This is a genomic window from Sorangium sp. So ce590 (assembly GCF_051521365.1).
In the GTDB taxonomy this organism is placed as follows: Bacteria; Myxococcota_A; Polyangia; order Polyangiales; family Polyangiaceae; genus Sorangium.
Map to the genome: position 1 here is coordinate 6,175,971 of NZ_CP150346.1, position 57,671 is coordinate 6,233,641.

The following is a 57,671-nucleotide window of genomic DNA, read 5'->3' on the forward strand; positions in this document are numbered from 1 at the left end:
GCCGGTCAGGGAAGGCGTGCCGCGGGTCCCCTCCGTCACGAAGATGGGCACGTTGCGCAGCCGGTCCCACGGATAACCCGACTCCAGGACGAAGGGTCCGGACATGGGCGCCAGAGCCTTCCAGTAGTCGGAGTATTTGGCGCCGATGTACCAGGTGCCGCCGCTCCCCATGGAGTGTCCGGTGAGGAACATCGCGCTGCGATCGATCGGGTACTCGTTCAGCACCAGCTCCAGGACGTTGATGACGTCCTTCTCGCTGAGCTCCTGATCGCGCTCGCGCTCGGGCGTACGCGCGGCCAGGAGCTTCTCCGCCTCCCCGGGTTGCCCGAACACGGCCGGCAGCCGCAGGAAGGTGCCGTACGCGCCGTGGTAGCCGAGCGGCGAGACCAGCAGCACGCCATGCTGGTCGGCCAGATTCACCATCTGCTTGTTGTTCTGATCCAGGTACGAGCTCTCGTCGTTCGAAGCGCCGTGCAAGAACATCACGAGGGGCAACTTCGACGCGCCGTCCCAGCGATTCGGGACGCAGACGCGGTAAGGAACGTCGGCGCCAGCGGCTGGAAAATTATAGGTCCTCCGCTGGTCACCTTTGGCGCGCCACTGCGGAGAGCTGGGATCGGCGACGGACTCGGCGAGCGCTCGCGCCTCGAGCACCTGAGCGCGCGGATCGAGCGTGGTGCCGAACGAGATGGTCACCGGCTCGAACTCGTCTGGACCGCCCGTCCCCGCCGAGCCCGCAGCGCCGCCTTCGCCGCCGGCCGCCGTCGTTCCGCCGCTGGGCGCTCCACCGCCCATGCCGCCGCCGCCCGCTTCACCTCCCGCGCTGGACGAGGCGCCTCCAGGAGCCCCGCCGCTGGAGCCGCCAGAGACCGCGTTCGCCGCGCTGGCGGCTCCGCCGCCACCTTGGCCGGTGGAGGTGGCGCCGCCGTCGGCGTCATCGCTTCCGCAAGCGGCGAGCGACAACGCGCAGCCGATGCAGGCCAGTGACGAAAGGAATCGATGTTTCTTCATGCTCACTCCAGCGACGTGATCAGCCCGTTCCAAGTGCGCCCCCCCGGGCCCGGCGTGGTACGAAACGAGCGATGCCCCCGCGACCTCACCCCCCTCGCGCCCGCGACGACCGGGCGAACAGAGTCGGCGCAAAGGCTCGATCCCGAGCCCAGGACGAAGGGCACGGTGCGCAGTGCGGCCCATCCAAGGCAAGGTAGCAGGACGCCTCGAGAGCGGACTGTGAACGTGCACATTTCGGGCGTCAAACAAATTTGACCGGCCCGCGGCCACCCTCGATCCCGATTGCTCTGGTCGGTTTCGAGCCAGTCGGGCAGCCCAGTGATGTTCCACACCGTCCGGGGCCCAGATCGAGGAGATGGCGCGTCGTGTCGAAACTGAAGCTGACCGGCCCACCGTCAGCGAGCGGCGTCGGTCACGACCCCTGCAGCACGGAGTTCGAGCGGTAAGATTGGAATCCACATCGACCATGATCGCGCCCGCCTGGATTGACGCGCCGCTTCGTCGGACGAGCCACGCCAGCCCCGTCCTCCCTCGGGCTCGAGATACCTGCGATCCCGCCGACAAAAGTTGACATGGATGATGTGAACGATCACAATGCGCCCGCTCGCCGCGCTCGCGGCGAGCGGAGATCTAGGGGGGTAACGATGGCCATCTCAGGGCCGGATCACCCGGCCATCATGCACACCGAGGGCGCACCTCGCGGGACGCTGCCGGTGAAAGCGAAATCGCGTCAGGGTATTCAAATGACCAACAAACCTACTATCCTTCGAGCCACATTGTTTGCGGCGCTGGCCGGCTCTTGCGCTCTCCCGGCTTGCAGTGGTGACGGCGCGAGCTCCTCGGACAACAACCCTCTCCCCGGAACGGGCGGGGCCGCCGCCTCAGGCAGCGGCAGCAGCACCACGACGGGCGACGGCGGCGCGTCCGCGAGTGGAGCGGGCGGCGCGGGCGGTGAGGGCGGTGCGGGCGGTGCGGGCGCAACGAGCGGAAGCGGTGGTTCGCCAGGAACCGGTGGCTCGGGCGGATCGATGGGAGGCAAGGTCGCCCCGAAGCCGAGCACGGGTTGCAACAAGGCCAATCCGCAGACGGGCAGCGCGCAGAGCCCGCTCACCGTATCGGGTCACCAGTACTACGTGAAGCTGCCGACCAACTACGACGCCAGCAAGCCGTATCCGGCGATGATCATGTTCAACCCGACGGGCAACCCGATCAGCTGGGCGGAGCAGAACGCGGGCTTCGAGGCGACCGGCCCCAAGGAGGCCTGGATCCGCGTCTACCCTCACCCGGCCAACTCCGGCTCGGGCTGGGGCGCGAACGATGTCTCTTTCTTTGAGCCGTTCTACGATCAGATCACGGACAACTTCTGCATCGACGAGGCTCGCGTGTTCGCGGCGGGCGAGAGCTCGGGCGGCGACTTCTCGAGTATCCTTGGCTGCGAGCACGCGGACAAGCTACGCGCGGTGGGTCCGTGCGCCACAAAGAACGTACCCCAGTATCCGCTCAACGCCAGCACCCGAGCGTGTACCGGGCAGGTCACGGCGGTCGTCATCCACGGAGAGCGCGACTCGGTGGTCGGAACGGACAACGGCCCGAAGACGCGCGACTTCTATACCGGGCTGAACCACTGCCAGGCCAGCACGACGCCAGTCGAAGGGTACACGGACAAGCTCTCGAACTGCGTCATGGTTCAGGGCTGTGACGAGGACTATCCGGTCTATTGGTGCCAGCACGGAGACCCGAACTACAGCAACACCAATCACGGATGGCCGGCGTTCGCGCCCAAGTTCCTCTGGAGCCTGTTCTCCACCTACTGAGAATCATGATCGGCCCGGCGGCGCTCGGCTCATCGTGCCTGCAAGGACCAGCCGGGGGAGCGTGGCGGACGACCCGCGATCGCCCGAGCCATCGACGAGCAACAGCTAGCGAGGTGCTTTTCCTATGAGTAGGTCTTTATTTGGACTGAGCGTTCTTTTCACCGTGGGCGTGGCGGCGGGGCTGACCGCCTGCTCATCGGAGCCGGATCCCCTCGACCCCGGCGCTGGTGGATCTTCTGACGCGTCCACGAGCGCCGGTTCCACCTCGGGTCCGGGAGCGACGTCGGGCGGAGGAGCCGGTGGGAGCGCGGCCACGAGCACGACCGCGAGCACGACCGCGAGCACGGGTAGCCCCAGCGGCACCGGCGGCGACTCGGCCGGCGCCGGCGGCTCGGGGGGCGCTGGCGACGGCGGCTCGGGGGGCGCTGGCGCCGGCGGTTCGGGGGGCGCTGGCGACAGCGGCTCGATGGGCTGCGGCGAAGCCGTGACGCGCCCCGACCCTCGCCAGCAGCAGACGCTGACGGTCGGTGGGGTGACGCGCTACTACCTGATTCACGTGCCGGAGAACTACGACCCGAGCAAGCCGCTGCCGCTGGTCTTCGGTATCCACGGCCTGAACATGAACAACGTGTGGGCCGCGCACGACAACAGCGGATTCCAGCTCATCCAGGAGACCAACAACCAGGCGCTGCTCATCTACCCGCAGGGCTTGCCGGCGGATGGGCAATCCAGGCCTCCGAGCACCCAATCGCAGTGGGGGACCGCAGACTCCAACTGGGGCGGTCCGCCGCCCAACGCCAATCAGGCGCGCATGACGGCCGACCTGGCGTTCTTCGATGCCATGCTCGAGCATGCCAAGGCGAACTACTGCGTGGATACGAAGCGCGTCTTCGCGGTCGGGTTCAGCCAAGGTGGTTTCATGACGAACACGCTCGGCTGCCAGCGCTCTTCCGTGTTCCGCGGTCTCGCTCCGGTCGCCGGATGGGGCCCCCAGGGATCCCAGCCCACGTGCAGCGACGCCAGCGCCGCACACGCGGTGATTCAAACGCAAGGCGACACCGACGGGACCGTGACCCCCGCGCTGGGACAAGCCACCCGCGACTTCTGGCGCGGCCGGAACGGCTGCCAGGCGACAACGATGCCGTCGGCTTCCGGCGATGGGTGCGTCGAGTATCAAGGCTGCAAGGAGGGCCTGCCGCTCGTGTACTGCACGCACCCCGGTGGTCACTCCGTACCGTCCGGCGCGGGCGGGCGAGCCTGGCGCTTCTTCCAGTCGCTCAAGTGAGCCCCGCAGGCCGTGGAGTGAACGCGGCCTCCCGCAGGCGTGAATGATGTCCCGTCCGGGATGTCGTTGAAGCCGACGACGCTGATGTCCCGCGGCGCCTCGCGCCCGCTCCTCCTGACGCCGTGCTCCAAAGGAGCCATGACGCCGTGCTCCAAAGGAGCCGTGCCAGCCCGCGGGCTGGTCGATTCGAATTGACACTGGACTTGTTAGCGCTCACATTGAGTCCGACCGGTTTCCTTTGTCTTCGCCCTGGATGGTCGTTGCGCGCGCCGAGACGTTCGTCATACGATCGAGCTCTGCACCATGCCATGCGCGCGGCGAACGGCGGATCGGCGCACCGCAGGTCGCCCGCTGTCGCGCCCCCCCGAGACCGTGCACGCTCTCGCGATTTCGCTCCGGCGCGAGCTCACGAGTTCCGGTGGTGCTCGAACTATCCAGCGTTGATCTGTCGCGAGCCAAACGTTGCAGGTCAAACCAATGCCGCGCTTGATTTTGAGATAAACAAGACAGTTTTAGAACGATGGTTGCATTGCAGCTACGCTAAAATGGCTGCTTTGTGACCCGAGCTTGGTCAGGAGACAATGATGACCTCACCGTCTTTTTCGATGACCGGCTTGCCGCGCGGCAGGCGGGCGCTCGGCGCGGGGCTCTGCGTCACGGCGCTCCTGCTCGCGGGGTGCACGGGCTCCGTGGGCGATCTGGAGGAGGGCGACGGCGCCGAGCCGGGCGGCAGCGGCCCCGTCACCGGCGGCGTGGCGCGCGGCATCGACATGCCGGGCGCGCCGCAGTACCACCGGCTCGTGCGCCTCACGAACTCGCAGTGGGCGAGCAGCGTGCAGGTGGTGCTGAACCTCGCCGCTCCTTCTTCGCTGTCCGACGGGTTCGAGAAGCCCGTCGCCGGCACGACGGATTTCACGAACAACGAGCTCCTGCTGAGCGTGAACCAGCGCTCGTGGAGCGACTACCAATCGGCTGCGGAGGCGCTCGCCGAGGAGGTCACCGCTTCGGATGCGGCGCTCGCCAAGGTTTACCCGGGTACGGACGCGGCCGGCTTCATCGAGGCCGTGGGGCGCCGTGCGTATCGCCGTCCGCTGAAGGACGCCGAGGTCGCCAAGTACACGGCGCTCTTCGAGACCGGCACGGCGATGTCCGGAACGAAGAGCGCGTTCGCCAAGGGCGCGCAGCTCGTGATCCGGACGCTGCTCCAGTCGCCGCACTTCCTCTACCGCACGGAGCTCGGCGAGAGTCGCAAGCCGCTCGACGGTTACGAGATCGCGGCGAAGCTCTCGCTCTGGCTGCGCAACGCCGCGCCGAACGACGAGCTGCTCGACAAGGCGTCCACGCTCACGACGCCGGAGGCGGTCGTCGCGGTCGCCGAGTCCATGCTGGAGGAGCCCACGGCGGTCAAGGGCATGCGGTACTTCCATGGCGAGCTGCTCCACTTCGATCGCTACGCCACGATCAGCAAGCTCGGCGTGCCGAGCTACAACGAATCGTTGAACGCCGAGTACGAGGAGAGCGCGTACCGGTTCTTCGAAAAGATCTTCACCGAGGGTCTCGGTGTCAAGGACATCCTCACGTCCACCAAGGGCTTCGTGGGGCCGGGGATGGCGCGCCTCTACGGCCTGGGGTCGAGCGGCGGCGGCGTCGTGGAGCGAGATCTCGGTCCCGATCGCGTCGGTTTCTTCTCGCAGCTCCCTTACCTGACGCTGAACGCTCTGAACGATGAGTCGGACTCGATCCACCGCGGCGTCAGCATCAACCTCGACGTGCTGTGCACGCCGCTCGGTTCGCCGGCCCCCAACATTCCGCCGGTCCCGCCTCTCGAGCCCGGGCAGACGAACCGTGAACGCATCACGCGGCTCACCTCCGCCTGCGGTGGCGCGTGCCACAACCAGCTCATCAATCCTGTCGGCTTCGCCTTCGAGCACTTCGACGGCATGGGGCAATATCGGGACGAGGAGAACGGCGGCTTGCCGGTCGACAGCAGCGGCGTCTACTCCTTCTCCGAAGGACCCAGGTCGTTCGCGGACGCCGGCGAGCTGATGCATTACATGGCGGAGGGCGAGCAGGCTCACCTCTGCTACGCCAAGAAGCTCGCGAGCTTCGCGCTTCAGCGCGACGTCGTCCCGTCGGACTTGCCGCTCGTCGAGATGCTCGCCGGGGTGAGCCGCGGCGCCGGCGGCTCGGTGAAAGAGATGATGCTCGAGCTCGTGAAGAACGAAGCATTCCGGACTCGCATGGGAGGCACGCTGTGAACCCCAAGACCGTAACGAACCTCACTCATCCGCACGTGGCGCGCCGGCCCGGTATCAATCGGCGCGCGTTCCTGCGCGCCGGCGGCGTCGCCATCGCCCTTCCGTTCCTCGAGGGGTTGCCGTCGCGCTCCGCCTGGGCCGCGGACAGCGCGCCCGTGTTCAGCCTCTACATCGTGGCGGCGTGCGGCGTGGTGGGTAACCGGTTCTTCCCGGAGAAGACTGGCCCGCTCACGACCGACGGGCTCGCCGCCATGACGGACAAGGCGACGCACGTGCTCGCGCCTCACGCCGCGAACCTGCTGTTCATCCGCGGTATCAACTTCCCGATGGGGGGCCCGAGCAACTGCGGCCACGCGCAGGGCCTCTGTCAGGCGCTCACCGCGCGCCCGGCGCAGGGCGGCGGCAAAACCGCATCCTCGGGCGGCGTGTCCGCGGACATGGTGATCGCCAACCTGGTGAACGACGGCGGTGCCGAGCCGCTCACGCTCTACGCCGGCAACCGCAAGAACGGGTACATCGCCGAGCGCATCTCTTTCAAGGGCGGTGGCGCCGGGCAGGTGCGCTCGGCGGACGACAACCCGTACACGCTCTACTCCAAGCTCGTCGGCCTCTCGAACAGCGGCGGTGATAGCGGCGGGTCGCTCGCGGAGGAGCTCATCCGCAGCCGCAAGAGCGTGAACGACTTCGTGGGCGAGGAGCTGAACAGCCTGATGCGCATGTCGGCGCTGAGCTCCGCCGACAAGCAGCGCCTCCAACAGCATTTCGACTCCATCCGCGACACCGAGGTCACGATGGGCGAGATGGGCGGGGCCTGCACCCAGGCGGGCCTCGCGACGTCGGAGCTCGAGGCGCTCAAGAGCGGCTTCGCGTTCAAGACGAACGGCATGATCGAAGACGTCGCGAAGCTCCACCTCGAGCTCGTGGCGCTGGCATTCGCCTGCAACTTCAACCGCGTGGCGACGCTGCAGCACGGCGACGGCACGGATCAAACCAAATATGCGGTGCCGGCGAACGCGGGGCTCGGCTGGCCCTTCCACCACATCAGCCATCGTGTGCAATCGGACGCGGCTTCGGGCAGCAACCCGACGGCCGAGCAAGCACACGCCGAGATCGACGTGCTCCGCATGCAGACGCTGCTCCACGGCCTCGATCAGTTCAAGGCGCGCGGCCTGTTCGACAAGTCCATCATCATGTGGACGAACCACGTAGCGGACGGCCCGTCGCACAGCTTCCGCAACGTGCCGACGATCATCGCCGGAAACGGCGGCAGCTACCTGAAGCAGGCGGAGTTCATCGACGCCGGAAACGTCACGAACAACCGCCTCTTCAACGGCCTCATCGCCGCCGCCGTTCGGGACAAGACCGAGTGGACGGAGAACTTCGGTGAGGGTCAGGGCTCCGGGCCCATCGACGGCATGCTCGCCTGAGCGGCATCGCCGGGCGGTGAGCCTCGCTGGCGTTGGCACCAGAATTGCTGACGATCACATTGGCTTCGAAAGAGCCCCGTGAGCGGACGAAGGGCACGGCGTGAGCGCGGCCGGTGGCGCGGGGGCGCGACCGGCGCCTCCGGCGAGCGCGTATTCTGGCGCGTTACGGCCGCGCGTTACGGCCTGAGCCGGCCGCACTATATTTTCAGGTTCCGGATACGCCATCTCGCAATGCGGGTATCCCGTACACCACCTCGGAACGGGTGGCCGGGTCACCGGAATCGGTGGCCGGATGCCGTCGGAACGGGTGGCCGGGTCACGTTGGAACGGGTGGCCGGGTCACGTTGGAACGGGTGGCCGGATCGCGCGGGAATACGCACATCAAACACGGGCTCGGCCCATCCTCCGCCGCTGCTCCCGCCGGCGTTCGGATCACCCGCGCTGGCACCGCCCGAGACCTCTCCGCCTATCACAGGTCTTCAGCGCGCGCCACTCGGCGAGATCCGCGGCCGCCGGCGGGGCGGCGGTGAAGCGCGCCGGCGGGGCGTACCCGCCTGCGTCCGTGGTCCAGTACGGAAGCCCCGAGATCGACATCCCCAGCCCGGCGGCGTTCTGCTTGCGCATAGCCGTCCAAGTGGAGGTGATGTCCCCCGACCAGACGATCGCACCATAGCGCTGCTGCCCCGCGAAGGCGCTGCGGGTGAGGATCAGCGGGCGCCGGCCGGGGCCTCCGCGCGCTGCCCCCCGTAGATCCCCTGGCTGTGCATCAGCGGATACGCGTTCAGCACCGCCGCGCCCCGCCCGAGCGCCGTCGGGTCCATGCGGCTCTGGACGCTCGCGAGGTGGGTGGCCGAGGCGCGAAATCTACGCGCAAAGCCGGTGGTCCTTGAGACAGCCGCCTCTTGGCGGCGCGGCCACCATGGCACGACCTGACCGCCGCAGCGATCGTCTACAAGGCCTTGAAGAACGACCACACGTCTTCCGGGACCCAGGTACAAGGGCACGTGTCCGAGCAGGTCTTGGGATGCGTCGCGCACGAGTTCCATAGGTCTCCGGTCCCATCCACGACGGCGTTGCCGTGACCCGACTGGTGCACGCACCAACGGAGGGGATGCCCGCTCGAGCATCCGGCGTAGTCAGTGCAGATATGCCCCCCGGGGTTCAAATAGGGGGGAGACTGAGGCGGCTGGGGCGGGTTCTGGGGGGTGCAGCCGTTGTTCTGGACGAACCTGTCGCGCATCGGCCTTGCATGGTCGAGAGTGCATGTGTTGTCAGCAAGGCCGGCCATCTGCCAGTATGCGATGGGGTCGTTGCCGCCTTCGCAGCCGCTGAGCACGGCTCCGTTGTAGATCGCGACCCCACCGAAGACATTCGCGCGGGCACACGCGATTGCGTAGCTCATGCCGCCGCCTTGGCTGAAACCATTGGCGAAGATGTGCGTCGTGTCGACGCAGAAATTCTCCTCGATCAGTTTGACCATGTCGTCGACGAATGGCAGGTTGTTTCCTCCACATCCGCCGTTGAGCCCGTCGGGAGCGACGAAGATCGCGCCGTTGTTCGACAGTTTTTGGAGTCCGAGATGGGCCATGTTGTACCCATTCGTTCCGCCGCTGTCGACTTCCTTGGAGTTGCCGCCATTCCAGTGAAACCCGAATACCAACCAGTAGGGCTTGTTCTTGTCGTAGTTGTCGGGAAGCCTCATGGCGAAGCCCCGATTCTGGCCGCCGCTCTGGATCCTGACATAGCCGCCCTCGCCGAAGCCGTTCGGCGGCTCGTTCGGGACCGGCTCGAACCTGATCGTCGAAGTCTTGCCGCACCCCGGGCTCGGCACCGCGCCAGAGCTGCCGTCATCCGGCCCTGTACCGCCGGAGCCACCGCTCGTCGAACCACCGCTCGTGGAATCACCGCTCGTCGAACCACCGCTCGACCCGGAGCCACCAACCGAGCTGCCGGAGCTGGCGGATGCGCCACCGCTGCCCGAGCTGTCTCCATCGCCGGAGCTCTGGCTACATGCGGCCGCCATCAAGGCGATGGTACGCGGGAATTCGCGCCGGTGCTCGATTGCGCCATGCGCGGGCAAGGCCTCGATTGTTGTGCATCATGTCTGCAATCCTCCGGGGAGCTCGGCCAGGTTGTTCGTGCCAACGCGTCGATTCGCTCGGAGAAGCCCGGCCCCCACGGGGATGCAACGTGCATGGTCCCTCGGCGGGCAAGTCCCGCAGTTGGGGTTTGACGGCTCCGAAGCCTATGGATTTCCTGCTCCCCGCAGACGGCGCCTGTCCACTGCAAGTCGACAGCGCTATCTGCGCAGCTCCTCGATGGCCGCGGCGAGCTCCGCGGGTGGCAGAGCGTCGGCGGCGCGCCAGGGCGGCATGCGCAGCGGCGAGGTCGCGGGCTCCTGCAAGCGAGCGATGGCCCGGTCCTTCATTCCTCGCGACATGCCGTCCAGGTCCTTCACGTTGAACGCGGCGCGGCTCAGCGCCGCGTTCCCGCGACCGTCGTGGCAGCGCGAGCAGAGCTGCGTGAGCACGGTGCGCCCGCTCGCCCCCGGCGGCGGCACCAGGCCGACCTTCACCTTCGCGTCTGCGGAGAAGATGTCGCGCAAATCGAGCAGGGATTGTCGCGGGGCTGCGCCCGTCACCACGTCGAGGTAGGATGTGGTCCGCGCCGCGCGGAGCGCAGGATCCGTCACGTCCGCGAGCGGGTAAGGCACCGGGATCGAATCACCCGCCAGCGACACGGCGAACTGCTTCTCCCAGGTCGGGCTCGACGAGCTGGCCTTGACCTCGGCCTCGATGCGCGGGTCGAACGCGTTCGGCTGCGACGCCTGGCCCTCGGCGACGAGCAACGCCTCGAGCTGCGCGCCGCTGCCCTCGTCGATGGCATTCTGGATGGTCGCGATGGGGATACCGCCGTACTGCGCGTCGAGCGCGTGGGCTTCCAGGAACTGCGGCGTGAGCACCCGATCGGACTCCGTGCGCTGCACGAAGCGCTGCGGGAACCAGTGCAGCCAGGGGTTCTCCAGCTCCTGCATGCGCAAGATCTTCTTCGTGCCGTGGCCGTCGGGCTGGTGGCACGAGCGACAGTCGAACGACGTATTTTCGACGTCTTCCTCGCTGTAAACGCTGAACGCGGTCCAGCCGTGCTCGATCTCTTCGGTGAGCAGGCTCGCGAGATCGCAGCCAGCGTCGTAGTCACACTGCCGTTCGAACGTGAACAGGTAGAAGTTGTAATCACCGCTCGAGAGGTCGCGGCTCACGACCTCGACGAAGGGCTCACCGCGAACGAAGCCGATCGCGGTCATTTCAGCCGGCCTCTCGCGCATCTCGGTCACACGCGGAAAGACGATGAGGCGCGGGTTGATGGCGGAGACGGACCTCTTCACGAGCGAGGTGGAGTTACCGGTGAGAGCGAAGGCGCGATCTTCGTCGAGCTTCGCGACCCTGAGCAAGCTGGCGAAGTCGGTGATGTTCGGTCGCGGCGTGGCGCACACCGCCTGGAAGAAGCTGTCGCCGCGCGGCGTGGCGCAGAGCGCGCGGTGCTGCACCTCGCGGCTGGGTAGGCCCGACAGCTCCGGGTCGGGAGCGCTCACGGGCGGCAGCGTGTCCCAATCGGTCACCGCCTGGTCCGTGGCAGCGACCTCGCCGATCTCGCCGACGCACGCCGCCAGCAGCAGCGAAAGCAGGCACAGGCTCGGCAGGCGCCTCACGCCGGCCTCCTACGGCGGGCGCCGAACGTCATCGACCCGGCCACCAGCGCGAAGGCCAGCAGCGGCGCGTGACGGTCGCCAGGCCCGCCCGTCACGCTGCAGCCGACGCGCTCGCTCGGCTCCTCCCTCGCGCCGTCACCCTCGCTCGGATCCGAGTCGACGGCGCCGTCCAGCTGCTGCACGTAGGCGATGAGCTGCCCGAGCTCGGCTTCGCTCAGCGCGCTGGTGAAGGCGTGGCGATCTTCGGGATTGGCCGTGACGAGGACGTCGCGCAGCGTCGGCGCGGAGCCGTCGTGCAAGTACGGCGCCGTCTCCCACACGCCGTTCAACGTCGGCGTGTCGATGCCGAACAGCGGCTCACCGGCGCGCATCCCGGAGGACGCCTTCACGGTGCCGACGTCGTGCAGCTTGCCACGCGCGCTGTCGGTCCCGTCGGGACCCGTGTGGCAGAAGCCACAACCCAGGCGCTCGAAGATGGCGCGACCCGCGACGCCGTCTTCGGTGAGCGAGCCGTCGGCGTTGCGAAAGGGGCTCGGGCGGTACGTGTCGAGCGAGCCGAGGAATGCCGCCAGCGCATCGAGCTCGGGGCTCAGGCCGGCCTTCTTGTCGCCACGCGGCGTGGCGACGGTTCCCACGGCGAGCTGCTCGGCGCTGAGGAAACCCTTGCCGCCGAACAGGTCGCGGATGTTGTCGTCAGCGTCCTGGATCTCGTCGAAGCTGCCGCTCCAGTTGACGTTGCCGTGGCCCGTGCCGCGCCGTCCGACCAGCGAGACGGTGTTGCGAAGCCCCTCCCCCACGCTGCCGAAGTCCCAGACTCGCCCGTCGTCCGCGCCGTCGAAGTGACACGACGCGCAGCTGATGTAGCCCTGATCGCTCATGCGCACGTCCGCCGAGTTGAAGAACAGCTGCTTTCCGCGCAAAACCTGAGCGTCCAGCCTCTCCGCAGCGACGGTCGGAATGTCGGCCAGCTTCTTGGTGATGAGGTCGTGCGAGCTGACGACGTCGGCGACGTCGTAGACCGCCACCGTACGGCTGAGCGATGCGTGCACGAACAGCTTGTCGGTCTCGGTCAGAGCCAGGCCGCGCGGAGCAAAGCCCGTCTCTTTCAGCGCGGTCACGAACTCGCCCGTGTAGGCGTCGCGAACCTCCACCAGGGCCGAGCCGGCCACGCTGGCGAACGCATAGTCGCCGAGCGGCGTGAACACGACCTGGTTGGGCAGGTTGCGATCGTCCAGATCGATGCGCCGCGCGACGTCTTCGACCCCCTCCGCGAGGTTCAGCAGCGCCACGAGAGGCCGCACCGTGTTGTCGTCGGTGAGCGCGAGCTGATCGCGAGATGGACCGCGAAAGATGTTGTCCTTCTTGCCCAGCACCCACGCGAACAAGCCGTCGGGCGAGAGCCCCACCGAGAACAGGTAGTTCGGCAGGCCACGCCCTTGTTGATCCGTGTCCTCCGTCGTGGTGTCCGCCGCGAGCTCGAAGCGCGTGCTCACCTGGAAGGTCGCCGCGTCGATGCGCGCGACCTCGCCGTGACTGTCCTCGGAGATGAAGCGCGTGACGTAGATCTGCGAGCCGTCGTGCGACACCGAGACACCTCGCGGCGTACCGCCCAGCACCAGCTCGGCCACGACGGCGCCGCTCGCCACGTCCAGCTTCAGCAGCTTGCCGACCGCCATCAGCGACACGTACGCGGCATCCCCCGTCGGGCTGATCGCAAGGCCCATCGGCTGCGAGGCGTACGGCAGCATGACCTCGCTCTCCACCGCCAGCGACGCGGTGTCGATGATGGAGAGAGAGCGCGCGTCGCGGTGCAGCACCCACAGTTTGCCTTGCGCCGTGAGCGCGAGCCCGACCGGGCCGCGCGCCACCGGCACCTCCGCGAGCTGGGTCAACGCGTTCGTGTCGAGCACGCTCACGCTGTCGTTCTCGTAGTTGGCCGTGTAGATCCTCGCGTTCGGCTGGTCGTAGACGAGATCGGTCGAGACCGCCGCGCTGCCCGTGACGAGCGGCCGGTGCACCGTGTGCACGAACGCGACGCTGGTGAACCCGACATCGTCTTTGACCGTCGCCAGCACCGGGTAGTGGCCGGGAGCGGCGTAGGTGTGAACCTGCTGCACGTCCCCGACCGTGAACTCGGTCCGCGTCTCGTCCCCCATGTCCCAGCGCACCTGCACGGGGCCGACCGCGTCGCCGATCGTCAGGTCGAACGTGGCGGCCTCGCCGCGGAGCGAGGGCGCGCGCTCGGCGACGGTGGCCGTGACGGCGCGCGCCTCGGCCGTCCAGGCCCCCACCCCACAGATGCCTGCGAGCAGGCCGAGGAGCTTCGGCAGCGAGCGCACGGCTCAGGGACCCGTCGTGAACGTCGACTTGAACTCGGCCGCGATGCCGTTGCCGACGAGATCCTTCATGCCGTCCTTCGGCAGGACGACCTCGTAGATGGTGTTCGGCATCAGGTCCTCATCGGGGTCGAAGTTCACGATGCCCATGTACAGGCCGAACTTGCCCTTCACCGGCGCGCCGCCCACCGGTCGGACGATGAAGCTGCCTGGGTGAACCGTGGCGAGCTCGATGTTGTCGGTGAGGCTGAGGCCGACGCGCGACTTCCTGGACGCACCCGTCGCCCCGCTCTTCGGCAGCACCGTGTCCACCGCCGGGGGCGTGGTGTCCGGATCCGTGGAGTGCGCGGCGATGACCATGCCGCGGTAGGGCAGCTCGTCGTCAGCCAACACCAGCAGGCTGCCGACCGGGATCGAGAACTGGTCGTCGCCGTTCTCGAACTCGAGCCGGCCCCAGATGCGATTCTTGATCGACATCCGTTGGACGTCGTGCACGTCGATCTTGGAGACGCCGGCATCTGGCCGCAGGTGACCCAGGAACAGGTGGCCGTCGGAGAAGCTCACGTACTCGGATCCGGCGGGGTAGCCCTTGGCCCTGAACGCCGAGTCGGGGAGCGTGGCGAGGGGTGAATTGGCCGAGCCGATGTCGGTGGGATCGGTCAGCACGTCCCACACGCGCAGCGGCGACTGCACGTAGACGTGCTTGCCGTACAGGCCACAGATGTAGCTCTTGCTCGGGGTGATGAAGTCGAGCGCGACCGGGTTCATCGGATCGCTGATGTCCATCGTCGCGATGCCGCCGTTGTCCTTGGGCGTCGTGATGACGAGCGTATTGCCGACGGCCCACAGCGGACCGGCGCTCACACCGCCGAACTGCGAGATCGGAATCTTCTTCACGAACCGCACGTTCTCGGGATCCGCTGCGTCCAGGATGTGCAGGCCCGTGTTGGTGCCGCCGATGTAGATGACGCTGCCCTGCCAGTACATGCCCCACACGGAGTCGGTGAAGTCTCCATAGTTGATGCCCTCGAGCCGGACGAGCGTCACGTGACGAGGCGCGTGGGCGTCAGTGACGTCCCAGATGTCGACGCCGGCGCCCGCGGTGGTGACCTGGTAGAACTTGTTGCCGTACCGGGCGAGCGAGGTCTGGTGCGACTCCGCCTCGCCGACGCCCTTGGGCCCTCCCCTGGGATCGAAGCCAGGGCTCTGAATGCGCGAGAGCATCTTCGGATGGGTCGGATCGGCGATGTCGTAGAAGACGATCTCGGCGTTGCCGGCGCCTTGAACGTAGCCGTTGACGACGATCGGCTGGTTCTGGTGGTGGTCCTTCTCGAGCGTCGGCGACACAAGGCCGTCTCGCCAGTTTTGACGCGGCAAGTTGACCTTGTTCGCCGGCATTGGCATGTTCGGGATCTTGCCTTCCGGGGCGGTGATCATGTTCGGGTCAACTTCGCCCGAACCGCCGCCGCCGGCCGTGGCGTCTCCGCCCGAGCCGCTCGTGGAGCTGCTGCTCGTGGAGCTGCTGCTCGTGGAGTTGCTGCTCGTGGCTCCCGTCACCGGCATCGGCGCTGCGCCGCCACTGCCCGTCACCACGGTCGTGGAGTCGCCAGAGCTGCCGCCGTCATTTCCTTCCGGCGTTGGGCCGAGGTCGCCGCCGGAACACGCCGCGAGCAGGGCAGCGAACGAAGAAAAGCCGAGCCAACGCATCCCTAACCTCTTCTGTAGTGTGTGGGCCATGACAGATGGTCAACCAGCGGGAACCTGGAGCCGACGGTATCCACCGTGTTCCTGCGGACGCGCAGACGCGCGTCGTGCCCCCGTCCTGACTAATGTGAACGTTCACATTTGGAATGTCAAGTCCGGCCCGACCGGCTGCACGCGTTTTGACACGATCCGGTCCGGCGGCTCGATTACAGGCCCAGCCCGGTGCTGGGGACGCTCGCACTGGGCCATCGCCACCGCGGCGGCGGCAGGCGCGCGCTCGCGGTGCGCCTGGTCAGATTTCTAGTGAGACCTCGACTTGCAGAACCGTTACACTATGGGCGACGCGCTTTTGGATCAGCGCGCGGAGGAGCGAGCATGAGTCGCGACAGGGGCGAGCGGACATCCGGACCGTGCGGGCGCGCGGACGCGGACGGGGCGTCCGGAGGGGACCACGACTCGGAAGCAGGGAGCACGGCGGGCGGGCATCGCCAGCTCGACGGGATCCCCGCGCCGGGTGGGATCTCCATGCACATCGACGACGACATTGACTACAAGGCAGAGTGCGGGGCGCTGCGCGCGCGCGTCGAGGAGCTGGAGAATGAGCTGGCCAGTCGGCGCGGCGAGCTCGGGCGCGAGAGAGCGTTGGTCAGCGCGGCAGCGGCGTACCTCGACCCTCCGTTCGCGCGGGGTGCCACGCAAGTGCCCGCACTGATCCACTGGCGCCTGGATGGCACCGTGACGCGCTGGAACGACGCCGCCGGGTGCCTCTTTGGTTGGAGCGAGGGCGAGGCCGTGGGCTGCCGGCTCTTCGAGCTCGTGGCCGCGGATCCGGTGTCGCCCCAGGAGGTGCAGGCGTTCAACCACGATCCTGGCGAGAGCCTCTTCGCGACGATCACGAGCGCGGGCAGGACGAGAGAGGGAAACGCGATCACCTGCCGGTGGACCTACGCCGTGCTGCGCGATGAGCGAGGCGACGTCCGAGAGATCGCGGCCATCGTGGATGAAGGCGACGATCCGCGGCGGAGAGCGCGCCTGCTGCACGAACGCCATCAGATGCTCCTGCAGCTCATGGACAACTCGCCGAACGTCATGTTCATCAAGGACGCGGAGGGGCGCTACGTGTTCCTCAACCGCCATTATACGCGGGCTCTCGGCCGGCACGCCATCGAGTTCCTCGGCAAGGACGAGCATGAGCTCGGCGCCACGCCGCCCGGCGTCGCCGACCGGATCGTGGCGAAGGAACGGGAGGTGCTCGCGAGCGGCCGGGCCATGCGGTACGAGGAGGTCCTGGACTACGGCAGCCAGAACAATTATTTCTTCACGGTCAAATTCCCGATTCGCAACGAGCGCGGCGAGACGGTCGGCGTCGGCGGCGTCGTGCGAGAGGACACCGACCTGAGGCGCGCGGAGGCGGAGCGGGCCGCGCTGCAGGAGCAGATCATCGCCGCGCAGCAGGAGGCGCTCCGGGAGCTGTCGACGCCGCTCATCCCGCTCGCCGACGGCGTCCTGGCCATGCCGCTCGTCGGGACGATGGACGACGCGCGCGCGGCGCAGATCATGGAGACGCTGCTCGCCGGGATCAGCAGCCAGCGCGCCCACACCGCGATCCTGGACATCACCGGCGTGCGCGCTGTCGACGCGCTCGTCGCCGATGCGCTGACGCGGACGGCACGCGCCGCCCAGATGCTCGGCGCGCGCGTGGTGCTCACGGGCATCTGCCCCGAGGTGGCGAGGGCCCTGACCGAGCTCGGCGCGGACCTCACCGGCATCATCACGCTGGGCACCTTGCAGAGCGGCATCGCCCACGCGCTCCGGCCCAGAGAGCGCCCGCGCGTTGCCCGGTGAAGCGCGCCCCGGCTGCATGGTCAAGTGACTGAGACCCTGTGCACGATCTGGTCGAGGATCACTGCGACGACGATCACGGCGCCGATGATGATGAACGTGGGCCGGACGATTCGGTCCCGGTGGTCGCCGTCGACCAGCACCGCGGCGCGGCGGCCGCGACCCGCCATCGCCTCGACCCGGGTCACCTCCGCCAGGATTTCTCCGAGCTAGGGCGCAGCTGCCTCCACCTGCTGCTCGAGCAGATCGAGAGCGGCCGCCGCTCCTGCTCGCGCGTCGTGGTCGAGGCCGAGCGGCTTCGGCGCAAGAGCACCGCCGCGGTCTCCCGGCGCCGATGAGCGCGTAGGCGATTCCGGCGTGGTCCCGCCAGCCTGGTCATCCGTCGGGATCGAGGACAGCGGCGCGCCCGTCCTTGGTGGTTGACATTTGCAATTGTGAGCGTTCACAATACCCTTCAGGGGTATTCTTTGGCTTTGCGCTGGAGGAGGCCGTCGCGTGTACCCGGGCCGGTCGTCCCTGGGCCAGGGAGCGATCTGCGCCGACACCGTTTGCCCCCTCGGGCTCGAGAATACTCATCCGCCGGTCGATCTGGATTGACCACGATAATGTGAACGTTCACAATCATCATGTATCGTAACCTTTTGCTTTGCCCTGGATGAATCGTCAGGCGCACCGATACCGTCGTCATCTGATCAACTCTGGTCGAGTTTTGCACCGGCGCGGAAGTGATCGCTGATGGATGATGTTTGCGTTTGCCAAGGTCACGCCGGGCGCGATGGGCTTCGCAGTGCGAGCAGTTGCTCTCAGGCACCGTCGCCAGATGTGGGTACCCGTGCGTCGTCACCCCTCGCAGTATCGGAGAGCAAGATGAAGAAGCCGTCCTGGCACAAGCTCCGTTCCTCAAGAGAAGTCGCCGCCGTTTGTGCGCTCGCGTTCGCGGCCGCGTGCACGGGCACGCTGGGTGATTCGTCGGATGGCACTGGGGGATCCTCCGCCGAAAGCGATGGATCGTCGACGGGCTCGGCCCCTCCGGCGTTCCAACCCGCGGCCGGGATGCTGCGTCGTTTGACGAGAACGCAATTCCGCAACGCCGTGCGCGACGTGTTCGGCGTGGAGGTCCATCTCGACGCGCTCGACGCCGACAGCTGGAACGGAAACTTTGCGGTCATCGGCGCCTCGACGGTCGTGACTTCGGAACGAGGCGTCGAGCAGTACCACACGGCCATCGAGAGCGCCGTGGACGCGGTGTTCTCCGATTCGGCGAAGCGGGACCAGTTCATCGGTTGCACGCCCAGCGGCGCGCAAGACGACGCTTGCGTACGCGGCTTCATCCAGGTGCTAGGGCTTCGAGCGTGGCGGCGCCCGCTCGAGACAGCAGAGGTCGACAGTCTCGCGGCGGTGGCCAGCGAGGCCGCGACCGAGCTCGGCAGCGCCGTCGAGGGGGCCCGCTGGGCGACGGTGGCACTCTTCTCGTCGCCGAACTTTCTGTATCGCCCGGAGCTCGGAGCTCCGAGCGCCGATGGGTCGCTTCGCTTGACGGGCTACGAGATGGCGTCTCGGCTCGCGTTTCTCGTGTGGAACAGCCTGCCGGACGAGGAGCTGCTCGACCAGGCCGCGAGCGGGATGCTCGCGACGGTGGAGGGCGTCCGTGCCGCGGCGACGCGGCTGCTCGACGCGCCCGCCGGACGCGAGGCCATCGGCGCCTTCGCCGAAGAGTACATGCGGCTCGATCGAATCGGCACGCAGGCGAAAGACGCGGAGCTATTTCCGGAGTACGGCGCCGCGCTGAAAGCGGCGATGGTTCGCGATATGCGGGGCACCTGGGAGGTCCTCGCGTTCGACGATCAAGCGAGCGCGCTCGACCTGTTCTCGACCACGAAGGTCGTCGTCAACACGGAGCTCGCCGAGCTCTACGGCGTCGACGCGACCGGCCTGAGCTCGAGCACCTTCGAGGTTCGCTCGTTGCCAGCGGACGGCCCGCGGGTCGGGATCCTGGGCAAGGCCGGCTTCCTGTCGCAGTTCGCCAACCAGAAAGAGGGGTCGCCCACGTTGCGCGGCAAGTTCATGCGTGACGCCCTCATGTGCACGCCCGTGCGGCCGCCCCCCGGCAACGTCGCTCTCGAGCTCCCGGAGCCGCCTGCGGACAGGCCCCTCACGAAACGTCAGCGGCTCGAGGCCCACCGGACCGCGCCTGCCTGCGCCGCCTGTCATGCCTACATGGACCCGCTGGGCCTGCCGCTCGAGACGTTCGACGCGATCGGCCGTTACCGCACGACCGACCACGGCTTGCCGATCGACTCCAGCGGCGACTTCGACGGGGCGCCGGTCGCCGACGCGCGCGAGCTCGGCATGACCGTCGGCGCGAGCGACGAGGTCGCGCGATGCCTCGTCCGCAAGTACTACTCGTATGCAGCAGGCCACGAGGAGCGAGCCGTGGACGGCAGCGTGCTGAACACGCTTGTCGCTTCGTTCGAGGCGTCGGGGCTCCAGCTGCGCGAGCTGGTCCTCGACGTCGTGACGAACGAAGCCTTTTCGGCCGTCGCCCCGCAACCCTAGTCGAACGGTGTACCCCATGACGACCAAAGCCTTGAACCGACGAACTGTTCTCCGGGGCATGCTGGCGACGGGCGCCGCCGTCACGATCCCGCTCCCGCTGCTGGAGATCATGCTGAACCAGAGCGGCACGGCGCTCGCTCAGTCGAACACCCCGGTCTCGCCGCTCTACGTCACGTGGTTCTTCGGGAACGGTACGCTGCCCGGCCGCTGGAAGCCGGCGCGCACGGGCTCCGGCTCGGCCTGGGAGCTCAGTCCCCAGCTCCAGCCGCTCGCGGAGCACAAGTCTCATCTCACGGTGATCAGCGGCCTCGAGAACAAGCTCGTCACCTCCGGCGAGCCGCACCCCACCGGGTCGGCGGGGGCCACGACCGGCGCGCCGCTCAGCGGGAACGCCGTGCGGGCCGCATCCATCGACCAGATCGTCGCGGACGCCATCTCTGCGGGGGTACCGTACCGCTCTCTCGAGGTGGGGGTGACGCCGGCGACACCGAACGGCCCTCAGGACTCGCTGCATACGGTCTCGCACAGGGGGCCGAACTCGCGCAGCAACCCGGAGTTCGAACCAAAAGCCGTGTTCAATCGATTGTTCATGGGCGGCACGCCGACGCCCAACGACGACGAAGCGGACCAGGCGACGAAGCTCGCGAACGTCCGGAAGAGCGTGCTCGACTCGATCCTGCGAGACGGCGCGAGCCTGCAGCAGCGGCTCGGGGCGGCCGACAAGCAGCGCGTGGAGCAGCACCTCGAGTCGATCCGCGCCATCGAGCGGCGCCTCGAGACGACGGCGCCCGGCGGCGGCTCGCCGTCCGCGTGCAGCAGCCCGACGGCCCCCACCACCGGCAAGGATGCGCAGAGCGAAGCGCCCCCGCAGGTGAACACCGCCATGGTCGAGCTCTCGGCGCTCGCGCTCGCCTGCGAGAGGACCCGCGTGCTCTCGTTCATGTACTCGCTGCCCGCCGCGCACATCTACTACCGGCACCTCGCGCCGGACATGAACGATGACTTTCACGACACCATCTGTCACGGGGATGCCGGAGATCAAGCGGGTCAGCCTCGCGTCGACAAGGGCGTGATCTACACGATGCGCTGCCTGAACGAGTTCTTGACGAAGCTCAAGAATACGCCACATGGCAGCTCGAACCTGCTCGACAGCTCCCTCGTGTACATCACGTCCGACATCGCCTGGGGCAAGACGCACACGACGGCGGAATGGCCGGTGATCTTCGCCGGGAAGGCCGGAGGGCGGCTGCGCGGCGACCAGCACAACAACTACCCCGGCGAAAACCTGAGCAAAACGCTCCTGACGGTCGCCCAGGTCATGGGATCGAAGGTGACGGAGATCGGCCTCGACGCGGGGCGGGTCACGTCACCGCTCGCGGGCATCCAGGTCTGAGCGCGTCGTCGCGAGGTCTGGAAGGACCGCGCCGCCCGCGCTCACCCACGCCTGCCCGCAAGGTCAGGCGTGGTCTGGAGGTCGACGTGGGCCTGGAGCTCCCCGGGGGTGCTCAGCCCATCAACGTCGACGTGCGGAGCCATCGCATGCGTCGATAGCGCACGATGACCCCGATACTCGGCACGAGCCTCTTGACCGCGGTCGCTACGGTCGGCGCCCTCGGCGGTTGCTCGTCCACCGACACCTCCGTCGTCGTCGATATCGGGCCAGCCGGCGCGCCGCCCTCAGGATGGCTAGGTCAGGTTCGTGAGCGGCCCGGTGCAGTAGCGCGGGTCGCCGAACGCGGTCCGGTCGTCGCCGAACAGGTTCAATATCGAGACGAGCAGATCGTTGTGCGGGCGGTTGGGGTACCGGACCCAGCGCCCGGTGCGCAGGCCCCCGCCGCCGCCGGCCAGCAGGAACGGCATGTTCGTCTTGGTGTGACTCGGCGGATCCGAGAGCTCGGACCCGAAGAAGACGACGCTCTCGTCGAGCAGCGAGTGTCCACCCATGTCGATCTTCTCCATCTCCTGCAGGAGGTAGAGGTGCTGCTTCGAATACCAGTTGCAAATGCGCGCGCACTCGTCCGGCCTGAAGCCGCCGTCGTGCTGGTAGAAATGGTGGTGCTCGGTCAAGTTGAGCCAGGGGAAGGTGTGCTTCGCCTCGGTGTCGCTCCACTGCAGCGTGCCGACCGCGGTGATGTCGCAGGCGAGCGACATCACCAGCATGTCCATCATGAGCTTGCCGACCTTGGGGATCGCCGCGTCGGTCGAGGTGTCCTTGATCGAGCCGGTGTCGGAGGAGTTGAGCCCCGTGCGCGGGTTGTAGTCGGACGTGTCGACCCTGTCCGGCGCCTTGCACGCGCTCGTCTCGACCGGCACGTTGGCGAGGCTCATCTCGATCTCGCGGATCTTCGTCAGGTGCTGGTCGATCTTCTGCCTGTCGGCGGCGCCGAGCCGCGCGGACAGGGCGGAGTAGCGCCCGTCGAGGAAGTCGAGGATCGATCTCTTTCGCGCGAGGCGGCGGGCGGCTTCGTTGCCGGCGCTGGGATCCAGCGAGCCGAAGAGCTCGGTGAAGATCTCCATCGGATCGAGGCGCGGCGGGATCGGCTTGAACGGCGCGGCGTTCTCGAAGTTCGCGGCGTTCATCGGCGACAGCAGGCCGTGGGACTTGCCCGTCGCCCAGCGCACTGCGATCTGGATGCTCGCCTTCGCCTTGATACCGGCGGAGATCTGGGAGGCGATCACCTGATCGACCGACGGCCCGTTCCCGTAACCGCCGTTCGGGGAGCCCTCCTGAAGGCTGCCCGTGAGCCAGGCGATGATGCCGCTCTGGTGCTGCTCACCGCGCGCGCTCTTCATGTCGAGGCCGTCGACGACGAGCAGCCGGTCCTGCACCGGCGCGAGCGGCGACAGGATGGGGCCCAGGGTGAAGCTCGTCTCGCTGCCGGTCGGCCGCCACCGATCGATCACCGTCCCGCCCGGCGTGTAGACGGCGAGGAAACGCTTGGCGGGGGCGGGGGCCGCGCGCGCCGTGCGTTCGGGGCCCATGATCTCCAGCCAGGGGAGCGCGATGGCGATGGCGCCAGCACCGCGCAGCATGGCACGTCGGCTCAAACGAAAGTTGGACATGACCATCACTCCTAGCGGGCAACCGTGATGTAGTGGAAAGCATCCGTCTGTGTGAGCTCGATGAGGAGCTGCTTCACGTTGTACCCGGACGCCTTGAACGCGGTCGATATCGCCTGCTTTGTGCAAGCGTCCTCGGCGCGCAGGGTGAGACCGTAGCCGTACTCGGCCCAGCGCGTCGCGAAGCAGCCATGCACCTGTTCGGCCTCGGCGAGCTTCTTCACGAGCTCGGTCGGACCGCTCACCGCGCCCGGCGTGCCCGGGAGCGAGCCGCTCGCGTCGATCGTGACGTCGTTCTCTGTCGTGCGGAACAGCCCGACAGCGTCGTAGTTCTCGAACGTGAAGCCTACCGGGTCCATGTACTGGTGGCACGTCACGCAGACCGGATCCTGGCTGTGCTGGCTGAAGCGCTCCCGCGCCGTCGCGCCGGTGTACGGATCCGGCGGCTTCACCCGCTCCAGGATGTCGCCGGTGGGGAGCGGGATCTTCTCACACATCAGCTTCTGGAGCACGAACGAGCCGCGGACCACGGGGTTCGTCGTGTTCGAGTGCGTCGTCCCGGCCATCACCCCCGCCTGGGTGAGGAGCCCGAGGCGCTGGGTCGTGTCGAGCTGCACCTGCTGGAACTCGTCGCCCGTCACGCCGGAGACGCCGTAGAACGCCGCGAGCGGTCCATTCATGAACGTGTACGGGGCCGTCAGGATGGATGCCCAGGTGCCGGTCCCCTCGAAGATCTCGTGCTCGAGGAACCGCTGCGTCTCCTCCCGCATGAGCGCGCCGATCGCTCGAGAGAAGGTCGGGAACGCCTCCGCGTTTCGCTCGAGATCCGCGAGGTTGCTGATGGGGAGCAGGTTGTCGAAGAAGAACCGGATGGTGGTCCGAGCCCGAGGGTCTTCGAGCATGCGCTCGGCTTGCGCGCGCACGCCTTGCTTCGTCGAGAGCTCGCCTGCCTGCGCGGCCAGGCGTAGCTCCTCGTCCGGCATCGTGCCCCAGAACAGGTACGAGAGCCGCGTCGCCATCTCGTCGCCCGTGGGCCGACGGAGCTCGGGGCGCTCCGGGTCGGATGTGCCCCATTCGATGCGGTAGAGAAAATCCGGCGATTGAAGCAGCCCCTCGATCATCGTCGCGACGCCGACATCGAACGCCGCATCCATCCGCCCGACGCTGTACAGCGCGAGGAGCTCGTCCGCCTCGCCGGCGGCGAGCGGCCTTCGATAAGCGAGCGGCGCGATGCGCTCGACGATGGTGCGCGCGCACGCTTCCTCGCTCTCCGCGCTCACATTGCTCGCGCAAGGGGCGAGCTTCGCGAGCGCCTCCCGGGTGGCGGTCGCGCGCCGGGCGACGCCCTCCGCGACGGTGCTCAGCTGCTCGGCCAGCAGGCTCGAGACCGACAGCGCGTCGGCGTCATTGCCAAAGCCGTTTCCGACATCCTCGCTCGGCAGCGAAAAGGCTGGCTCGGTCGTGTCACCGAAGAGGTCGCGAACCGTCTTGTTGTACTCGAACCGCGTCAGCCGCCGCAGCGGCGCTCGCCCGGGGTGCACCGCGCCGTCCTCGCAAGCGCGCGGGTCCACCGTGGGGGGATTGTTCGTCGTGGGATCGTCAGTGGAGTCGTTGGTGCGAGTCTCGCCCAGGTTTCCCGTGCAGCCACTGGCCAGGATCAACGCTATAGAAACAGCTGACCGAGAGCCTGTGAGAGGACGCGCCCGCTCATGATCTGAGGGCCTTGACATGGTTCTCTCTCTTCGCCCGCTGTGGGCACGATAAGTGGAATGTAGGCGGGACCTGGTGTCTACCCTCGCCCGTGTCGCGGTCGATGAATCTTTTGACGGTGGCGGTGGATCTGCTCTCGCTCTCGGCTCCGCCTCCACCCTGTACGCCCACCCGGCGCACCGATTCGACTCTCATGACCTCGTTGACTGGGAGCCGAACACCGCCGAGCGGCATCGCTTCCGCGACGACCGAACGGAACCGGCGCCAAGATCAACCCGATGACGAAGGTCGCGGTGCGCATGACGACCCGTCCGTAGCGCAGCGAAAGGATACCCCTGATCGCAATGTGAACGATCACATGGGCGGTGTCAACTCCCATCCGTCGGCCCTCGCGTGTCCTCGATCCCGAGGGAGGACAGGGCTGATCGATCCCGAGGGAGGACAGGGCTGACGGGGCTCCTCCGGAGCACCGCGTCAGGTGGGGCGGGCGCCGGACCGAGGTCGTCGCCGGCCCGACGAGCTCGATGCCGATCAGCGCATCGACGGCTGGCGCCTCCCGTGCGCGACGTCCGGAGCACGCTCCGGCGACGCTCGGTCAGAGCCGCGCTCAAGGACAGCCGCGAGCGGTCCATCGTGTTTGAGCTCAAACATGTGAACGTTCACAAATGCTCGCAGGGCGGCGGCCCATCCTAGGAGACCGGGAAGCCGACCGGGCCAAGCGGCGCGCCCCGCCGCTGGCGCTCAGCCCTGCGAGGGTCGCCGCCGCGCCAGCATCCCGCTCGGCTCCCTCTCGCCCACCACCCCCGCCTCGTGCATCGACCGCAGGGCGGCGATGATCTCCGGCGTGACGAGCGGCCCGCCGGGGGCATAAGACGGCGCCAGCGGCCGCAGCGGCACCGGGAGGATCTCGGCGACCCGCGCGCCGATGACCCCGCGCGACGCCGCGTGCCCCTCGCGCTCGGCCGCGTCGCGGAGCGCCCGCGCGAAGTCCGCCGCCGTCGGCCAGCGCGCGTCGCGATCGCGCTCGAGCGCCCGCGCCACGGCGGCCGTGACCGCCTGGCCCACCCCCTCGCGCTCGCTCGAGAGCGGCGGCACCTCGCGCTCCAGCACGGCGTGGAGGATCGACAGCATGCTGCTGCCGACGAACAGGCGCCTGCCCGCCAGCACCTCCCACGCCACGACCCCGAGAGAGAACACGTCCGAGCGCCGATCCAGCGGCCGCGCGTGCGCCTGCTCCGGCGAGAGATAGCTCAGCTTCCCCTTCACCGTCCCGGTCTTCGTCCGCGTCGTGCGGCGCAGGGCGTACGCGAGCCCGAGATCGCAGATGGACGCCCGCCCGTCCACGCCGACAAGGACGTTCGACGGCGAGATGTCCCGGTGGATCACCTGGAGCAGCTCCCCCGAGCTGTCGCGCGCCTCGTGCGCCGCATGCAGCCCCTCGGCCGCCTGCGCGATGAGATAGAGCGCGTCGCCGACCCCGATCGTCTCCGGAGGTCGGGTGAGGTGCTTCAGCGTCACCCCCACAACGAGCTCCATTGCGATGTAGGGCGCGCCCCCCTCGCCGAGACCGCAATCGAGGACCGGCACGAAATTCGGGCTCACGACGCGCGATGCGATGCCCGCCTCGTCGAAGAGCATCGCCGCATACACCGACTCGTACCGTAAATCGGCGCGGATCCGCTTCACCGCGACGAGCGGCTCGCGCTCGATCTCCGCCTCCGCGCTGGCCTTCGCGTTCTCCCCGCTCCCGCCGCCCGCCCCCTCGACACCTGCCGCGCGGGCGCGACGGGCGATGAAGACCTCGGCCATGCCGCCCACAGCGAGCTGCACAAGCAGCTCGTAAGGACCGACAGTGCCCAGACCAGACGAATCCATACTTGACTCTCTGGACGGTTAGTTATCACGTCAATGGAAATCCATCAACCCGGCCATTTTACGGGCGGTCGCCTTCGTTCGTCGTTTTCATCCTTTTGCGGCTGCTCCCGGCCGCCCTCTCACGCTTGCGCCGGGCGGCGGGCGGCGAGCGCCCCGCCGCCGCCCACGCGCTCGGGGTCGCCGCCCCGCTCGGCGTGCTCGGCCAGCACCCGCTCGTCGGTCTCGCCCACCGAGCGCAGCCAGCGCGCGGCCGCGCGGTGGCCGGCGGCGCGATCGCCGTCCGTGAGCATCCCGTAGGCGGCGTCGCGCACGAGGGCGTGACGGAACGTGAGCTCCTCGTGCCCCGGGTAGCGCGACACGCCCCGGCGGGCGACGAGCTCCTCGGACAGCAGGCTCTTCAGCCAGCGATCGAGCGACTCGGCCGACGTGCCGGCGCCGAGCAGCTGCCGCACGCCCTCCGGCCAGAAGCTGCCGCCGAACAGGCTCGCCGCGCGCAGCGTGCGCCTCGCCTCGGCCGGCAGCGCCTCGATCCGCGTGTGCATCAGCGCCACCACCGTGGGCGGCAGGTCGCCCCGGCCCTCGGCGCGCGCGCGCATCAGCTCCTCGAGGAAGAACGGGTGGCCGTCCGCGTGCTCGACCAGCCGCGCCGCCTCGGACCGCGCAAGCTCCTCGCCGAACACGCTGCGGACGAGCCGATCGGCCGCCCGCGGGCTGAGCGCGCCGAGCTTGATGTGCTGCACCCCGCGCGGAACCCACAGCCCGGGGAACGTCTCCATCACGCTGTGGCGCGCGAAGCCGAGCACGAGGAGCGGGCGATCCGAGAGCGCCTGCAGCGCCTCGTCCAGCACCGAGACCGAGGCGTGATCGCTCCAGTGCATGTCCTCGAGCACCACGACGACCGGCCCCTCGCCGCACCGCGCGGCGAGCCAGTCGAGCACGGCGCGGCGCGCCTGCTCGCCCAGGAGGACCGCGTCCCCCCGGGCGACGTCGAGCTCCGGATCCGGATCGTCGAGCGGCGTGCCCGCGATCTCGCCGAGGAACCACGCGATGCGCCGCGCGTCCGCGGCCGGCACGGCGCGCGCCACGTGCTCGCGGATCTTGCCGCGCCGGGCCTCGATCGCCTCGCCGGGCAGGCAGCCGGCCGCCGCGAGGACGATCTCGCCCAGCATGCCGAACGGCGCCCCCGCGCCGATCGGGTCGCCGCGCGCCACGTAGACCGACGCGCGCGCGTCGACCTCGCGCACGACGCGGACGAGCTCGCAGCGCAGGCGCGTCTTGCCGATGCCGGCCTCGCCGAGCACCAGCGCGGCGCGCGCCACGGGCTCGTCGGCGCTTTGCTCGAAGAGGCCGCGCAGCATCGCGAGCTCGCGGTCGCGCCCGACGAACGCGGTGACGCGCCCGAGGAGCGTGCGCTCCGGCTCCGTGCCGTCGCGCTCGCCCTTCAGCAGGAACGACGGGCCGTCGCCGATCACCTCGAAGCGCGGGGCCGCGAGCCCCGCCGTGACCTCGTCGATGCACACGTCGCCCCCGGCCTCGCGCAGCCGGGCGACCGCGCGGTCGATCACGTCGCCCGCGGGCAGGCGCTCGCCCACCTGCGCGCGGCCCGTGGCGAGCGCGACCGGGCGCCCGGGCAGGCGCGCCTTCATCGCGAGGGCGCACTGCGCCGCGCGCGCCGCGAGGTCGAAGGCGACCATGGGGCCGGAGCCGCCGCGGCCGGTGAACGCCTCGTCGGCGTGCGAGGACAGGAGCACCATCCGCGTGCCGCCGGCGAGCCGCACGCGCTCGCCGCCGAACGCCTCCGCGACGTCCGCGACGACGCGCTCGACGCCTCGATCGCTCGCCGGCTCGGGGTCCGCGGCGCCCACGTCGACGAGGACGACGCTGATGAGCCGCCGCTCGTCGCCCGTGACCGACGCCGGCGCGCCGTCCCCGCCCTCGCCGGGCGAGCGCGCGAGCAGGGCGCGCATCTCCGCGAGCGCGGCCGCCGCCGCGCGGCCGCCTTCGGGGCGCGCGGCCGGGTCCTTCGCCAGGAGGCGCGCGACGAGCTCGTCGAGCGAGGGCGGCACCTCGGGGCGTCGATCGGCGAGGCGCGGCGCCTCCTCGAGGAGGATGCGGCACATCTCCGCGAGCGGATCGTCGGCCGCGAAGGGGCGCTGCCCGGCGATGCTCTCGAAGAGCAGCACGCCGAGCGCGAAGACGTCGGCGCGCGCGTCGACCTCGGCGTCGCCGCGCGCCTGCTCGGGCGCGACATAGCCGAGGGAACCGACGAGCGAGCTGGCCTCCGTGACGAGGGTGGTCGACGCCGCCGCCCGCGCGACGCCGAAATCGAGCAGGACAACGCCGTCGACCCTGCCGTCGCGGAGGAGCACGTTGCTCGGCTTGAGATCGCGGTGCGTGATCCCGAGCGCGTGCACCGCGGCGAGCGCCTCCGCGATCTGGTGCGCGACGAGCAGCGCGTCGGCGACGGGGAGCGGCCCCTCCTGGAGGCGCGCGTCGAGCGTGATGCCGTCGAGCCACTCCATCGCGAGCCACAGGGCGCCGTCGTCGCTCGTGCCGTGCGCGATGTGCTGGACGATGAGCGGGTGCTGCGCGGCCTCGAGCAGGCGCGCCTCGCGCCGGAAGCGGGCCGCGAGCTCCGGGAGCGCGACCTTGAGCGCCACGGGGCGGCCGGTGACCTGGTCGGTCGCCCGGTAGACCGTGCCCATCCCGCCGGCGCCGGCAAGGCGGTGCACCTCGAACCGGCCTGCGACCAGCGTGCCCTCGCGCATGGCGAGAGCTTATCCGAGAGCCCCTGCCACGTCCGCGGTCCGCGTGCTCGGTGGTGACGGTTCGGGGTGTTTGTTGTACGCTGTGCGCGTAGACGCCCGGAGGACCGCGCTGCGCGCACAGGACGCCTTCTCGGGTCGGCGGCTCGGCTGATTGGAGAGGGACCCCCGATGAACCCCGGACAGCACGTGACGAGCACGCTCAGGCTGGCGCGCGAGCTCGGGAAGGGGGCGATGGGGAGCGTGTGGGTGGCCGATCACCTCGCGCTCGGGACGCAGGTGGCGGTGAAGTTCATGTCGCCGGCCTACGCGGACCAGAGCGGCTTCGTGGAGCGCTTCCGGCGGGAGGCGATGGCGGCCGCGCAGATCAAGAGCCCACACGTCGCGCAGGTCTTCGATCACGGCGTCATGCAGGAGGGCGTGCCGTACATCGTGATGGAGCTGCTCGAGGGGGAGGACCTGAAGAGCCGCATCCAGCGGCTCGGCGCGCTCCCGCCCGTCGAGGTCGCGGGGATCGTCGCGCAGACGGCGAAGGCGCTCGGGCGGGCCCACCAGCTCGGGATCGTCCATCGCGACATCAAGCCGGACAACATCTTCCTGCTCGACGTCGAGGGCGAGGTGTTCGTGAAGGTGGTCGATTTCGGGGTGGCCAAGCGGGTCCAGGGCGCGCCCCAGGGCGACCTCGGCATGACGTCGACCGGGAGCGTGCTCGGCACGCCGCTCTACATGAGCCCCGAGCAGCTGCTCAGCGCGAAGCACGTCGATTTCCGCGCCGATCTCTGGGGGCTCGCGGTGGTCGCGTACCACGCGCTCACCGGGCAGGTGCCGTTCGTCGGCGAGACGCTGGGCGCGCTGTCGGTGGTGCTTCACACAGGGATCTTCACGCCGCCGAGCGCGCTGAGGCCGGAGCTCTCCCCGGCGATCGACGCCTGGATGAAGAGGGCGCTGGCGCTCGATCCCGCGGCGCGCTTCGGGTCGGCGCGGCAGATGGCGGAGGCGCTGGAGCACGCGGTCCTCGGGCTCGCGCGCACGCCGTTCACGAACGATCCCTCGTCCAGCGGAGATCGGGGGAGCCACGGTGGCGCGCCCGGGAGCGCGTCGCAGCCGGTGCTGTTCGGGGCGCCGACGCCGGCGCCGTCGGCGCCGGGCGCGCGGCTCTCGACCACCGGCACGCCGGGGCGGACGCTCGCCGGCATGGCGACCTCGGGGGCGGACGGGTCCCGCAGATGGGCGCCGGCGATCCTGGCGGCGGCGCTCGCCCTGGGGGCGGCCGTGTCGGTGGGTGTGTTCCTGGCGACGAGGCCGTCGCCCACCGTGGAGGTATCCCCCTCCTCGGACGACCCGGCCGCCCGGCAGGCCGCGCCGGGCGCAGCGCAGCCGGCTGGGCCCGCCGCGCAGGGCGGCGCTGCGGCGCCGGCCAACGCCGCAGCGCCAGGGCAGGCGGAGCCCGCTGAGCCCGGGACGGCAACCACGGCAGCGCCTGCGAAGGCGGCCACGGCAGAGGCCGTGGCAGGCGTGCAGGCGCCCCAGGCAGGCGCGCAGGCGCCCCAGGCAGGCGCGCAGGCGGGGGCGAAGCCCAGCGCGTCCGCGACGCCGCGCGGCGCCGCGGACGGCCGCGGACGGGTCGCGCCGCGGGAAACGGCGTCCGGCCGCCCGGCGGCGACGAAGCCCCCGCCCCCGCCGCTCGAGGATACGATCGGCTTCTGAGGCGGCCCTCGTCCTGCCTCGCTCCAGCCGCCCGGCGCCCTCGAACGCCGGCGGATGCCACCGGACCGGCCAGACGAGGCCTCCTGCAACGGCGTTCTTGCGCCATGCGCCTGCAAAACGCGGAATATCGCGCGGCGCAGGCGAGAACTTGGCATCGGAAGGCGAGGCAAGGCGGGCGCACTGCGGCATCCCGCCTCGCTCACCCCGGGTGCCGGGGCCGCAAAATCGGCGCGCTCGCATTGCTGCGCGAGAATTTCGAACTGGCATGGACCGTGCGGTATCCGCCACGGGGGCCTGGAGCGAGGGCGCGCTCACGCAAAGGAGGTCTCTTCATGGCGAAGCTCGTAATTGGCCTGGTGCAGACGCGCGAGGAGGCGGAAGCCGCGGCGGAACGCGTCATCGACTGCGGCTACACGCGACAGGACGTCAGCCTGCTGATGACCGACGCGACGCGCCACAAGTACTTCAGGGTTCCGGACGGAACGCCGCCGGCGCACACGGCGCACACGTTCGGCGCCGCGATCGCGATGAGCGCCGTGGTTCCCGACCTCGAATTCGTGGTGGCCGGCCCGCTGGCCGCCGTGGTGGCGAGCGCGGTCTGCGCCAGGCTCGCGGGCGGCCTGCGCGAGATCCTCATCACCGCCGGCGTCCCGAAGCGCTGGGCGGAACGCTACGAAACCGGCGTCAAGCAGGGCAGGATCCTGGTGAGCGTATTCGCCCACAGCGAACGAGAGGCCGGCGTGCTCCACAGGGTCCTTGACGACCCCGGCATGTACCCGGTCCGCCCCGCGATCCGCGGACGCCAGTCGTACGACACGTTCATCTGAGCGAACAGCGCGCAACCCGGCGCCTCACCTCCGCAGACGCGAGGCGCCGGGCGCGCCGTGTGTCGGGCTCAGCCCCCCAGGGACCTGAGCCGCGCGCGCAGCATCAGCGCCCCGATGAGGTCTTCCTCCGCGTCGCTCCGGCGCGACCAGCCCAGCGCGAGGTAGCGCAGGAGCTCGCCGAACGTCGGTCCGGCCGGCGCCGCGCTCGTGCCGCCGCGGACGACCCAGAGCTGCTCGCCGTCGGCCTCGAGCGCGACGGTCGCCCGCTGGGCCGCGCCGCCGCCGAGCGCCGAGCCCGAGAGCCGCGCGATCGGGTAGAGCTGCCGCGCCGCCGCCGCGTCCCAGCCGGGCTCGCGCTCGTGGCTGCGGAGCTCGTCCTCGCGGAGGAAGCGCAGCGTGCCCTCCACGGCGCCGATCGCGAGCTCCCGGTAAAGGTCCTCCGGATCCGCCGGATCGGCCCAGTCGTAGGCGCGCGCGAACGCCGTGTACGTGGCCGGCGGGGCGACGCCGCGGACGGGCGGCGGGGGCGCCGCCGGCGCGTCGCGGCCGTCCTCGCGCCGGAGCACCCGGTTGAGCCGCCTCACCTCGTCGGCGATCGACCCCGGCCCCGGCTCGACGAGGCGCACCTCGACCCGGCGCTCGGGCGCGAAGAGGCCGCCCATGAGCGCGCCGAGCACCGGGGCGCCCAGCTCGGCCGAGAGGAACGTCGAGCCGCGGTGCGGCCGGATCGCCCGGTCCGTGGCGTCGCGCTCCTCCTGCGCGGTCGCGACGTCCGGCAGGTCGATGTCGACCGCAGCGAGGTCGCTCCGATCGGGCGTCTCCACGCCGGCCTCGAGGCCCTCCTCCCCTTCCCTCACGAAATGGCGGACGAACCCGCTCGCCTCGAAGCGCCAGCCGTCGTCGTGGACGACCTCCTCCGAGAACACGAGCACGAAGATCGTCGCCCCCCGGTGGCCGAGCTCGGCGGCCGCGTCGAGCACGGCGACGGGTGGAGAGAGCTCGTCCTCGAAGAGCTCGATGAGGTGGTCGAGCTCGTCGCCGCCACCGGCGGGCTCGCCGCTCGCGTAGTACGCGGCGCAGTACCCGGGCACGCCCGGGAGCGCCGCGACGAACAGGCGCGGCGAGGCGACGCCCCAGCCGCCGAGCGCAACGGCAAAGCCCTGGGACAGCGCGCGGTCCGGGATGTCGGCGGGTCGAAAGATCAACGCAGCGAACGTGGTGGCCATGGGGCGCCCAGGGTAGCCGATCGCCCGCCCGCGGCCGGTGTCCGACGCGCTCCGCGCGCCTTCATGACCGCTTGCTCAAGTTCTCCGTGGTTCTCCGGGAGGCGAGCACGGTCCTCGGAGAGGATCCCGCCACCCGCGGCCGGGCGCCTGCCGGGAAACCACGAAGAGACCTCCGGAGCGGAGGAACCGGATGCCGGGCCTCGCCGGCGAGCCGCCGCGCGCCTCGCGGCTGCCTTGGACGCGGCGCGGCGCATCGGGTAGAGGACCCTCATGCTCGGTCAATCCACCCTGTCCGTCGGTGAGATCGCCCCTGACTTCACCCTGCAATCGCAGAGGCGAGAGGCGGTGAAACTCTCCGATTTCCGGGGCAAGAAGGCGGTCGTTCTCTTTTTCTACCCCAAGGACGACACCCTTGTATGCACCGCGGAGTCGTGCGCGTTCCGCGACCATTATGACGCGTTCGCGGAGGCCGGCGCCGAGGTCATCGGCGTGAGCGCCGACTCGGAGGGATCCCACGAGCAGTTCGCGCAGAAGCACCGCCTGCCCATGACGCTGCTCAGCGACCCCGGCGGGCAGACCGCGGCGCGCTACGGCGTGAAGCCGCTCTTCGGGCTCCTCCCGGGCCGCGTGACGTTCGTCATCGATCGCGAGGGGGTCGTTCGACATGCCTTCTCCTCCCAGCTCCGCGCGGCGAGGCACGTCGAGGAGGCGCTCGCCGTCGTGAAGCGGATCGAGGCCTCCGGCCGCGGTTGACAGGCGCCGGGAGCGGCGCCCGATCTCCACCCGTCGCCCGTCGTTGACGCCCTCGAGAGGGGCGTTATGAACCCACACGGCGGGGCCATCGCACGCCTCCGCCGGGGGGCGACGATGAAGAATGGATTGTGGACGACAGCGACGCTGGCGGCCGCCGCGATGGGTCTTTCCCGGCCGGGGGCCGCGGCGGACGCGCTCTCGCTCCGCCGGGTCGTGCTCTCGACCGGCGGCGTCGGGTATTTCGAGTACGAGGCACGCGTCCGCGGCGACGCCGAGCTCGCGCTCGAGGTGCGGCTCGATCAGGTCGACGACGTGCTGAAGAGCATCGTCGTCTACGACGAGCGCGGCGCGGCCGGGAACATCACGCTTCCCGGGAGGGAGCCGCTGCGCGACCTGTTCCGCGAGCTCCCGTTCGACGAGGGAGCGCTCGAATCCGAGGCCGCCCTGCTGAACGCGCTGCGCGGCGCCGAGGTGCGGACCCGGGGCTCCGAGGGGACCATCGTCGGGCGGATCGTCGCGGTCACGGCGGCGCAGGTGGCGCTGCCGGGCGGCGGCTCGGAGAACCGGCACCGGCTCGCGCTGATGTCGGAAGGCGCGCTGAGGCAGGTCGTCCTGGAGGAGACGGGCGGCGTGGAGCTCGTCGAGGAGCGCCTGCGACAGCAGGTCGGCGCGGCGCTCCTCGGGCTCGCGAGCCGGCGTCAGCGCAACCGCCGCGAGCTCGTCGTGCGCACGGCCGGAGAGGGCGAGCGGGTCGTCCGGGTGGCCTACGTCATCGAGGTCCCGCTCTGGAAGACATCGTATCGGCTGACCGTGCCGGAGGACCCGCAAACGACGGCCGCCGCGCTCTCCGGGTGGGCCATCGTGGAGAACCAGAGCGGCGGCGACTGGGACAGCGTGGATTTCACCCTGGTGTCGGGCAACCCGGTGACGTTCCGCCAGGCGCTCTACGAGATCTACTATGTGTCCCGCCCGGAGGTGCCCGTCGACGTCGCCGAGCGGGTGCTGCCGCGGCTCGACGAGGGCGCCGCGGCGCTCGCGGCCAGGGCGGCGCGGCTCGCGCGCTTTCACGCCGGCGCGGCCGCCGAGGCGCCCCCCGCGGCCGCCGAGAAGGGCGAGCCGGAGCGCGAGGAGGCGGCGACGCAGGTCGTGTTCCACTTCCCGGCGCCCCTCACGATCGCGAGCGGGCAGACGGCGCTCCTCCCGATCGTCGAGCGCGAGGTCCCCGCGGAGCGCGTGGGGCTCTACCAGCGGGAGGCGAGCGCGCGCAGCCCGCTCGCCTCGGTGCGGCTGCGGAACGACGGCGACACGAGCCTGCCGCCCGGCGCGATGACGGTCTACGAGCGCTCCGCCCGGGGGGTCGTCACCTACGTGGGCGACGCCCGGCTCGCGCCGCTGCCGCCGGGCGAGTCGCGGCTCGTGAGCTTCGCCGTGGACCGGAAGGTGCGTATCGATCGCGAGGAGCGGGCCGAGGAGGCGTTCTCGCGCGCGCGGATCCAGGGCGGGATGCTGGAGATCGTCCGGACCGCCCGCAAGGTGACGGTCTACACGATCGTGGGCGCCGCGCGCGAGCCGCGCGTCGTGCTCATCGAGCACCCGCGCCTCGCCGGCTGGGAGCTCGCCGAGCCGAAGAAGGGCGTCGAGGTGACGCGCGACCGCTACCGCATCCGGCGGGAGGTGGCCGCGGGCGAGACAGCGCGGCTCACGGTCGCGCTGGAGCAGCCCATCTCGCACACGATCGCGCTCACGAGCCTCTCCAGCGAGCAGATCGGGGTGTACCTGTCCTCGCGCGAGCTCTCCGAGGCGCTGCGCGCGGTGTTCGCGCGGATCGCGGAGCTCAGGGCGACGATCGAAGGCCGGCAACGCGCGCTCTCGGCGCTGGAGTCCGAGCTCGCGGCGCTGCGCGGCGAGCAGGAGCGCGTGCGCGAGAACCTCAAGGTCGTGCCCGCGGGGAGCGCGCTCCACGAGCGCTACCTCAGGACGCTCGGCGAGCAGGAAGACCGGATCGCGGCGGTGTCGGCGGAGCTCCCGGGCGCGCGCGAGGCGGTGGCCGGCGCCGAGCGGGCGCTCGCCGACTACGTGCGCGACCTGTCGCTCGCGCCCTAGCGCCGCGCGTCGAGCCGAGCTGCCCGCCCGAGGAGACGCTGTCCGTCGCGGCGCCAACGAACAGCGTCTCCTCGGATCGCCGAGGCAGCGGCCTTTGGGCGCTATCGAGCGCTCCGGGGCCACGTCGTGTCCCCTGGGTGCAGCAGCGGTAAAGGCCGAGCCCGTCTCCGGCTCCTCCGGCCGGCGCACCACCGCGCGAGCGACAACGACCCTATCCGCAGATCACGGCGTGACGCCGCGCTACGGCGTAATGATCCGCTGTCACGATAGATGCGCCGCGTCGCAGCACCGCGAGCACGAAGTCGGTGCTGCTTCCTGTGTAGCCGCCGGGCGCGCTTCGGGATAGAAAAGACGATCTTAAGGAGTCATCGACATGAAGAGAAGCGTGAACGCAGTGCTCTCCCTGTCTGCTGCCGTGGCGCTGCTGTGCCTCGGCACGCCTGCCGACGCGACGACGGCCGTCCTGCTCTCGCGCGAGGAGCTCGTGCGCAAGTCAGCGACGGTGGCGCGCGTGACCGTCGGCCAGTCGTACACGGCGGAGTCCGACGACGGGAAATCGATCGTGACCCGCACCGAGCTCACGATCACCCAGCCGCTCAAGGGAGGCGAGGCGGCCAAGGGGGGCGTGAAGGTGATTGTGCTGGAGCAGGTCGGCGGGACCTACAACGGCAAGACACAGCGGCTGCTGGGCGACGCCGCGCTCTCGCAGGGCGAAGACGCCGTGGTCTTCCTGCGCCCGGGCGACAAGGGGCGTTGGCACTTCACGGCGCTCGCGCTGTCGGTCTATCACGTGGACACGAAGGGCCTGGCGCGGCGCAGCCTCGAGGGGCTGCACCTCGTCCAGCGGACCGGGGGCACGTTCGTGCCCGTCAAGGCGCCCGCCGAGGAGGTCGAGCCCATCGAGACCCTCATGACGGACGTGGTCCGCTTCGCGGGAGTGAAGTGAGGTGAGGCGCCACGTTGCCCTCGCCGTCTTGCTCGGCGCCGCCTCGTTCCACGCCGCGGGCCGCGAGGCCGCCGCGTGGACGCCGCTCGATTCCAGCGTCCCTCGCTGGGGTCAGCTGCCCGTCAGCTACTACATCAACCACGCGACGATCCCGAGCGGGATCGCCGGCTTCGCCGTCGCCCGTATCGAGTCCGGGTTCGACGCGTGGTCGAGCCCGGGGTGTACGGCTTGGCAGGCCAACCTCCTCGGCGACACAACCGATCGTTACAACGTCAATGACGGCAAGAACGTGTTCCACTGGGTCAGCAACTCCTGGCCGAACATGCTCGGCGACGTCAACTCGGTCATCGGCGTCACGATGCCGGCCTGGGGGAGGTTCGACTACGCCATCGTGGACGCCGACATGGTCTTCAACAACGTCGGGTTCTGCTGGAACGACACCGGCAACGACGGCTGTGTCGACACACAGTCGATCGCGACACACGAGGAGGGACATTTCCTCGGCCTCGGCCACTCCAGCGAGCGGAGCGCGACGATGACCCCGTACTACGTCGTGGGCTCGTCGATGCGCACCCTCGAGGACGACGACGTCGAGGGCGTGTGCGCCCTGTATCCCAACGGCGAGACCGTGACCACGAGCGCCACGAGCGCCACGAGCGGCGGCGGCGACGACTGCGATAGCTGCTTCAACGGCTCGCTCGCGGACACCTGCAGATCGCAGTATGACGCCTGCGGCGCGTCGACCTCGTGCCGGGCATTCGCCGGCTGTTACGCCACCTGCCAGGACAACGCCTGCGTCGAGCGCTGCATGAGCGATCATGCCGCGGGCGCCAACATCTATCTCCGCATCATCGAATGCCTCTGCAACGACTGCTCGACGGAGTGCACCGCCGAGTGCGCCGGCGTCGAGGGCGGGGGCGGCAGCGGAGGAGGCGGCGGCGGGGGCAGCGGCGGTGCCGGCGGAGCGGAGGCGAGCAGCACGTCGACCTCGTCGGCCGGCGGCGGATCGACCGCGAGCGCGACAGCGAGCTCGTCGGTCGCCTCGGGCAGCGGCGTGGGCGGCGCCGACCCGCCGACCGAGGACCCGCCGGACGACGGGGAGTCCGGCGGCGATTCCGGGTGCTCCTGCTCGACGAGCGGTCGATCGGCCGATCTCGGAGGGCTCACGCTCCTCGGCGTGGTCGCCGCGCTGGGTTCGCGCCGGCGCCGACGCGAAGCGCTCGGTCGCGGGTAACGCTCCTCCCGGGTGAACCACGCCCGGTGGCGCCGTCCCTCCCTGCTCGCGGTGCGCGCGTCGACGATCATCCCACCGAGGCGCCCCCGCTCGCGCTGATCGAGAACCGTCGATCGCGCGTGGGCAAGGCGGAGCGTCGGCGGCCAGCCAGCCACGCAAGAACGACGTAGGGCGCGCATGTCGCGCGCGGAGCGTGTGCCGAGGTGGCCGCGCGCTGGCCGGCCGTCCTGGCCGACTGGGCGGCCACACAACGGGACGACGACAGACCGACCCGCCGCGTGGCCCGACAATTCGGGGCACGGCAGCAGGCCGAGATTTTGCACGCTCTCCAGCCAGGTCCCGACGCTCGCAGGAAGATCAAGGCGAGCTCGGCTCAATCTTGGCCCATGTATGTGCGCTAATGTAGGCAAACGTGGGAAGAGGTCAACGTGCGAACCCTGGCCATCACGGTAATAACGCTGCTCGGCGTCGCGGCCTCAGGCTGCGGCAGTCATTCGGACACGGAGGTGGGCGAAGCTCGAACCGTCGAGATCCGCGAGGTCTCAGGGGAGATGTCCGACCCCCCGCAGGTCGCGGCTCGGCAGGCGGAGGCCGCCGCTCCGCAGGAGGAGGAGGAGGAGGAGGTCGCGGCTCCGCAGGCCGAGGCCGACGGGCCGCTGGCCGATCTCACGACGAGCGAGGCGCCGGTCGCCCTGCCCGGATGGACCGAGGGGTGCCCGGGCGGGATGGTGAGGGTGGAAGGCGAGTATTGCCCCGCCGTGGTGCAAGAATGCCTCGAGTACCACCCCGAATGGACGAAGCGCCACGGTGAGCCGGGTGTGGCCGCCCGATGCGTGCGTTTCCGTGAGCCGTCGCGGTGCGTCGCCAAGAAGAACGAGAACCTCTCGTTCTGCATGGACCGGTACGAGTACCCGAACGTTCCGGGCGAGCTGCCCCGCACGCTGACCTCGTGGGAGCAAGCCGCCGATCTCTGCGCGGCAGAGGGCAAGCGGCTGTGCACCGAGGCCGAGTTCAACTTCGCCTGCGAAGGCCCCGAGGCGCTGCCTTACGCCTACGGCTACCAGCGGGACGCCGAGACGTGCAATCAGGACCGAGACTACCGCTTTCCGGATCACTCGCAGCGGCTGCTCCACTACGAAGCATGCCAGCAGAACGAGCGATGCGCCGCCGAGCTGTCACGCCTGGACGGCCGCGAGCCGGCCGGCGGACGCGCGGCGTGCGCCTCGTGGGCAGGCGTCTTCGATCTGAACGGCAACGCCAACGAGTGGGTGGTGCGCACCGATCAGAAGGCCCCTTATCGCAGCGGGCTCAAGGGCGGATGGTGGGGTCCGATCCGGAGCCAGTGCCGCCCGATGACGACCTTTCACAAGGAAGACGACTACGGCTACGAGGTCGGCTTCCGCTGCTGCGCGGACGTCGAGCAGCAGGCGACGTAGGACCAGCGGGTCCGTGGCGGCAACCTCACCTCCTGACCGCAGACGCAGGCGAGGGGACGAGCTCTCACGGGGGCCTGCGGGCCCCGGCGAGCTGCAAGGTGCCGGCGGCGACTCCAGGTGCAGGCAGAAGCCAGCTCCGCGCTCAGCTGATGTGCGCAGGCCGCAAGGCTGATGCTCGAAGATCTCTGTGTCCCCTCTCGCGGACCGACCGTACGGCGTGATAGAGGTGGCGGCCCGAGGGGAAGCTCGCACAAAGCGAGGCGCGCACGCGCCTTGCTCAGGGCCCCCTCGAGCGGCGCACACGCCGCCAGGAGGCTTGAGATGGACGAGAGAGTTCAGCGGTACGTGGATATGGGGGTGGCGCTCGGGATGAGCGTCGGCGCGAAGATCGTGGGCGCGATCCTGGTCTGGATCATCGGCCGGATGATGATCCGGGGGGTCCTCTCGGTGATGCAGCGCAGCTCCGCGCTGAAGAAGCTCGACGTGACGCTGGCTCATTACCTCGAGTCGGCGACGTCCGTGCTGCTGAACATCCTGCTCGTCATCGCGATGCTCAGCGTCTTCGGCGTCGAGACGACCACCTTCGCCAGCCTGCTCGCCGCGGTCGGCATCGCCGTCGGCATGGCGTGGTCCGGGCTCCTCTCGAACCTCGCGGCCGGCATCTTCATGATCCTCCTGCGCCCCTTCAAGACGGGTGATCTCGTGACGGCCGGGGGCGTGACGGGCACCGTACACTCGATCGGGCTCTTCGCGACCACCCTGGACACGCCCGACAACGTCCGCAACATCGTGGGCAACGGCAAGATCTTCAGCGACACCATCCAGAACTACAGCACGAACCCGTTCCGTCGCGTCGACTGCACCGCGCAGCTCGCGCACGGCGCGGATCACGAGGCGGCGATCACGCGGCTCAGGGCGCACCTCGCGCTCATCCCCAACGTGGTCAAGGTGCCCGCGCCCAGCGTCGAGATCCTGGACTTCACCCTCGCCGGGCCCGTGCTGGCCGTCCGGCCCTTCTGCCATACCGATCATTACTGGGACGTCTACTTCGCCACCAACAAGGCCATCCGCGAGGAGCTCGGCAAGCTGGGGCTCCCTGTCCCGAGCCAGCACGTGCACATCAACCAGCTCGCGGCGACATCTCCCCCGCGCAGCGCGGGCGCAGACGCGCACCCGGCGGCCTGACGCGCTGCCGCTCGACCGCGCGCGGCAGCCCGCGCGCGGTCGAGCGGAGACTTCGCGAGCGGCGCGCAGCGCGGGGTCCGCTGGGCGTAAGCCAAGACGCTGGCCCGTCCTGTCGTCATTGCCCGCGCTCGTCTCCGTGGATAAGAGGCGGGGGATGAACGACTGGGAAGCACGCTTTGCGAGGAAGCTCGAGCAGACCGACCTCGGCGATGATCCGGCCCACGATCTGGCGCACTTCACGAGGGTCGTCGCCACGGCCAAGACGCTCGCGGCGGACGAAGGGGCCAGGCTCGAGGTCGTCGTCCCCGCGGCCTGGCTGCACGATCTCGTGAACGTCCCCAAGAACGACCCGAGGCGCTCGCAGGCCTCACGGCTCTCCGCGGCGGAGGCGCTGCGCTTCCTCCGGAGCATCGCGTACCCCGAGGCCTTCCTCGCGGACATCGCCCACGCCATCGAGGCCCACAGCTACAGCGCGGGGATCGAGCCGAGCACCCTCGAAGCCAGGGTCGTCCAGGACGCCGACCGCCTCGACGGGCTGGGGGCGATCGGGATCGCCCGCTGCTTCGCCGTGGGCGGCCTGCTCGGCGTCCGGTTCTACGATCCCCAGGATCCGTTCGCCGAGCGGAGGCCGTGGAACGATCGCGAGAACGCCATCGACCACTTCCACGTGAAGCTGTTCAAGACCGCCGAGAGCCTCACGACGGCCGCCGGGCGTCGCGAGGGCGCGCGACGGGCGGAGTTCATGAGACAGTACCTCGCCCGCCTCGCGGTCGAGATCCGCGGCGAGATGCCCTGAGATCAGCCCGCGCCGGCGACGGTCACCGCGGCCGCCACGGCGACCGGGATCGTGAAGTTGTCGTCCATCCGCGACGAGAACAGCTCGGTGGCCGCCCCGGCCAGGCCCGCGACGGCGGCCAGGGCGAGCCGCGAGGAGAGCGACGCGGGGCCGAGCGCCCACATCACCGCGAGGGAGCTCAGCGCGCCGGCCGCGAAGCAGGCGAGCGTCCCCTCCAGCGATCGGCCGTCGCGCAGCCGCGTGCGGCCGAAGCGACGGCCGATGAGCGCCGCCGCCGGGTCGCCCACCGCGAGCACCACCACGGCGAGCGACTGGCTCAGCCGCGTCCCGAACAGCGCCAGCAAGAGGAGCGCCGTCACGTACCAGGTCGACGAGTTCACCCGGTAACGCTCGTGCGGGTGCGCCACGAACCGGAAGAGCCGCATCAGCCGATCGTTGACCCGCTCGCTCACCCGGCGGGCAATCTCCATCGACCACGCCGCCGCCGCGAACGCGCCGCTCACGGCCACCAGCCAGCCGCGCTCGGGCAGGAGCTGGATCAACCCGAGCACCGCCAGCCCCGAGCCCACGTGCCACAGGCTGCGCGCATGGTTCGTCGGCCTGACGCTCGGCGGCGCCACAACGACCCCCCGCAGCGTCAGCAGCAACGACTCGTACGCAGGCTGCACCTCCCGCTGGAACGCTATCCACGCCGCCTTGGGCGAGGGCGTGCCGGTCGGGGTCGCCCGCTCGACCGCCGCGAGCAACGCGCGAAGGCGCTCGCGGAGCCGCCCGAGCGTGCCCGCCGCATCGTCGCGCTCGGCGGCCACGACGAGCTCCCGGAGCCGCGACACCACCCGATCGACCCGGGCGCGCACCTCGGGCTCGTCCCGGAAGACGAAGACCGCGGGATCAACTTGACGCAGAAGAGCGCAGAGCTCTTCGGAGACGAGCTTGGTCTCGACGTGCAAAGCGTGGATCACGTTGGCTTTTGTGAGGATAGTCTCCGGAGCCCCGCGCGGCATGTCAGCGCTTCGTCATACCCGCAGGTGGGCCGGCTCGCTGCGCCCGAGCCGATGAGACGCGCCGCACGGCGTGACTGCGTACCCGCCTTCACGTTCGGACCCGCGCCGCAGGACAGACGCCCCATGAGACCGCGCCGCAGGGACCGCAGGAGCCGCCGCCCGCCCGGTTCACATGGCCGGATCCAGGATGAGGCCGCAGGCGCGATGGCCTCGCCTCCCGCCCCAATTGCCCAGGTCGCGGCGACCACGGCGCACGCCGCGACCGGCTCGCCCCAACTCGTCGGCAGCGACAACAACCTCGTCGGCAGCGACAACAACCACGCAATCCATGGATTCATGGAGTGTGGCGAAAGGTATCCTCTCTATTCCATTCCTGTCTCAAATCCGCCCGACTCGCGCCTTGCCAAGCACTGGGGCGAAATCGCATGAAAGGCACCTTACGACTCCGCAAGGAGCGCGAGCCGTCGCGCTTCCCCTGCACGCACGCTGCGGCTAGGGTGCCTCGCGTCGCGGATTCGACGGGTGGGCGCGAGGCGCCCTGGACGCAGCGCGCGGCCTTCGCGCGCGCGTCCGATAGGCGTCGTTCCCTCGGAATCGGAGAATCGAGGAACATGAAGGTTTCAGTTCGGTACACCGCGCTGTCGTTCGCGCTGCTCGCCGGGCCCCTCGCCCACGCGCGGGAGCGCCCGAACCACGATGCCTATTTCAAGGAGCCGCCGGCGCTGCCCGCCGGCGTGGCGCGCGTCGCGAACGAGGATGCGCCGGGCGTCGTCGTCGCGTCGACCGATCCGCAGCGCGGGGTGCCGACCTTCGTGTGGGCGACCTCGCCGGAGCACCGCCCGCCGGCCGCGACCCACAGCACGGCCGAGGCCGCAGCGCGCTGGTACGTGCAGCGGTACGCGCGCCTCTACAACCTGCCGCAGGCCGCGCTCGACACGGCCGTCGTGCGGCACGTCCACGACACCGGGCGCGGCGGCATCCTCGTCACGCTGGGCCAGGACGTCGACGGGGTCCCGGTCTTCCGCAGCGAGCTCGGGGTGCTCATGAAGCGCGACCTCGCGCTCGTCGCGCTCGCGGGCAACCTGCACGCGTCGGCCGTCTCGCTCCCGCCCGGCGCCGGCTCGCTGCGGCCCGGCTCGAAGCGCAGCCGCGCGTTCTCCGGCTCGCCGGCCCAGGCGATCGTCCGCGCCGTGCGCGACGCGCACCGCATCGACATCAAGACGGCCGACCTCCGCGGCCGGGGCGAGGCGAAGGGCGGGTATCGGCTCTTCGAGCTCGCGGACACCGCGCACGCGCGCCAGCGCGCCGGGAGCCTGCGCTTCACGCAGCCGGCGCGGGTCAGGAAGGTGCTGTTTCCGCTGCCCGACCGGCTCGTGCCCGGCTACTTCGTCGAGCTCATCTCGGGCGACGCCGGCAGCACGAGCTCCGGGGCGTATGCGTGGGTGTTCGGGGCCAGCGACGGGCGGTATCTCTACCGGGAAAACCTCTCCCACGCCGCCACGTTCGATTACCGGGTCTGGGCAGAGGAAGGGGGCAAGCACACCCCGCTCGGCGGGCCCCTCGCGGACATGTCGCCGCACCCGACCGGGCAGCCCGACGGCCATGTCCCGCGGTTCATCGCGCCGAGCCTCATCTCCATCGAGGGGTTCAACACGAGCCCGGACGGCAAGGCCGATCCGTGGCTTCCGGCGGACGCGACGTCGACCCGCGGCAACAACGTCGACGCCTACGCGGATCATCACGCGCCCGACGGGTTCTCCAGCGGCGATACGCGCGCGGCGCTCTCGGGGCCGGGCGCGTTCGACTACACCTATGACCCGCTCGCCGAGCCGCTCGCCGGGCCCGAGCAGATCATGGCGGCCGTCACCCAGGTCTTCTACGTCACGAACTGGCTCCATGACTGGTACTACGACTCCGGCTTCACCGAGGCCGCAGGCAACGGCCAGCGCGACAACCTCGGTCGAGGCGGCCTCGACGGCGACCCGCTCCTCGCCGAGGCGCAGGACGACGCGCCCGGCGGCAGCCGCGACAACGCGAACATGGACGCGACGTACGACGGCGCGTCGCCGCGGATGCAGATGTACCTGTGGTCCGGGCAGGACCTGCGGTCCCTGAGCGTCACGCCGCAGAACGCCAACTACGCGTCGAACACCGCCATGTTCGGGCCCCTGCGCTACGAGGTGACCGGTGAGCTCGCCCTCGGCGAGGACGACGCCGCGCCCCGGGGCGACGCGTGCGGGCCGATCACGAGCGACGTGGCCGGCAAGATCGCCCTCGTCGACCGGGGCGGGTGCACCTTCGCCGAGAAGGCGCAGAGCGCGCAGGAGGCGGGCGCCGTCGGCGTCATCATCGCCAACAACCGCGTGAGCGACGGGGCCCCGCGGCTCGCCGGCGACGCGCCCGAGGTGACGACGCCGGCCCAGAGCGTCTCGCTCGAGGACGGCAGCGCGCTCAAGGCGGCGCTCGCCGGGGCGCAGGCGCCGCTCGCGGTCACGATGACCCGCGAGCCCAGCGTGGAGCGCGACGGCACGATCGACAACACCATCGTGGCGCACGAGTGGGGCCACTACCTCCACCTCCGTCTGGTCGCGTGCGGCACGCAGATGTGCGGCGCGCAGAGCGAGGGCTGGGCGGACTTCATCGCGCTGCACATGGCGCTGCGCGATGGCGACGACCTCGACGGCGCCTACCCGCTCTCGAGCTACGGGAGCGCGGCGATGGGCGACAGCTACTTCGGCATCCGCCGCGCGCCCTACTCCGTCGACTTCAGCAGGAACGGGCTGACGTTCAAGCATATCTCGGACGACGAGCGCCTCCCCGACCACCCGCTCAACGTCTCGGCTCCCCAGAACTCCGAGGTGCACAACGCCGGTGAGGTCTGGGCAGCCATGATGTTCGAGGCCTATGTCGCGCTGATCCGGCACGGCGACGGCCTGACCCCGCCGCGCGCGTTCGAGCAGACCCGGCGGAGGATGAGCGATTACGTGGTGGCGGGCATGAAGCTCGCCCCGGCCAACCCGACCTACACCGAGCAGCGCGACGCCGTGCTGGCCGCCGCGCTCGCCAGCGATCAGGGCGACTTCCTCGCGATGGCGGAGGCGTTCGCGCGGCGCGGCGCCGGCACGTGCGCCGAGTCGCCGCGCGCCGACTCGCACGGCCTCTCCGGCGTGGTCGAGAGCTTCAAAATCCAGCCCGAGATCGCGCTGGTCCGCGCGGAGCTCGACGACAGCGCCGGCTCCTGCGACCGCGACGGGCTGCTCGACGCGGAGGAGTCCGGCACGGTCGCGATCGAGATCGTCAATCGCGGCACGGCGCCGCTGACCGGGGCGGTGGCGTCCATCGAGGGGCCGGGCGGCGGGGTGAGCTTCCCGGAAGGCGCGCGCGTGTCGTTCGGCGACATCGCGCCGTTCGCGACCGGGACCGCGACCGTGGCGGTGAAGCTCGACCGGAGCGTGAAGCCCGCCGAGGACCTGAAGCTCCGCCTGACGCTGAAGAGCGCCGAGGCGTGCACGCCGACGCGGGTGGAGGCCCTGGTGCGCCGCGTGAACTACGACGAGGTCCCCGGGTCCTCGGCGGTCGACGGCGTGGAGACGCAGAGCACGACCTGGACCGTCGAGGGGCTCTCCAGCGAGCTCGTGTGGTCGCGCGCCGAGGCGGACGCGCCGAACCGCGTGTGGCGCGGCGTGGACCTGGCGAGCCTGTCCGACGCGGCGCTGGTGTCGCCGGCCCTGGAGGTCAGCGAGACCGAGCGCTTCGTGCTGACGTTCGCGCACCGGCACCAGTTCGAGGCGAGCGACGGCACGTCCTGGGACGGCGCGGTGATCGAGATCAGCGCCGACGGCGGCGAGACGTGGGTCGACCTCGCGAGGACCGCGGATCCGGGCTACAGTGGGAGGATCACGAGCGAGTCGGGCAATCCGCTGGCCAGGCGGATGGCCTTTGTCGGCGAGAGTCCGTCGTGGCCCGAGGCCGACAGGGTGTCTGTCGACCTGGGGACCGCGTTCGCCGGGAAGACGGTGCGGGTGCGGTTCCGCGTGGGCACCGACGAGGCCGCGGGCGACACCGGCTGGGAGCTCGACGACATCGGGTTTGCGGGCCTGAAGAACAAACCGTTCGCGACGCTCGTCGAGGACACCGCCTCCTGCCAGAGAGGGCCGGTGGCCGACGCCGGAACGGATCAGGCGGTCGCGATCGGAGAGCTCGTGACGCTCGACGCGTCGGGGAGCTCGGATCCCGAGGAGGACGAGCTGACGTTCTCCTGGACGCAGACGGCGGGGCCGGCGGTCGAGCTGACCGGCGAGGGCGCGCAGACGACCTTCGTGGCGCCCGAGGTGGCCGCGGCGACGACCTTCGCGTTCGAGGTGAAGGTCGGCGACGGGATCCTGGAGGCGACCGACCAGGTGAGCGTGGTGGTCGATCCGGCGATGGAGCTCGCGCCGGAGGGGTGCGGGTGCGCGATCCCGGGGGGAGCGCCGCGCGCTCCGCTGGGCGCGCTCGGCGCGCTCACGGCGCTCGCGGCGCTCGCGATGCGGCGGCGGCAGCGCGGCGTCGGGGGGTGATCCCCGCGCGAGCGCCGGGTAAGGCAGGAGATCCCCCCATTGACGCCCGCCGCCGGGCCCACCACGGTGGCCGACCGCATGGGAACCAGCAATCCTTCGCCCTCCGAGCCCGCCATGTCCGCCGAACGAGCGCTGCAGCGGCTGGCCGAGGGCAACCGGCGCTTCGTGGACAACATCCGCAGCGAGCACGTCGTGCTCGGAAAGCGGGCGCGGGCCGCGCTCGTGGACGGGCAGCAGCCCTTCGCCATCGTCCTCTGCTGCTCGGACTCCCGGGCGCCCGCCGAGCTGATCTTCGATCAGGGGCTCGGCGAGCTGTTCGTCATCCGGGTGGCGGGCAACGTGGTGGCGCCCTCGCTGATCGGCAGCGTGGAGTTCGCCGCCGCCGCCTTCGGGACCCGCCTCGCGGTGGTGATGGGCCACTCGCGCTGCGGCGCCATCGAGGCCACGCTGAGCGAGCTGCTCCAGGAGGAGCACGGCGGTCCCCTCACCGACAACATCCGCGATATCGTCGAACGCTGCCGATCCCCGGTGGAGACGGTGCTGAGCGCCGCCGGCCACGACGCTGCCAGGGACTTCCTGCTGCGCGAGGCGATGCGGGCGAACGTGCGCAACTCGTGCGACCACCTCCGGCACGGCAGCCGCCTGCTCGAGCGGCTCTGCGCCGAGGAGGGCATGAAGATCGTGGGCGCCGAGTACGCCCTGGAGACCGGCGAGGTGACGTTTTTCGAGCGCACGTGAAGCCCGATCGCGGCGCCTCGGCGTGCTCCGGGACGCCGGCGCTCACCGGGCCTCGCGCAGGAAGCGCTCCACCGAGCTGGTCGGCTGCATGCAGCCCGGGAGCAGCAGCTTCAGCGGCGAGGCGATCCCCACCGGCAGGGTCCGCAGCGGGCGAGCAGCGATGTCAGGCAGAGCCGGGCTCCTCGCTCGAGGTGGCGCATCGGGTTCTTCTGCGCGCCTTCTGTCCGGACGACAGCGTCCCCGCTCGGCGACCGCCTCAGATATTGATGCTCTGCGGGATCTCGGACGGCAGGAGGACGACATACGGGACGCGCTGAAAGTTGCGCTTGCCGATGATCGTCTCGGTCTCGATCAGCGCGCGCTGGAACGCCTCGAGGGGCTCGCGGACCCGCGCGTCGGTGAAATAGCTGCCCGGGATGTTCCGGTCGTAGTCGCCGAGCCGCGAGTAGTAGACCCCGCCGAGGAGCGTCATCACGTTCAGCTGGAGCAGCGCCTGCTGCAGGGGCGGCAGGTGGTGGTAGATCTCCGAGGACGGCAGACCCGTTGTGACGCTCGGCGCCGGGGCGTAGGCGGCGAGCGGGAGCGCCGGGGTGAAGCCCATGATGAAGCGCTGCGGAAAGTTCACCGCCGCATGCTGGGCGCTGGCGGTGAAGATCACGTGCGTCAGCAGATCCGCCAGGTAAGCCACGGTGCGGATCGCCCCGTCCTCGCCGATGTCTTTCAGGGCGCAGCCCGTCGGCGAGGACAGCTCGGCGATCCAGCTCTGTAGCTCGTAATCGCCCTGCACGTCCGCATCGCTGGTATAATAGACGGCGAGGTACCGCGACACCCACGGGTGGATCGCTCCCCAGAGGAGGATCGCGTCGTCGCGGTAGGGGTAGATCGGCAGGGCATCCGGATCGTCGACGCCCCGGCGCGCGAGCGCCGCCGGGAGGAACTGCTCATTGACGCTGTAGCTCAGCACGGAGTCGACCGCGAGCTGGGTGGACGACGCGATCGTCCCGGCGAGCAGGTTGTCCACCGGGCCTCCCGGGGCGATCAGATCGGCCTCGGCGGCGTCGTTGATCGCCAGGGTGCCCTGGAAATGCGGGGTGAGCAGGACGTTCACCGGGTGCTCGGGGGCGAGCTGCCGCGGCGTGGCCATCGCGAACGCCTCGATGACGAGGTGGGTCTGCCCGAGGTGGGAGATCAGCTCGTGATAGTTCCCATCGGCGACCTGCACGTGGAGCTTGGCCACCTCCCACCCCACGCCGTCCGACGGCGTGAAGATCGGGCTCGCCGCGCCCGGCGTCTGCGCGCACTGGATGGCCACCGGGCGGAGCAGACGGCCAGGCGAGCCCGCGGCGGGCACCGCGAAGAGCGCGAGCGGCGCCTCGACGTACTTCTGCTGATCCGGCGCGGTCCCGGGCACGAGCTGCGAGAGCGCCTTGTAGTCCGCCAGGTAGAGGCGCCCCTCGTCACCTGCGCTCGCCAGGGAGTCGTTCTTGCCCATCACCGATTGATACTGGGCGTCGGTCACGGGGAAGCTCGGCCCGGGCGACGCGACGCGCCTGAGCACGAGCGGGTTCGGCCCCGCCACCCGCATCCAGGCGAAGATCGTGTCGTCCTGATAGACGCTCACGATCTCCGGCAGGCGGAACGTCTGGAACTCCAGGACATAGTCGTACACGCTGGTCGCCTGCCCGTACAGCCCGACGAAATCGAGAAGGAGCTTCCCCGCGGCGCTCCGCAGCGTCTCCAGCAGCGCTTTGATGATGTCACCCGGCTTCTCGATGGGACGGTCCATCGTGCCGGGGGCGTTGCCCACCGCGCCGCACTCCACCGCCGTGACGATCTGCTGCGCGGCCCCCCCGAGCCGCGCCACGGGCGGCCGGCGCGGGGGCGGCGCGGGGGCACGCTCGGGCTCGCCGTGGAGCGGCGTCAGCCAGAGGGTGAGCTTCCGATGGCGTTGCTTCAGATCGTCGAAGACGCCCTGGATCCTCTCGCGCGTCACCTTGTCCATCGGGGCGCCGTCGGCGGTGCGAAGTGAGCCGTCCGCAGCCACGAGCTTGGACGCCTTGGCCACCACATTGCCGACGAGTTCGAGAACCACGAGCGCCGCCGACCCCACCAGGATGGGGGCAAAGCCCTGTCCGTTCGGAACGCACTGAGCCACCCCGAGGGGCGCCAGACGGGTGTTGTGGTTGTAGACGTAGGTCTGCTGGGCTTGAGCGAGCTCGTTTTTGCGCTGCTGCTGCTCCGCGGGAGAGTCTTTCTGCGGCAGGGACGGGTTACTCATGATGCCCTCGATGTTGTGTTGAAGGAACTGCAATGAGCGCCACGCTACGACGGGTTTCCACTGCTGGCAATCCGGCGCGTTGCCAGATCTGCAGATCGGCAGTTGAGAAACGCCGGCCGAGCGCCCCGTCCTCACGTCCACAGGAAACGAGAATCGACCACAAAGGAGAGAGGGACATGGCTGCGGCGACGTCCGGATTCCACGGCGAGCTCCCTGGCCCCGCGCTGTCGTCCCGAGGCCGACGCTCGGCCCGGCTCGAGCAGGGTGAAGTGGGCGTGGCCGCGGCGCGCTTGCCGTGCGGCGGCCGCTGACAGCGGCGAGTTCAAGCTTGGGTGTCGTCGTCGCGGCGAGATCGAGCTTATGTGTCGCTGCCGCGTGCCGGTTCGGGCTTGGCGGCGGACAAGCGGTGGTGGAGAGTAGCCGCCCGCGCCGTCCTGGGAGACGAACCAGCAAGGCCCGACGGGCGCGGCCCCGAGACCACCTCCTGACCCAGAGAAATGCGATGCGAATATCACGAACGAGACTCAAGGCGCCATGGCGCGCGCCCGCGGCGGCGGCCCTCGCCGCGGCGGCCCTCTCCGCGATCGACCCGGCCGTGGCTCACGCCCACTTCACCCTGCTCGAGCCGGCTTGCTACTCGGAGCAAAATAACCTGGGCGACCCGCAGAAGAGCGCGCCGTGCGGCCAGGCGGACCCCGGGAAGCCGGTCGAGCTGACCGGGGACGTGACCACCTATGTCCAGGGTGAGACGATCACCCTGACGATCCAGGAGACCATATTTCACCCGGGCCATTACCGCGTCTCGATCGCGCCCGATCCGGAGTCTATCCCCCCGGATCCGGAGGTGACCCCCGGCTCCACGCCGTGCGGCTCCACCGTGATCGAGACAGATCCGCAGCTCCCCCTCGTGGCGGACGGCCTGCTCGTCCACACCGCGGCGATCACGGGGACGCAATCCGTCGAGATCAAGCTCCCCGATGATCTCACCTGCGAGAACTGCACGCTGCAGGTCAGCCAGTTCATGTCAAACCACGCGATCAACAACCCGGGCGGCTGCTTCTATCACCACTGCGCGACCATCACGATCGTCCCGCGTGAGGGTGAACCCGCGGGGTCCGGCGGCGCAGGCGGCAAATCCGGCGAAGGCGGCGCTGCATCGAGCAGCAATAGCAGCGGCAGCAGCAGCTCCGGCGACGGCGGCACCGCGTCCGAGGGCGGCGGCCCCGGCGACGGCGGCGCCGCATCCACCGGCGACGGCGGGAGCGCCGGGGCCGAACCGTCCGATTCTTCCTCTTCGTCCGGTTGTGGATGCCGTGTCGGCGCCGCCGAGAGGCCCACCGTCGCCTACGTCGCAGGCCTGCTTGCGCTCGGGCTCCTGGGCTGGCGCCGCCGCCGCTGAGCCCGTGTGGGCGCGCGAGGCGACCGGCGGCGAGCTCGTGAGATCCTCCGAGATCATCTGAGCCTTCGTCGCGGTTGGCTCACGGCGGCGCCTGTGCAAGAGGTGCGATATGGCCCTGCGCGCGCTCCGCACCATCGCCGTCGTTCCCCTGCTCGTGGCCGCGTGCGCCCGCGCGGCGCCGCCTCCCGCCGCCGCGCCGGCTCCCCTGCCCTCGCCGGCGCCCCCGGCGGTCGCGAGCACGGCAACGGCGGCGACTGCTGCGCCCGCGGCGACCCCGCGGCGCCCGGCGTGGGTGGAGCGCAGCAACGAGCACGCGCAGGTGCTCCTCGACGTGCTCGCCCGGTTCTCTCCGGAGCTCGCCGGCTCGATGGGGATCGAGCGCGCGGACGCGGAGATCACCGATCCCTCGTCGGAGGCCGAGGCGCGGGCGCGCGCGGCCTACCGCGCGGCCATCGTCGAGCTCCAGAAGCGGCGAGAGGCCGAGAAGGACCCGGCGGTCGCCGAAGATCTGCAGATCCTGCTGGACGCCGCGGACCGGGCCGTTCGCGGCTCGGAGCTCGACGAGAAGCACAGGGTCACTTACGTGCACGTCACGGGGCTCGTGTTCGAGGGCATCTCGAACCTGCTGGACGACCGGCTACCCCCGGCGCGGCGGGCCGCGGCCCTCACGCGGCTCCGGCGCTATGCCGGCCTGGAGGCGGGCTACACGCCCATCGCCGAGCGGGCCAGGGCCAGGCTCACTCAGGAGCTCGGAAAGCCCGGCTTGCTCGCCCCCTCCAGGATGGAGATCGAGCGGCACCTCGCCACGAACGCCCGCGTGCGGGAGGGCATCGGCGAGCTCTTCAGGAAATATGCTATCAGCGGCCATGAAGCGCCGCTCGCCGCGCTGACTCGCCAGCTCGAGGCGTACGACGCGGCGCTGCGCGCCGACGTGCTCCCCCGGGCGCGGACCGGCTTCGCGCTGCCGCCGCCGCTCTATGCGTTCGCGCTCGAGTCGTATGGCGTCGATCTCCCGCCCGCCGAGCTCGCGTCCCTGGCCCACACAGCCTTCGACGATCTGAAGGCGCAGATGCAGAAGCTCGCGGTGTCGATCGCCGCCGCGCGCAAGCTGCCGAGCGCGGATTACCGCGACGTGATCCGCGCCCTGAAGAAGGAGCAGCTGGTGGGCGAGGCGATCTTGCCGCACTACAAGGAGCGGCTCGCCCAGATAGAGGCCATCATCCGGAGAGAGCGCCTCGTCACGCTGCCCGACAGACCGGCGCGCATCCGGCTCGGCACGGCCGCGGAGAGCGCCGAGTCGCCTGCGCCGCACATGCGGCCGCCGCGGCTGCTCGACAACCAGGGAGAAGAAGGGGAATTCGTGCTGCCGCTGAGCCTCCCAGGGCCGCCCGGCTCCACGGGGGAGCTGCGGAAGATCGACGATTTCACCCATGCCGCGGCGTCATGGACGCTCACCGCTCACGAGGCGCGCCCCGGACACGAGCTCCAGTTCGCGTCGCTCGTCGAGCGGGGCGTCTCGATCGCGCGGGCCATCTTCGCGGAGAACAGCGCCAATGTGGAGGGATGGGGTCTCTATTCCGAGGCCATCCTGCTCCCGTTCATGCCGCCCGAGGGCCAGCTCGTCTCGCTGCAATACCGCCTGCTGCGGGCCGCGCGCGCCTTTCTGGACCCGGAGCTCCAGGCCGGCAAGATCACGCCGGCGGCCGCGCGCGCCTTCCTGGAGAAGGAGGTGGTGCTGTCGGCGCCGTTCGCGCAGTCCGAGGTGGAGCGCTACACGTTCCGCGCGCCGGGACAGGCGACGTCGTATTTCTACGGGTTCACCCGGCTGATGGAGCTCCGGGCAGAGGTCGAGTCCAGGATGGGCCCTCGCTTCGACGCGCAACGGTTCCACGATTTCGTGCTCGCCCAGGGGATCCTGCCGCCGAAGCTGATGCGCAAGGCGGTGTTCGAGCGGTTCGTGGGGGCTCAGCGGGCGCTCTGAGCGAGGACGCGTACGAGGAGAGGAGAAAGAAGGCCGCCTCGATCCAGCGCGGGATCCCCTTGCGGCGCGCCTCGCCGGCTCCAGCTGTCCAGGAGGACACGGCAGCGCCGGAGGGTGACGCATGGAAATCAACGAGAACGCGGCGGTGAAGCGACAGTCGGCAGGGCCCGACGGCGCCGCGGCCGGATTCAAGAAGACGGGGAAGAAGGCGCGCGAGGAGCGGACGCCGGAGACGCCGGTCGATCGCGGGGGCTCGCTCTGGCCAAGCAGGGCGTCAGAGGCGCTGGTCGATCCGGAGGACGTCGCGTCGGACCTGTCGTTCCCGGCGAGCGACCCTCCGGCCTGGACGCCGGGCTACCCGGGCTGAGCGCCAGCACCCGTCACGCCTCGGGAACGTCCCCTTCGAGCCACTTGCGCGCGCTCTCGGCGGTGAGCTTGAAGGCCGCGGGCACCCTCGCTCGCCGCACGGCCTCCCCCGCCGCGTCCCACTCGGTGAGGATGGCGTGGGGGTCGTCCTCGTCGGGCACCACGTCGAGGTCCACCCGCACCCGCGCGCCGCCCTCGACCGCCGTCGTGACGCTCCGGTGCAGCTGCGCCCGGCGCTGCTGGACGTGGCGCGCCAGCACCTCGTTCGCCGTCTTCACCAGGGTGGCGAAGGCATTCGCGTCGAGGGGCTTCGGGTTCTTCTTGTCACGCCCCATCGTCCACGGCCCCACCAGCGAGGGCTCGCTCTGGCCGTCGCACGTCATCTCGACGGCCCACCCGTCGTCGTCCTCGTTCTTGATGACCCGCGCCGTCCACCCGCTGCCCCTCCACAGCTTCGGGTCCTGGTCCTCAGGGCGGATCGGGCGCTCCTGCCCCGCCTCGTCGTCCGTCTCGTCCGTCGCGTCGTGCGTCGTGTCCATGGACGCCTCGGTGTACCCGCTATGCGCTCGGTGCGTCCACCACCTCCAGCACGTCTCGGGCATTTCCTGTCAGCCCCTGGCGGCTCTGGAGCGCCTCCGCGGCGCCCGTCGATCCCCCTCGACGGCCGGCGGCACGACGCTGACTGCCGGCGCGGGCGGTTCGCCGGCCCGGCGATCCATCCGCCCGGCGCTCCACCCGCGCCGCCGCGCGCTCGGCGCGCGCGCCAGCGGAGCGCCCGTCACAGCGTCTTCAGGTACTCGACGAGATCCCAGCGCTCCTGCTCGGTCAGCGCGGGCCCGATGACGCCCTTTCCGCGCGGCCCGTCGCGGTACTCGTGCCCGGCGTTCGAGTTGCCGGGGAGATCCGTTACGAGCTCGAACCCTCCCTGAGAGGGCTCCACCCGGAGGCCGACGCGCCTCGGGTCGAACGCCGCGCCGCCGAGATGGAACCTCTTCGAGCGCCGCTCTCCTGGGAGGAGCAGCTCATAGAGGCTCGGGACAGAGCCATTGTGGAGGTACGGCGCCGTCGCCCAGATCCCGTTCAGCTCGCGCGCCCGATACGCGAGCGGCGCGCGCCACCTGTTCGGGCGGTACCCATCCCACGCGAGCCGCTGCTCCGCCGACAGGCCGTACTCCTCGTACTTCGTCTCGCGGATCGCCCACGTGCCGAGCTCCAGCGCCTGCGCCATCCCGACCCTCCCGAGCCCGAGCGCCCCCAGATCCACCTTGCGCTCGTTGAAGCTGACGGCGTGGGTCGGATCGGTGCCGATCAGGTCGAGCGGGGACATCATCGCTCTCCGGAAGCGCCTGCCATGCTCGTTCGGGGGAGTCAGCCCGGGCTCGTGACAGCTCGCGCAGTGCATGCTGTAGAGGCGCCTGCCGCGGGCCGCCTGCTCCTTGTCGATGCTGCCGAGGAGGTGCTCTGGCCAGCGCGGCGCGCGGAGCTTCTCGACCTGCTGTTCAATCAGGCGCAGGTTGTCCACCCGGATGCTCGACTGGACATGCACCCTCGTCCCCTGCGACTCCGGGCTGAGCCGCGTGTGCGTGCCCACCCCCAGGGCCTCCGCGATGTTGCGAGCCATCGGCTGCATGATGGATCCGTTCCACTGCACCCAGTCGTAGCTCGGCGCATCCCAGAGGTGAGGATAGTCGACAGGCGCGTTGGTCGCGCGGACGTTCTCCGGGTTGATCGATCCGAACAGAAGGTTGCCGGCGCGCCCGAGCGCGTCCAGCCTGCCAAAGCCCGCGATGGTGGCGTGGGACCCCTCCCCGGCCCCGGTGAACGCTTGCAGCCGGACCACCTCCAGCATCTTCCCCACCTGCGCTCGCAGGGCGCGAGCGGAGTCCTCGCCGTGGTGGTCCTTGAGGACCGCCCTGGTGAAGCGGTCCAGCTTTTCCGGCGTCTTCAGCGTGCGGTCGAGCGCGCCGAAGACAGCCTCGGTGAAGGCGACCACGTCGATCCGCGCCGGGCCGCCGTCGATCCGGATCCTCGCCCCACGGTGGGAGATCTGGCGGGTGTGGCACGTCGCGCACGTGAACCCGACGTACACCTCGCCCGTCACGGGATCGACGTCCTTGGCGAACCCCACCGGGAGGCGCTCCGGATTGCTCTTCGAGCCTGGATCCTCGATGAAGCGATAGCGCGCCACATAGTCGCTCGCGACGAACCGCTCCGCGCTGTCCCCCCGCTCCAGCGCAAGGAACCACCCGAGCGGCAAGAGCCTGGTCCCCTGGGAGACACGGTAGAAGATCCGACGCTCCTCCTCGCCCCACCCCTGGTCGAGGTACACGACGTCTCCCGCGCGCCGGCCGCCCTTCCCTTGCGCGCAGCCGGACGCTGCGAGCATCGCGAGCGCGATCGCACCGCTCTGGATCCACATGACCATCCCCCTTCGATGAGCTCCGCCCGCGAGGCGCGCCGATCGCCACACCGCGTGTCAGAGTCCGGCGACAGCGCGCTTTCCCTGATCGGCTCTCCGGAGCGCGACAGGGCCCCATTCGCGCGCCGCCGCGCTCCACCCCGAGCAGAGCGCAGCGGCGCGACACCTACGCAGGGAGCGTACGACGACACAAAGCCGAGTCAAGCTTGCGGGCAGCGCAAACTCGACTCGGATGATTTGATGTTTCGGACGTGCGCTGCGCGAGCACCGACTCAGGATCTCGGTCCCCGGCGGCGAATCGGCAGATCCCAGAAGACGGCGAAGTCCGCGGGAGGCATGGCAACAGGATAGTTCAAGCGCGGCGACTGGTCAGGACCGCCGGTGCGGGCCTTGCCGGCCGCCGCAGGGCTGCGACACTCCCCGCATGCTCCTCCCCCGGCGCCCCTTCCTGGCCCTCTGCGCCGCCGCCCTGGCCCCGCGCGCGGCCCTCGCCGACCCTGCCGGGCCCGCGCCGCCATCTCCGCCGCCCGCCGCTGCCCCGCCCGCCTTCGACGTCCGCGACCTCCAGGTCCCCGGAGACCGCGCCCTCGGCCGGCGGTTCACGCTGCTCGTCCCGAAGCACCTCGCCCCGGGCGAGCGCGTGCCGCTGCTCGTGCTCCTCCACGGCCTCGGCGAGACCGGCGACCCGCGCCTCGGCGCCTTCGCGTGGATCGAGCGCTACGGCCTCGGGTCAGCCTACGAGCGGCTCCGCCGCCCGCCGCTCGGCCGCACCTCGCGAAGAAAGGACTGGACCGACGCGCGGCTCGCCGAGGTCAACGCCGCGCTCGCGGCGCGGCCGTTCCGCGGCCTCGTTGTCGCGTGCCCGTACACGCCCAACGTCCACAAGGCGCCGAACCCCTCGGCGGCGCTCGACGGCTACGCGCGCTGGCTCGCGGAGGTGGTCCTGCCCCGCGCCCGCGCCGAGGCGCCCGTGCTCGACGGCGCGGCCCGCACCTCGCTCGACGGCTGCTCCCTCGGCGGCTACGTCGGCCTCGAGGTGTTCCTCCGCAGGCCCGAGCTCTTCGGCGCCTGGGGCGGCGTGCAGTCGGCCGTCAGCGCCCACCGCGCCCCCGCCTACGCCGACCGGCTCGCCAGGGCCGTCGCCGCGGCCGGCCCGCGCGATCTCCACCTGCTCACCAGCAAGGGCGATCCGTTCCACGACGCGAACGCCGCCCTCGCCGCGCAGCTCGCGAAGCGCTCCATCCCCCACACGCTCCGCGTCCTGCCGGGCCCCCACGACCAGCCCTGGCTCCGCGAGGCCGGCACCATCGAGATGCTCCTCTTCCACGACCGCCGCCCGCGCTGACCGGCCGCGCGCGCGGC

Annotated in this window: 39 protein-coding genes (1 of these 39 only partly in view); 24 read left to right on the top strand and 15 right to left on the bottom strand. The window is 70.3% G+C overall.

Annotated elements, in window-relative coordinates:
- Positions 1-1,011 carry the 5' portion of a hypothetical protein gene (locus WMF28_RS22985; protein WP_437595387.1) on the bottom strand. The gene continues 129 nt to the left of window position 1, outside the view, so 1,011 of the gene's 1,140 nt are visible here — the first part of the coding sequence; its start codon is at positions 1,009-1,011; the stop codon falls past the left edge of the window.
- Between the two features lie 1,028 nt (positions 1,012-2,039).
- Between WMF28_RS22985 and WMF28_RS22990 the strand changes: the two genes are divergently transcribed.
- From WMF28_RS22990 to WMF28_RS23005, 4 genes are all read left to right on the top strand, one after another.
- The gene (locus tag WMF28_RS22990) at positions 2,040-2,825 is read left to right on the top strand and encodes an alpha/beta hydrolase family esterase (protein ID WP_437595388.1); all 786 of its coding nucleotides are present in this window, start codon (positions 2,040-2,042) and stop codon (positions 2,823-2,825) included.
- Between the two features lie 124 nt (positions 2,826-2,949).
- Complete coding sequence (locus WMF28_RS22995; RefSeq protein ID WP_437595390.1) at positions 2,950-4,110, top strand: alpha/beta hydrolase family esterase; 1,161 nt, start codon at positions 2,950-2,952, stop codon at positions 4,108-4,110.
- A gap of 605 nt (positions 4,111-4,715) precedes the next feature.
- Complete coding sequence (locus WMF28_RS23000) at positions 4,716-6,368, top strand: DUF1592 domain-containing protein (protein ID WP_437595391.1); 1,653 nt, start codon at positions 4,716-4,718, stop codon at positions 6,366-6,368.
- Complete coding sequence (locus tag WMF28_RS23005; protein WP_437595392.1) at positions 6,365-7,795, top strand: DUF1552 domain-containing protein; 1,431 nt, start codon at positions 6,365-6,367, stop codon at positions 7,793-7,795. Before WMF28_RS23000 ends, WMF28_RS23005 begins: the two co-directional genes overlap by 4 nt.
- Positions 7,796-8,227: 432 nt before the next feature.
- Here WMF28_RS23005 and WMF28_RS23010 read toward each other — a convergent pair whose 3' ends face one another.
- The 5 genes from WMF28_RS23010 to WMF28_RS23030 all read right to left on the bottom strand — a co-directional run bounded on the left by WMF28_RS23010 (position 8,228) and on the right by WMF28_RS23030 (position 15,577).
- On the bottom strand, positions 8,228-8,506 hold the full coding sequence (locus WMF28_RS23010) for a TIM-barrel domain-containing protein (RefSeq protein ID WP_437604298.1): 279 nt from the start codon (positions 8,504-8,506) through the stop codon (positions 8,228-8,230).
- Between the two features lie 238 nt (positions 8,507-8,744).
- On the bottom strand, positions 8,745-9,875 hold the full coding sequence (locus WMF28_RS23015) for an alpha/beta hydrolase family esterase (protein WP_437595393.1): 1,131 nt from the start codon (positions 9,873-9,875) through the stop codon (positions 8,745-8,747).
- A 219-nt stretch (positions 9,876-10,094) separates the two neighbouring features.
- Positions 10,095-11,504: a hypothetical protein gene (locus tag WMF28_RS23020; protein ID WP_437595394.1), complete on the bottom strand. Its 1,410-nt coding sequence runs from the start codon at positions 11,502-11,504 to the stop codon at positions 10,095-10,097.
- The gene (locus tag WMF28_RS23025) at positions 11,501-13,843 is read right to left on the bottom strand and encodes a PKD domain-containing protein (RefSeq protein ID WP_437595395.1); all 2,343 of its coding nucleotides are present in this window, start codon (positions 13,841-13,843) and stop codon (positions 11,501-11,503) included. The genes WMF28_RS23020 and WMF28_RS23025 overlap by 4 nt, the downstream gene beginning before the upstream one ends.
- 3 nt (positions 13,844-13,846) lie before the next feature.
- On the bottom strand, positions 13,847-15,577 hold the full coding sequence (locus WMF28_RS23030; protein ID WP_437595396.1) for an Ig-like domain-containing protein: 1,731 nt from the start codon (positions 15,575-15,577) through the stop codon (positions 13,847-13,849).
- Between the two features lie 342 nt (positions 15,578-15,919).
- Here WMF28_RS23030 and WMF28_RS23035 point away from each other — a divergent pair, with 342 nt between their 5' ends.
- From WMF28_RS23035 to WMF28_RS23050, 4 genes are all read left to right on the top strand, one after another.
- Complete coding sequence (locus tag WMF28_RS23035; RefSeq protein WP_437595397.1) at positions 15,920-17,389, top strand: PAS domain-containing protein; 1,470 nt, start codon at positions 15,920-15,922, stop codon at positions 17,387-17,389.
- A gap of 38 nt (positions 17,390-17,427) precedes the next feature.
- Positions 17,428-17,724, top strand: a complete 297-nt coding sequence (locus WMF28_RS23040; protein ID WP_437595398.1) for a hypothetical protein — start codon at positions 17,428-17,430, stop codon at positions 17,722-17,724.
- A 727-nt stretch (positions 17,725-18,451) separates the two neighbouring features.
- Complete coding sequence (locus WMF28_RS23045; RefSeq protein WP_437595399.1) at positions 18,452-19,942, top strand: DUF1592 domain-containing protein; 1,491 nt, start codon at positions 18,452-18,454, stop codon at positions 19,940-19,942.
- 31 nt (positions 19,943-19,973) lie between these two features.
- Positions 19,974-21,335, top strand: a complete 1,362-nt coding sequence (locus WMF28_RS23050) for a DUF1552 domain-containing protein (protein WP_437595401.1) — start codon at positions 19,974-19,976, stop codon at positions 21,333-21,335.
- A 293-nt stretch (positions 21,336-21,628) separates the two neighbouring features.
- Here the strand turns inward: WMF28_RS23050 and WMF28_RS23055 are convergent, their stop codons facing one another.
- From WMF28_RS23055 to WMF28_RS23070, 4 genes are all read right to left on the bottom strand, one after another.
- Positions 21,629-22,975: a DUF1552 domain-containing protein gene (locus tag WMF28_RS23055; RefSeq protein WP_437604299.1), complete on the bottom strand. Its 1,347-nt coding sequence runs from the start codon at positions 22,973-22,975 to the stop codon at positions 21,629-21,631.
- A 41-nt stretch (positions 22,976-23,016) separates the two neighbouring features.
- Positions 23,017-24,573: a DUF1592 domain-containing protein gene (locus tag WMF28_RS23060; protein ID WP_437595402.1), complete on the bottom strand. Its 1,557-nt coding sequence runs from the start codon at positions 24,571-24,573 to the stop codon at positions 23,017-23,019.
- An 880-nt stretch (positions 24,574-25,453) separates the two neighbouring features.
- Positions 25,454-26,587, bottom strand: a complete 1,134-nt coding sequence (locus WMF28_RS23065) for a serine/threonine-protein kinase (protein WP_437595403.1) — start codon at positions 26,585-26,587, stop codon at positions 25,454-25,456.
- A 119-nt stretch (positions 26,588-26,706) separates the two neighbouring features.
- On the bottom strand, positions 26,707-29,355 hold the full coding sequence (locus tag WMF28_RS23070; protein WP_437595404.1) for a protein kinase domain-containing protein: 2,649 nt from the start codon (positions 29,353-29,355) through the stop codon (positions 26,707-26,709).
- A gap of 168 nt (positions 29,356-29,523) precedes the next feature.
- Between WMF28_RS23070 and WMF28_RS23075 the strand changes: the two genes are divergently transcribed.
- Together WMF28_RS23075 and WMF28_RS23080 are read left to right on the top strand one after the other, a co-directional pair.
- Positions 29,524-31,059 (top strand): serine/threonine-protein kinase, encoded by a 1,536-nt coding sequence (locus WMF28_RS23075; RefSeq protein WP_437595405.1) that lies wholly within the window; start codon positions 29,524-29,526, stop codon positions 31,057-31,059.
- 332 nt (positions 31,060-31,391) lie between these two features.
- Positions 31,392-31,886 carry a hypothetical protein gene (locus WMF28_RS23080; protein WP_437595406.1) on the top strand — a complete coding sequence of 165 codons (495 nt, stop codon included), beginning with the start codon at positions 31,392-31,394 and terminating at the stop codon, positions 31,884-31,886.
- A gap of 68 nt (positions 31,887-31,954) precedes the next feature.
- Here WMF28_RS23080 and WMF28_RS23085 read toward each other — a convergent pair whose 3' ends face one another.
- Complete coding sequence (locus WMF28_RS23085) at positions 31,955-33,112, bottom strand: hypothetical protein (protein ID WP_437595407.1); 1,158 nt, start codon at positions 33,110-33,112, stop codon at positions 31,955-31,957.
- Between the two features lie 270 nt (positions 33,113-33,382).
- Here WMF28_RS23085 and WMF28_RS23090 point away from each other — a divergent pair, with 270 nt between their 5' ends.
- From WMF28_RS23090 to WMF28_RS23120, 7 genes are all read left to right on the top strand, one after another.
- On the top strand, positions 33,383-33,865 hold the full coding sequence (locus tag WMF28_RS23090) for a peroxiredoxin (RefSeq protein WP_437595408.1): 483 nt from the start codon (positions 33,383-33,385) through the stop codon (positions 33,863-33,865).
- Positions 33,866-33,979: 114 nt separating this feature from the next.
- Positions 33,980-35,968, top strand: coding sequence for a DUF4139 domain-containing protein (locus WMF28_RS23095; protein WP_437595409.1), 1,989 nt, complete (start codon positions 33,980-33,982; stop codon positions 35,966-35,968).
- 373 nt (positions 35,969-36,341) lie between these two features.
- Positions 36,342-36,914: a hypothetical protein gene (locus WMF28_RS23100; RefSeq protein ID WP_437595410.1), complete on the top strand. Its 573-nt coding sequence runs from the start codon at positions 36,342-36,344 to the stop codon at positions 36,912-36,914.
- A gap of 1 nt (position 36,915) precedes the next feature.
- Complete coding sequence (locus tag WMF28_RS23105; protein ID WP_437595411.1) at positions 36,916-38,148, top strand: matrixin family metalloprotease; 1,233 nt, start codon at positions 36,916-36,918, stop codon at positions 38,146-38,148.
- 551 nt (positions 38,149-38,699) lie between these two features.
- A complete protein-coding gene (locus WMF28_RS23110) occupies positions 38,700-39,584 on the top strand; it encodes an SUMF1/EgtB/PvdO family nonheme iron enzyme (protein WP_437595412.1) in 885 nt (294 codons plus the stop codon).
- Positions 39,585-39,905: 321 nt separating this feature from the next.
- Positions 39,906-40,769, top strand: coding sequence for a mechanosensitive ion channel family protein (locus WMF28_RS23115; RefSeq protein WP_437595413.1), 864 nt, complete (start codon positions 39,906-39,908; stop codon positions 40,767-40,769).
- 154 nt (positions 40,770-40,923) lie between these two features.
- Positions 40,924-41,565 (top strand): HD domain-containing protein, encoded by a 642-nt coding sequence (locus WMF28_RS23120; RefSeq protein WP_437595414.1) that lies wholly within the window; start codon positions 40,924-40,926, stop codon positions 41,563-41,565.
- A gap of 2 nt (positions 41,566-41,567) precedes the next feature.
- Here the strand turns inward: WMF28_RS23120 and WMF28_RS23125 are convergent, their stop codons facing one another.
- On the bottom strand, positions 41,568-42,527 hold the full coding sequence (locus WMF28_RS23125; RefSeq protein WP_437595415.1) for a diacylglycerol/polyprenol kinase family protein: 960 nt from the start codon (positions 42,525-42,527) through the stop codon (positions 41,568-41,570).
- A 246-nt stretch (positions 42,528-42,773) separates the two neighbouring features.
- On the opposite strand from WMF28_RS23125, the gene WMF28_RS23130 reads away from it, so the two are divergent.
- The 3 genes from WMF28_RS23130 to WMF28_RS23140 all read left to right on the top strand — a co-directional run bounded on the left by WMF28_RS23130 (position 42,774) and on the right by WMF28_RS23140 (position 47,866).
- Complete coding sequence (locus tag WMF28_RS23130; protein ID WP_437595416.1) at positions 42,774-42,998, top strand: hypothetical protein; 225 nt, start codon at positions 42,774-42,776, stop codon at positions 42,996-42,998.
- Positions 42,999-43,180: 182 nt separating this feature from the next.
- Positions 43,181-47,128 (top strand): M36 family metallopeptidase, encoded by a 3,948-nt coding sequence (locus tag WMF28_RS23135; RefSeq protein ID WP_437595417.1) that lies wholly within the window; start codon positions 43,181-43,183, stop codon positions 47,126-47,128.
- A 114-nt stretch (positions 47,129-47,242) separates the two neighbouring features.
- Positions 47,243-47,866, top strand: coding sequence for a carbonic anhydrase (locus WMF28_RS23140; protein ID WP_437595418.1), 624 nt, complete (start codon positions 47,243-47,245; stop codon positions 47,864-47,866).
- Between the two features lie 256 nt (positions 47,867-48,122).
- Here the strand turns inward: WMF28_RS23140 and WMF28_RS23145 are convergent, their stop codons facing one another.
- A complete protein-coding gene (locus WMF28_RS23145) occupies positions 48,123-50,144 on the bottom strand; it encodes a lipoxygenase family protein (protein WP_437595419.1) in 2,022 nt (673 codons plus the stop codon).
- Between the two features lie 502 nt (positions 50,145-50,646).
- On the opposite strand from WMF28_RS23145, the gene WMF28_RS23150 reads away from it, so the two are divergent.
- From WMF28_RS23150 to WMF28_RS23160, 3 genes are all read left to right on the top strand, one after another.
- Positions 50,647-51,543, top strand: a complete 897-nt coding sequence (locus WMF28_RS23150; RefSeq protein WP_437595420.1) for an SCE4755 family polysaccharide monooxygenase-like protein — start codon at positions 50,647-50,649, stop codon at positions 51,541-51,543.
- A gap of 109 nt (positions 51,544-51,652) precedes the next feature.
- Positions 51,653-53,524, top strand: coding sequence for a DUF885 domain-containing protein (locus tag WMF28_RS23155; RefSeq protein ID WP_437595421.1), 1,872 nt, complete (start codon positions 51,653-51,655; stop codon positions 53,522-53,524).
- 121 nt (positions 53,525-53,645) lie between these two features.
- A complete protein-coding gene (locus WMF28_RS23160; protein ID WP_437595422.1) occupies positions 53,646-53,891 on the top strand; it encodes a hypothetical protein in 246 nt (81 codons plus the stop codon).
- Between the two features lie 13 nt (positions 53,892-53,904).
- Here the strand turns inward: WMF28_RS23160 and WMF28_RS23165 are convergent, their stop codons facing one another.
- Positions 53,905-54,429, bottom strand: a complete 525-nt coding sequence (locus WMF28_RS23165) for a hypothetical protein (protein WP_437595423.1) — start codon at positions 54,427-54,429, stop codon at positions 53,905-53,907.
- A gap of 239 nt (positions 54,430-54,668) precedes the next feature.
- Positions 54,669-56,309, bottom strand: a complete 1,641-nt coding sequence (locus tag WMF28_RS23170; protein ID WP_437595424.1) for a di-heme-cytochrome C peroxidase — start codon at positions 56,307-56,309, stop codon at positions 54,669-54,671.
- 424 nt (positions 56,310-56,733) lie between these two features.
- On the opposite strand from WMF28_RS23170, the gene WMF28_RS23175 reads away from it, so the two are divergent.
- The gene (locus WMF28_RS23175; RefSeq protein WP_437595425.1) at positions 56,734-57,654 is read left to right on the top strand and encodes an alpha/beta hydrolase; all 921 of its coding nucleotides are present in this window, start codon (positions 56,734-56,736) and stop codon (positions 57,652-57,654) included.
- The last annotated feature ends 17 nt before the right edge of the window (positions 57,655-57,671 follow it).

Coding starts and splice junctions, on each gene's coding strand:
- WMF28_RS23100 (WP_437595410.1), top strand. CDS start 36,342: ATGAAGAGAAGCGTGAACGCAGTGCTCTCCCTGTCTGCTGCCGTGGCG.
- WMF28_RS23085 (WP_437595407.1), bottom strand. CDS start 33,112: ATGGCCACCACGTTCGCTGCGTTGATCTTTCGACCCGCCGACATCCCG.
- WMF28_RS23030 (WP_437595396.1), bottom strand. CDS start 15,577: ATGGCCCACACACTACAGAAGAGGTTAGGGATGCGTTGGCTCGGCTTT.
- WMF28_RS23120 (WP_437595414.1), top strand. CDS start 40,924: ATGAACGACTGGGAAGCACGCTTTGCGAGGAAGCTCGAGCAGACCGAC.
- WMF28_RS23115 (WP_437595413.1), top strand. CDS start 39,906: ATGGACGAGAGAGTTCAGCGGTACGTGGATATGGGGGTGGCGCTCGGG.
- WMF28_RS23090 (WP_437595408.1), top strand. CDS start 33,383: ATGCTCGGTCAATCCACCCTGTCCGTCGGTGAGATCGCCCCTGACTTC.
- WMF28_RS23075 (WP_437595405.1), top strand. CDS start 29,524: ATGAACCCCGGACAGCACGTGACGAGCACGCTCAGGCTGGCGCGCGAG.
- WMF28_RS23095 (WP_437595409.1), top strand. CDS start 33,980: ATGAAGAATGGATTGTGGACGACAGCGACGCTGGCGGCCGCCGCGATG.
- WMF28_RS23165 (WP_437595423.1), bottom strand. CDS start 54,429: ATGGACACGACGCACGACGCGACGGACGAGACGGACGACGAGGCGGGG.
- WMF28_RS23055 (WP_437604299.1), bottom strand. CDS start 22,975: ATGCTGCGCGGTGCTGGCGCCATCGCCATCGCGCTCCCCTGGCTGGAG.
- WMF28_RS23175 (WP_437595425.1), top strand. CDS start 56,734: ATGCTCCTCCCCCGGCGCCCCTTCCTGGCCCTCTGCGCCGCCGCCCTG.
- WMF28_RS23000 (WP_437595391.1), top strand. CDS start 4,716: ATGACCGGCTTGCCGCGCGGCAGGCGGGCGCTCGGCGCGGGGCTCTGC.
- WMF28_RS23070 (WP_437595404.1), bottom strand. CDS start 29,355: ATGCGCGAGGGCACGCTGGTCGCAGGCCGGTTCGAGGTGCACCGCCTT.
- WMF28_RS23110 (WP_437595412.1), top strand. CDS start 38,700: ATGTCCGACCCCCCGCAGGTCGCGGCTCGGCAGGCGGAGGCCGCCGCT.
- WMF28_RS23150 (WP_437595420.1), top strand. CDS start 50,647: ATGCGAATATCACGAACGAGACTCAAGGCGCCATGGCGCGCGCCCGCG.
- WMF28_RS23145 (WP_437595419.1), bottom strand. CDS start 50,144: ATGAGTAACCCGTCCCTGCCGCAGAAAGACTCTCCCGCGGAGCAGCAG.
- WMF28_RS23140 (WP_437595418.1), top strand. CDS start 47,243: ATGTCCGCCGAACGAGCGCTGCAGCGGCTGGCCGAGGGCAACCGGCGC.
- WMF28_RS23035 (WP_437595397.1), top strand. CDS start 15,920: ATGAGTCGCGACAGGGGCGAGCGGACATCCGGACCGTGCGGGCGCGCG.
- WMF28_RS23135 (WP_437595417.1), top strand. CDS start 43,181: ATGAAGGTTTCAGTTCGGTACACCGCGCTGTCGTTCGCGCTGCTCGCC.
- WMF28_RS23065 (WP_437595403.1), bottom strand. CDS start 26,587: ATGGATTCGTCTGGTCTGGGCACTGTCGGTCCTTACGAGCTGCTTGTG.
- WMF28_RS23080 (WP_437595406.1), top strand. CDS start 31,392: ATGGCGAAGCTCGTAATTGGCCTGGTGCAGACGCGCGAGGAGGCGGAA.
- WMF28_RS23155 (WP_437595421.1), top strand. CDS start 51,653: ATGGCCCTGCGCGCGCTCCGCACCATCGCCGTCGTTCCCCTGCTCGTG.
- WMF28_RS22995 (WP_437595390.1), top strand. CDS start 2,950: ATGAGTAGGTCTTTATTTGGACTGAGCGTTCTTTTCACCGTGGGCGTG.
- WMF28_RS23160 (WP_437595422.1), top strand. CDS start 53,646: ATGGAAATCAACGAGAACGCGGCGGTGAAGCGACAGTCGGCAGGGCCC.
- WMF28_RS23170 (WP_437595424.1), bottom strand. CDS start 56,309: ATGTGGATCCAGAGCGGTGCGATCGCGCTCGCGATGCTCGCAGCGTCC.
- WMF28_RS22990 (WP_437595388.1), top strand. CDS start 2,040: ATGGGAGGCAAGGTCGCCCCGAAGCCGAGCACGGGTTGCAACAAGGCC.
- WMF28_RS23130 (WP_437595416.1), top strand. CDS start 42,774: ATGGCCTCGCCTCCCGCCCCAATTGCCCAGGTCGCGGCGACCACGGCG.